This window comes from Pseudomonas mangiferae, assembly GCF_007109405.1.
Taxonomy (GTDB): Bacteria; Pseudomonadota; Gammaproteobacteria; order Pseudomonadales; family Pseudomonadaceae; genus Pseudomonas_T; species Pseudomonas_T mangiferae.
In genome coordinates this window covers 114,125-168,794 of the sequence record NZ_VJOY01000003.1, presented here as the reverse complement: position 1 = coordinate 168,794, position 54,670 = coordinate 114,125, and the positions used below count along the sequence as shown (strand labels likewise).

Annotated in this window: 55 protein-coding genes (1 of these 55 only partly in view); 34 read left to right on the top strand and 21 right to left on the bottom strand. The window is 69.3% G+C overall.

The features are described 5' to 3' along the window. Positions 1-82 precede the first annotated feature (82 nt). Both FM069_RS05100 and FM069_RS05095 read left to right on the top strand, forming a co-directional pair. The gene (locus FM069_RS05100; RefSeq protein ID WP_143487206.1) at positions 83-547 is read left to right on the top strand and encodes an outer membrane lipoprotein; all 465 of its coding nucleotides are present in this window, start codon (positions 83-85) and stop codon (positions 545-547) included. Positions 548-650: 103 nt separating this feature from the next. Continuing rightward, complete coding sequence (locus FM069_RS05095) at positions 651-1,568, top strand: DMT family transporter (protein WP_407681559.1); 918 nt, start codon at positions 651-653, stop codon at positions 1,566-1,568. 18 nt (positions 1,569-1,586) lie between these two features. Here FM069_RS05095 and FM069_RS05090 read toward each other — a convergent pair whose 3' ends face one another. The 6 genes from FM069_RS05090 to FM069_RS05065 all read right to left on the bottom strand — a co-directional run bounded on the left by FM069_RS05090 (position 1,587) and on the right by FM069_RS05065 (position 7,452). Next, positions 1,587-2,258 (bottom strand): hypothetical protein, encoded by a 672-nt coding sequence (locus tag FM069_RS05090; protein WP_143487205.1) that lies wholly within the window; start codon positions 2,256-2,258, stop codon positions 1,587-1,589. Between the two features lie 125 nt (positions 2,259-2,383). Continuing rightward, on the bottom strand, positions 2,384-3,085 hold the full coding sequence (locus FM069_RS05085) for an ABC transporter ATP-binding protein (protein WP_143487204.1): 702 nt from the start codon (positions 3,083-3,085) through the stop codon (positions 2,384-2,386). After that, positions 3,085-3,852, bottom strand: coding sequence for a high-affinity branched-chain amino acid ABC transporter ATP-binding protein LivG (gene livG, locus FM069_RS05080; RefSeq protein WP_143487203.1), 768 nt, complete (start codon positions 3,850-3,852; stop codon positions 3,085-3,087). Before livG ends, FM069_RS05085 begins: the two co-directional genes overlap by 1 nt. Beyond that, a complete protein-coding gene (locus FM069_RS05075) occupies positions 3,849-5,114 on the bottom strand; it encodes a high-affinity branched-chain amino acid ABC transporter permease LivM (protein ID WP_143487202.1) in 1,266 nt (421 codons plus the stop codon). Before FM069_RS05075 ends, livG begins: the two co-directional genes overlap by 4 nt. Then, positions 5,111-6,034: a high-affinity branched-chain amino acid ABC transporter permease LivH gene (gene livH, locus FM069_RS05070; protein ID WP_143487201.1), complete on the bottom strand. Its 924-nt coding sequence runs from the start codon at positions 6,032-6,034 to the stop codon at positions 5,111-5,113. Before livH ends, FM069_RS05075 begins: the two co-directional genes overlap by 4 nt. A gap of 296 nt (positions 6,035-6,330) precedes the next feature. Continuing rightward, positions 6,331-7,452, bottom strand: a complete 1,122-nt coding sequence (locus FM069_RS05065) for a branched-chain amino acid ABC transporter substrate-binding protein (protein WP_143487200.1) — start codon at positions 7,450-7,452, stop codon at positions 6,331-6,333. 336 nt (positions 7,453-7,788) lie between these two features. Between FM069_RS05065 and FM069_RS05060 the strand changes: the two genes are divergently transcribed. The 5 genes from FM069_RS05060 to FM069_RS05040 all read left to right on the top strand — a co-directional run bounded on the left by FM069_RS05060 (position 7,789) and on the right by FM069_RS05040 (position 11,862). Next, positions 7,789-8,103 carry a DUF2288 domain-containing protein gene (locus FM069_RS05060; protein WP_143487199.1) on the top strand — a complete coding sequence of 105 codons (315 nt, stop codon included), beginning with the start codon at positions 7,789-7,791 and terminating at the stop codon, positions 8,101-8,103. Positions 8,104-8,171: 68 nt separating this feature from the next. Further along, on the top strand, positions 8,172-8,540 hold the full coding sequence (locus tag FM069_RS05055) for a DUF5064 family protein (protein WP_143487198.1): 369 nt from the start codon (positions 8,172-8,174) through the stop codon (positions 8,538-8,540). Positions 8,541-8,708: 168 nt separating this feature from the next. Then, complete coding sequence (locus FM069_RS05050) at positions 8,709-9,602, top strand: NAD(P)-dependent oxidoreductase (protein WP_143487197.1); 894 nt, start codon at positions 8,709-8,711, stop codon at positions 9,600-9,602. Beyond that, positions 9,599-10,375 (top strand): hydroxypyruvate isomerase family protein, encoded by a 777-nt coding sequence (locus FM069_RS05045; RefSeq protein WP_143487196.1) that lies wholly within the window; start codon positions 9,599-9,601, stop codon positions 10,373-10,375. The genes FM069_RS05050 and FM069_RS05045 overlap by 4 nt, the downstream gene beginning before the upstream one ends. Positions 10,376-10,503: 128 nt before the next feature. Beyond that, entirely contained in the window at positions 10,504-11,862 is a 1,359-nt protein-coding gene (locus FM069_RS05040) for a spinster family MFS transporter (protein WP_143487195.1), read from the top strand. A gap of 64 nt (positions 11,863-11,926) precedes the next feature. Here the strand turns inward: FM069_RS05040 and rapA are convergent, their stop codons facing one another. After that, entirely contained in the window at positions 11,927-14,773 is a 2,847-nt protein-coding gene (rapA, locus tag FM069_RS05035) for an RNA polymerase-associated protein RapA (RefSeq protein WP_143487194.1), read from the bottom strand. 174 nt (positions 14,774-14,947) lie between these two features. On the opposite strand from rapA, the gene FM069_RS05030 reads away from it, so the two are divergent. The 8 genes from FM069_RS05030 (at position 14,948) to FM069_RS21555 (ending at position 20,517) form a co-directional block, all read left to right on the top strand. After that, positions 14,948-15,244 carry an aspartate-semialdehyde dehydrogenase gene (locus FM069_RS05030; RefSeq protein WP_143487193.1) on the top strand — a complete coding sequence of 99 codons (297 nt, stop codon included), beginning with the start codon at positions 14,948-14,950 and terminating at the stop codon, positions 15,242-15,244. Between the two features lie 38 nt (positions 15,245-15,282). Continuing rightward, positions 15,283-15,894: an alpha-ketoglutarate-dependent dioxygenase AlkB family protein gene (locus FM069_RS05025; RefSeq protein WP_143487192.1), complete on the top strand. Its 612-nt coding sequence runs from the start codon at positions 15,283-15,285 to the stop codon at positions 15,892-15,894. Continuing rightward, entirely contained in the window at positions 15,891-16,046 is a 156-nt protein-coding gene (locus tag FM069_RS21560; protein ID WP_178106668.1) for a hypothetical protein, read from the top strand. The genes FM069_RS05025 and FM069_RS21560 overlap by 4 nt, the downstream gene beginning before the upstream one ends. Before the next feature lie 156 nt (positions 16,047-16,202). Continuing rightward, positions 16,203-16,313 (top strand): cytochrome c oxidase subunit CcoM, encoded by a 111-nt coding sequence (gene ccoM, locus FM069_RS22130; protein ID WP_325063565.1) that lies wholly within the window; start codon positions 16,203-16,205, stop codon positions 16,311-16,313. Positions 16,314-16,619: 306 nt separating this feature from the next. Beyond that, positions 16,620-18,653: an FUSC family protein gene (locus FM069_RS05020; RefSeq protein WP_143487191.1), complete on the top strand. Its 2,034-nt coding sequence runs from the start codon at positions 16,620-16,622 to the stop codon at positions 18,651-18,653. Continuing rightward, entirely contained in the window at positions 18,640-18,846 is a 207-nt protein-coding gene (locus FM069_RS05015; protein ID WP_143487190.1) for a DUF1656 domain-containing protein, read from the top strand. Before FM069_RS05020 ends, FM069_RS05015 begins: the two co-directional genes overlap by 14 nt. Before the next feature lie 13 nt (positions 18,847-18,859). Further along, positions 18,860-19,714 carry an efflux RND transporter periplasmic adaptor subunit gene (locus FM069_RS05010; RefSeq protein ID WP_143487189.1) on the top strand — a complete coding sequence of 285 codons (855 nt, stop codon included), beginning with the start codon at positions 18,860-18,862 and terminating at the stop codon, positions 19,712-19,714. Positions 19,715-19,866: 152 nt separating this feature from the next. Further along, positions 19,867-20,517 (top strand): hypothetical protein, encoded by a 651-nt coding sequence (locus tag FM069_RS21555; protein WP_178106667.1) that lies wholly within the window; start codon positions 19,867-19,869, stop codon positions 20,515-20,517. A gap of 203 nt (positions 20,518-20,720) precedes the next feature. On the opposite strand, the gene FM069_RS05000 is transcribed toward FM069_RS21555, so the two are convergent. Continuing rightward, positions 20,721-22,643 carry an acyclic terpene utilization AtuA family protein gene (locus FM069_RS05000; protein WP_143487188.1) on the bottom strand — a complete coding sequence of 641 codons (1,923 nt, stop codon included), beginning with the start codon at positions 22,641-22,643 and terminating at the stop codon, positions 20,721-20,723. 280 nt (positions 22,644-22,923) lie between these two features. On the opposite strand from FM069_RS05000, the gene FM069_RS04995 reads away from it, so the two are divergent. From FM069_RS04995 to FM069_RS04985, 3 genes are read left to right on the top strand one after another with little or no spacing between them, the layout of a single operon-like run. Continuing rightward, positions 22,924-23,568: a TetR/AcrR family transcriptional regulator gene (locus tag FM069_RS04995; protein ID WP_218570285.1), complete on the top strand. Its 645-nt coding sequence runs from the start codon at positions 22,924-22,926 to the stop codon at positions 23,566-23,568. Between the two features lie 35 nt (positions 23,569-23,603). Further along, entirely contained in the window at positions 23,604-24,413 is an 810-nt protein-coding gene (locus tag FM069_RS04990) for a PhnD/SsuA/transferrin family substrate-binding protein (RefSeq protein WP_143487187.1), read from the top strand. Positions 24,414-24,468: 55 nt separating this feature from the next. Next, a complete protein-coding gene (locus FM069_RS04985) occupies positions 24,469-25,284 on the top strand; it encodes a substrate-binding periplasmic protein (RefSeq protein WP_143487186.1) in 816 nt (271 codons plus the stop codon). Here the strand turns inward: FM069_RS04985 and FM069_RS04980 are convergent. The 5 genes from FM069_RS04980 to FM069_RS04960 all read right to left on the bottom strand — a co-directional run bounded on the left by FM069_RS04980 (position 25,235) and on the right by FM069_RS04960 (position 28,466). Further along, positions 25,235-25,990, bottom strand: a complete 756-nt coding sequence (locus tag FM069_RS04980) for a CPBP family intramembrane glutamic endopeptidase (RefSeq protein WP_143487185.1) — start codon at positions 25,988-25,990, stop codon at positions 25,235-25,237. The two genes, FM069_RS04985 and FM069_RS04980, sit on opposite strands and share 50 nt — an antisense overlap. 53 nt (positions 25,991-26,043) lie before the next feature. Beyond that, on the bottom strand, positions 26,044-27,207 hold the full coding sequence (locus tag FM069_RS04975; protein WP_143487184.1) for an EAL domain-containing protein: 1,164 nt from the start codon (positions 27,205-27,207) through the stop codon (positions 26,044-26,046). Between the two features lie 196 nt (positions 27,208-27,403). Beyond that, entirely contained in the window at positions 27,404-27,751 is a 348-nt protein-coding gene (locus tag FM069_RS04970) for a hypothetical protein (RefSeq protein WP_143487183.1), read from the bottom strand. Then, positions 27,748-28,140, bottom strand: a complete 393-nt coding sequence (locus tag FM069_RS04965) for a phage holin family protein (protein WP_178106666.1) — start codon at positions 28,138-28,140, stop codon at positions 27,748-27,750. The genes FM069_RS04970 and FM069_RS04965 overlap by 4 nt, the downstream gene beginning before the upstream one ends. 2 nt (positions 28,141-28,142) lie before the next feature. Continuing rightward, positions 28,143-28,466, bottom strand: a complete 324-nt coding sequence (locus FM069_RS04960; RefSeq protein WP_143487182.1) for a DUF883 family protein — start codon at positions 28,464-28,466, stop codon at positions 28,143-28,145. A 425-nt stretch (positions 28,467-28,891) separates the two neighbouring features. On the opposite strand from FM069_RS04960, the gene aceK reads away from it, so the two are divergent. Beyond that, on the top strand, positions 28,892-30,622 hold the full coding sequence (aceK, locus tag FM069_RS04955) for a bifunctional isocitrate dehydrogenase kinase/phosphatase (protein WP_143487181.1): 1,731 nt from the start codon (positions 28,892-28,894) through the stop codon (positions 30,620-30,622). A 55-nt stretch (positions 30,623-30,677) separates the two neighbouring features. Here the strand turns inward: aceK and FM069_RS04950 are convergent, their stop codons facing one another. Continuing rightward, positions 30,678-31,841 carry a YbfB/YjiJ family MFS transporter gene (locus FM069_RS04950; RefSeq protein WP_143487180.1) on the bottom strand — a complete coding sequence of 388 codons (1,164 nt, stop codon included), beginning with the start codon at positions 31,839-31,841 and terminating at the stop codon, positions 30,678-30,680. A 105-nt stretch (positions 31,842-31,946) separates the two neighbouring features. Between FM069_RS04950 and ptrR the strand changes: the two genes are divergently transcribed. Continuing rightward, entirely contained in the window at positions 31,947-32,816 is an 870-nt protein-coding gene (ptrR, locus tag FM069_RS04945) for a putrescine utilization regulator PtrR (RefSeq protein ID WP_143487179.1), read from the top strand. Here ptrR and FM069_RS04940 read toward each other — a convergent pair. Further along, on the bottom strand, positions 32,804-33,754 hold the full coding sequence (locus FM069_RS04940) for a helix-turn-helix domain-containing protein (protein WP_218570284.1): 951 nt from the start codon (positions 33,752-33,754) through the stop codon (positions 32,804-32,806). The two genes, ptrR and FM069_RS04940, sit on opposite strands and share 13 nt — an antisense overlap. A 122-nt stretch (positions 33,755-33,876) precedes the next feature. On the opposite strand from FM069_RS04940, the gene FM069_RS04935 reads away from it, so the two are divergent. The 4 genes from FM069_RS04935 to FM069_RS22125 all read left to right on the top strand — a co-directional run bounded on the left by FM069_RS04935 (position 33,877) and on the right by FM069_RS22125 (position 38,285). Further along, positions 33,877-34,500 carry a cysteine hydrolase family protein gene (locus tag FM069_RS04935; RefSeq protein WP_143487178.1) on the top strand — a complete coding sequence of 208 codons (624 nt, stop codon included), beginning with the start codon at positions 33,877-33,879 and terminating at the stop codon, positions 34,498-34,500. A gap of 76 nt (positions 34,501-34,576) precedes the next feature. After that, the gene (locus tag FM069_RS04930) at positions 34,577-36,649 is read left to right on the top strand and encodes a TonB-dependent receptor family protein (RefSeq protein ID WP_143487177.1); all 2,073 of its coding nucleotides are present in this window, start codon (positions 34,577-34,579) and stop codon (positions 36,647-36,649) included. Between the two features lie 77 nt (positions 36,650-36,726). Next, entirely contained in the window at positions 36,727-37,989 is a 1,263-nt protein-coding gene (locus FM069_RS04925) for a PQQ-dependent sugar dehydrogenase (RefSeq protein WP_143487176.1), read from the top strand. A gap of 167 nt (positions 37,990-38,156) precedes the next feature. Further along, positions 38,157-38,285 (top strand): PA1414 family protein, encoded by a 129-nt coding sequence (locus tag FM069_RS22125; protein WP_325063564.1) that lies wholly within the window; start codon positions 38,157-38,159, stop codon positions 38,283-38,285. Positions 38,286-38,326: 41 nt separating this feature from the next. On the opposite strand, the gene FM069_RS04920 is transcribed toward FM069_RS22125, so the two are convergent. From FM069_RS04920 to speB, 3 genes are all read right to left on the bottom strand, one after another. After that, positions 38,327-39,931: a 5-guanidino-2-oxopentanoate decarboxylase gene (locus FM069_RS04920; protein WP_143487175.1), complete on the bottom strand. Its 1,605-nt coding sequence runs from the start codon at positions 39,929-39,931 to the stop codon at positions 38,327-38,329. A 73-nt stretch (positions 39,932-40,004) separates the two neighbouring features. After that, positions 40,005-41,384: a sodium:solute symporter gene (locus FM069_RS04915; protein WP_143487174.1), complete on the bottom strand. Its 1,380-nt coding sequence runs from the start codon at positions 41,382-41,384 to the stop codon at positions 40,005-40,007. A 209-nt stretch (positions 41,385-41,593) separates the two neighbouring features. Beyond that, positions 41,594-42,544 (bottom strand): agmatinase, encoded by a 951-nt coding sequence (gene speB / locus FM069_RS04910; protein ID WP_143487173.1) that lies wholly within the window; start codon positions 42,542-42,544, stop codon positions 41,594-41,596. A gap of 162 nt (positions 42,545-42,706) precedes the next feature. Here speB and FM069_RS04905 point away from each other — a divergent pair, with 162 nt between their 5' ends. Together FM069_RS04905 and FM069_RS04900 are read left to right on the top strand one after the other, a co-directional pair. Next, a complete protein-coding gene (locus tag FM069_RS04905; RefSeq protein ID WP_143487172.1) occupies positions 42,707-43,600 on the top strand; it encodes a LysR family transcriptional regulator in 894 nt (297 codons plus the stop codon). Then, positions 43,590-44,213 carry a tRNA-uridine aminocarboxypropyltransferase gene (locus FM069_RS04900; RefSeq protein ID WP_143487171.1) on the top strand — a complete coding sequence of 208 codons (624 nt, stop codon included), beginning with the start codon at positions 43,590-43,592 and terminating at the stop codon, positions 44,211-44,213. Before FM069_RS04905 ends, FM069_RS04900 begins: the two co-directional genes overlap by 11 nt. A 31-nt stretch (positions 44,214-44,244) precedes the next feature. On the opposite strand, the gene FM069_RS04895 is transcribed toward FM069_RS04900, so the two are convergent. Both FM069_RS04895 and FM069_RS04890 read right to left on the bottom strand, forming a co-directional pair. After that, complete coding sequence (locus FM069_RS04895) at positions 44,245-44,667, bottom strand: YbaN family protein (protein WP_143487170.1); 423 nt, start codon at positions 44,665-44,667, stop codon at positions 44,245-44,247. A 6-nt stretch (positions 44,668-44,673) separates the two neighbouring features. Next, a complete protein-coding gene (locus FM069_RS04890) occupies positions 44,674-45,261 on the bottom strand; it encodes a UPF0149 family protein (protein ID WP_143487169.1) in 588 nt (195 codons plus the stop codon). Between the two features lie 144 nt (positions 45,262-45,405). Here FM069_RS04890 and recQ point away from each other — a divergent pair, with 144 nt between their 5' ends. The 7 genes from recQ (at position 45,406) to FM069_RS04855 (ending at position 53,823) form a co-directional block, all read left to right on the top strand. Continuing rightward, positions 45,406-47,538: a DNA helicase RecQ gene (gene recQ / locus FM069_RS04885; protein ID WP_143487168.1), complete on the top strand. Its 2,133-nt coding sequence runs from the start codon at positions 45,406-45,408 to the stop codon at positions 47,536-47,538. 220 nt (positions 47,539-47,758) lie between these two features. Then, entirely contained in the window at positions 47,759-48,802 is a 1,044-nt protein-coding gene (locus FM069_RS04880) for a DUF2804 domain-containing protein (RefSeq protein WP_143487167.1), read from the top strand. Positions 48,803-48,884: 82 nt separating this feature from the next. After that, positions 48,885-49,319: a MarR family transcriptional regulator gene (locus FM069_RS04875; RefSeq protein WP_143487166.1), complete on the top strand. Its 435-nt coding sequence runs from the start codon at positions 48,885-48,887 to the stop codon at positions 49,317-49,319. 322 nt (positions 49,320-49,641) lie between these two features. Then, positions 49,642-52,056, top strand: a complete 2,415-nt coding sequence (locus FM069_RS04870; protein WP_233281984.1) for a FimV/HubP family polar landmark protein — start codon at positions 49,642-49,644, stop codon at positions 52,054-52,056. Positions 52,057-52,170: 114 nt separating this feature from the next. After that, positions 52,171-52,620, top strand: a complete 450-nt coding sequence (locus tag FM069_RS04865) for an Hsp20 family protein (RefSeq protein WP_143487165.1) — start codon at positions 52,171-52,173, stop codon at positions 52,618-52,620. A 176-nt stretch (positions 52,621-52,796) separates the two neighbouring features. Continuing rightward, positions 52,797-53,069: a DUF1145 domain-containing protein gene (locus FM069_RS04860; RefSeq protein ID WP_143487164.1), complete on the top strand. Its 273-nt coding sequence runs from the start codon at positions 52,797-52,799 to the stop codon at positions 53,067-53,069. Then, positions 53,062-53,823 (top strand): collagen-like protein, encoded by a 762-nt coding sequence (locus FM069_RS04855; protein ID WP_143487163.1) that lies wholly within the window; start codon positions 53,062-53,064, stop codon positions 53,821-53,823. Before FM069_RS04860 ends, FM069_RS04855 begins: the two co-directional genes overlap by 8 nt. 103 nt (positions 53,824-53,926) lie before the next feature. Here the strand turns inward: FM069_RS04855 and FM069_RS04850 are convergent, their stop codons facing one another. Next, positions 53,927-54,388 (bottom strand): CopD family protein, encoded by a 462-nt coding sequence (locus FM069_RS04850; protein ID WP_143487162.1) that lies wholly within the window; start codon positions 54,386-54,388, stop codon positions 53,927-53,929. Between the two features lie 85 nt (positions 54,389-54,473). Between FM069_RS04850 and dinG the strand changes: the two genes are divergently transcribed. After that, positions 54,474-54,670, top strand: partial view of an ATP-dependent DNA helicase DinG gene (gene dinG, locus FM069_RS04845; RefSeq protein ID WP_143487161.1) — the start only. It continues 1,948 nt past the right edge of the window; 197 of the gene's 2,145 nt are visible here — the first part of the coding sequence; the start codon lies at positions 54,474-54,476; its stop codon lies beyond the right edge, outside the window.

Here is a 54,670-nt window from a genome sequence, read left to right as displayed (position 1 = left end):
TCCAATTTATACGGATCGCCGGGGGTGACAGTCCCGAGCACCCCACGGTCTAATGGAAACAGTCCCTGTTGGAGGAATCGTTATGCGTAATTCTGGTCTGCTGTTGGCCTCGTTCACCGCGGTGACCATGGCGTTGGGTGGTTGTACTTCCGACCTGACCGGCGACAGCTACTCCCGCGATGAAGCGCGTGCCGTGCAGACGGTGCGCATGGGGACCATCGAATCGCTGCGGCCGGTGAAGATCGAAGGCACCAAGACCCCCATCGGCGCAGGTGCGGGCGCGGTGATCGGCGGCGTGGGCGGCAGCGCCATCGGCGGCGGTCGTGGCAGCGTGGTGGCAGCGGTGATCGGCGCGGTGGCTGGTGGTGTGCTGGGGGCGATGACCGAGGAAGGCATCACCCGCACCCAGGGTGTCGAGATCACCGTGCGGGAAGACGACGGCTCGCTGCGGGCCTACGTGCAGGAGGTCGAGCCCAACCAGATCTTCCGGGTTGGCGAGCGGGTCCGGATCAACACCCTCAACGGCACCAGCCGCGTCACTCACTGAGGGGTAGTGTCCAAAAAGCCGGCGAAACGCCGGCTTTTTTCTGCCCGGATTCAGCGCGATCCGCCGCTTATACTGCCTTCCCCCGCATGCCTGGAAATCACCCGTGTCTTCATTGCGCCTGCAACTGATTGCCAGCGCCTACCTGGTCGTGGCGATGGCGATCTGGGGCAGCTCCTTCATCGCCCTGAAGATCGCGTTCCGCGACGTGCCACCGCTGTGGGTGATCTTCGCCCGCATGCTGATCGGCAGCCTGGTATTCCTGCTGGCCTGGCGCTGGCGCCAGCCGCAGCCTTACGTCGTCGGCGACTGGAAGTACCTGCTGGGCATGGCCACTTGCGAGCCTTGCCTGTATTTCGTGTTCGAGGCGGTGGCCCTGCAGCACACCAGCGCCGCCCAAGCCGGGATGATCACTGCGGTGCTGCCGCTGATGGCGGCGGCGGTGGCGTTCGCCCTGCTGCGGGAGCGGACCCGGCCCACGACGCTGATGGGCTTCCTGGTGGCCCTGCTGGGGGTGGTCTTGCTGAGCCTGGGTGGCGTCGCCGATGCCCATGGGCCGCGGCCGTTGCTGGGCAACGGCTTCGAGTGCCTGGCCATGCTCTGCGCCACCGGCTACACCCTGCTGCTCAAGCGGCTGTCCTCGCACTATTCGGCGTTCTCGCTGACCGCGCTGCAGACCTTCCTCGGCTCGCTGTTCTTCCTGCCGCTGGCGCTGTGGATCGAGCCGTTTCCCTCGGTCATCTCGCCGGCCAGCGCGTGGGCACTGCTATACCTGGGGGTGATCGTGACCGTGGGCGCCTATGGGTTCTACAACCTGGGCATGGCGCGATTGCCGGCGAGCCAGGCCAGTGCCTTCACCAACCTGATCCCACTGTTCACCCTGGTCTTCGCCATGCTGGTGCTGGACGAGCGACTGACCAACCCGCAACTGGCGGCCTGCGGGCTGGTCTTTCTCGGCGTGTTGCTCAGCCAGTGGCGGATGACGCCGAAGACCGCTGCGGTGCTGGATCGCCGCCTGTCCTGAGCGCGGCGGCTCCTTCCCTCACTGGTCCCGGGCGCCGCCGAAATAACCGCAGCCGCGCAGGCGCTCGCCGTTCACCCGCAGCTCGGTCTCCAGGTAATTCACCGAACCGTCGCGCCGGTCGACGCACCGATTCGGCGCCACCCACAGCTCCACGTGCTCGCCGTTGGCCTCGCTGGACAGGTTGAAGCGCCCCTCCGGCAACTGCTCCTCCATATAGGGGAGGGCCTGGGCGGGTTGGCCGGGGCGTTCCAGTATCAGGCCCTGCTTGCCGGCGTTCACCGACCAGTCGGGCTCGCTGCCGCCGGCGTGCAGCAGCAGGCGGGGAAAGTTGGGATCGTCGCAGCCACCGGCCGGCTTCTGCACGCGATAGACCCGGCTCAGCTGCAGTTCGCCGTCCAGCCCGTCCTGCTTGCTGGCGGCCAGGACACCACGCAGGTCTGCGTACAGCGAGGCTTCGGCACGGGCCAGCGGCTCGGCGTCCTGGTCCAGGGCGGTCTCGCTGCCTTCGCGGACGAGGAAGCGCCGCCGCTCCTGGCAGGGCGTGAAGACCCAGCCATCATCCTGACGGGCCAGGGTTCCTTGGAGGCGCACCCCGGTATCGGTGGAGGCGGGCGGGGTGGCGTCACCGAGCAACTGGCAGCCGGCGAACAAGGGCAGGGCGAGGACGAGGGGGATGAAGGGGGCGCGCATAGGACTCTCCAGCGGGAAGCGGCCACCTTAGCCAGGGCGCCGCGGCATCACAAGCCGGGCGAGTCATCGCTGAAGCGAGGACAAAAAAAACCGCCCCGGAGGGCGGTTTTTTTCACGGCAGGGACTTAGCCACCCAGGTAGGCCTCGCGGACCCGTGGGTCGCTGTGCAGGGACTCGCCGGTGCCCTGCATGACGATCCGGCCGTTCTCCAGCACGTAGCCCCGGTCCGCCAGCTTCAACGCCTGGTTGGCGTTCTGCTCCACCAGAAACACCGTCACGCCATCGCGGCGCAGTTGCTCGATGATGTCGAAGATCTGCTGGATGATGATGGGCGCCAGGCCCAGGGACGGCTCGTCCAGCAGCAGCAAGCGCGGCTTGCTCATCAACGCGCGGCCGATGGCGAGCATTTGCTGCTCGCCGCCGGACATGGTGCCGGCGCGCTGCTCGAAGCGCTCCTTCAGGCGCGGGAACAGGTGCAGCACCTTGTCCATCTGCTCCTGATAGTCGCCCTTGGGGGTGAAGAAGCCGCCCATGGCCAGGTTCTCCTCCACGGTCAGGCGAGCGAACACACGGCGGCCTTCCGGCACCACCGCGATGCTCTTGCGCATGATGTGGGAAGGCTCCTGGCCCACCAGCTCCTCGCCCTCGTAGAGGATGCTGCCGCTGGCGGCCTTGGGCGAGCCGCACAGGGTCATCATCAGGGTCGACTTGCCGGCGCCGTTGGCGCCGATCAGGGTGACGATCTCGCCCTGCTTCACTTCCACGCTGACGCCGTGCAGCGCCTGGATCTTGCCGTAGAAGGTGGAGACATCTTTGAACACGAGCATCAGGCTTCCCCCAGGTAGGCTTTGATCACGTCCGGATGGGTGCGGATCTGCTCCGGCGTACCGTCGGCCAGGGGGGTGCCCTGGTTGATCACGTAGATGTGGTCGGAAATGCTCATCACCAAGTGCATGTCGTGCTCGATCAGCAGCACGGTCACGTTGTACTCGTTGCGCAGCAGGGCGATCAGCGCCTTGAGGTCCTCCGTCTCCCGGGGGTTCAGGCCGGCGGCGGGCTCGTCGAGCATGAGGATGCGCGGGCGCGTCATCATGCAGCGGGCGATCTCCAGGCGCCGTTGCTGGCCATAGGCGAGGGTGCCCGCCGGACGGTTGGCCACGTCCGTCAGGTTGACCTGCTCCAGCCAGTGGGCGGCGTGGGCCATGGCTTCCCGCTCGCTGCGGCGGAACGCCGGGGTCTTGAACAGGCCGGCGAGGAAGTTGGTGTTGAGGTGGCGGTGCTGGGCCACCAGCAGGTTTTCCACCGCCGTCATGTCCTTGAACAGCCGGACGTTCTGGAAGGTCCGCACCACGCCCTGGCGGGCGATCATGTGGCCGGACAGGCCCTGGATCGGCTGGCCGTCCAGCAGGATGGTGCCGGAAGTGGGGCGGTAGAAGCCGGTCAGGCAGTTGAACACGGTGGTCTTGCCGGCGCCGTTGGGGCCGATCATGGAGACCACCTGCTTTTCCTGGATGTTCAGCGACACGCCGTTCACCGCCAGGAGCCCGCCGAAGCGCATGCTCAGGCCGTCTACATCGAGAATCGCGCGGCTCATGGCTTCAGCTCCAGGTGAGGACGTTGCATGGGCAGCAGGCCCTGGGGACGCCAGATCATCATCAGCACCATGAGAACGCCGAACATTAGCATGCGGTACTCGTTGAACTCCCGGGCCAGTTCCGGCAGCAGGATCATCACCACCGCGGCGAGGATGATGCCCAGCTGCGAGCCCATGCCGCCCAGCACCACGATGGCGAGGATGATCGCCGACTCGATGAAGGTGAAGGACTCCGGCGACACCAGGCCCTGGCGGGCGGCGAAGAAGCTGCCGGCGAACCCGGCGAAGCAGGCGCCCAGGGTGAACGCGGAAAGCTTGATCACCGTGGGGTTCATGCCCAGGGCGCGGCAGGCGATCTCGTCTTCCCGCAGCGCTTCCCAGGCGCGGCCGATGGGCATGCGCAGCAGGCGGTTGATCACGAACAGGGTCAGCAGCACCAGCAGCAGCGCGATCAGGTAGAGGAACACCACCTTGTAGGTCGAGTTGTAGGCGATGCCGAAGTACTCGTGGAACGTCTGCATGCCTTCCGCGGCGCGGCGCTCGAACGACAGGCCGAACAGACTCGGCTTCTCGATGTTGCTGATGCCGTTGGGGCCGCCGGTGATGCCGGTGAGGTTGCGCAACAGGATGCGGATGATCTCGCCGAAGCCCAGGGTAACGATCGCCAGGTAGTCGCCCCGCAGGCGCAGGACCGGGAAGCCCAGGAGGAAGCCGAACAGCGCGGCCATCATCCCGGCGATGGGCAGGCAGACCCAGAAGCCCAGGCCGTAGTAGTGGGACAGCAGCGCGTAGCTGTAGGCTCCCACCGCGTAGAAGCCCACGTAGCCCAGGTCCAGCAGTCCGGCCAGGCCCACCACGATGTTCAGGCCGAGGCCGAGCATCACGTAGATCAGGATCAGGGTGGCGATGTCCACCGCGCCGCGGGAGCCGAAGAACGGCCAGACCAGGGCGACGATGACCAGGCCGAGGATGATCCAGCGCTGGGTCGACGGCAGGGTCAGGAAGCCGCCCGCGCCGGCCGGTATGCTGGGCAGGCTCGGGCTCGCCGCCCAGCCGGCGGCCAGGTGGTGGCGGAACAGTTGCCAGACGAACATCGCCACGGCGCACGCGGCGATGGTCCACAGGACGGTGGGGCTGGCACCGTGCACTTCCAGCTTGATGCCGACGGTGCTCAGCTTGAGCCCCATCACCGGGTAGGCCACGGCGATCACTAGCAAGGCGCTGAAGAATGCGGTTTTCAACCGCTTGGTCGAGAGGGTCATACTTTTTCCACCTCCGGGCGGCCGAGGATGCCGGTGGGGCGGAAGAGCAGGACGAGCACCAGCAGGCTGAACGCCACCACGTCCTTGTACTGATCACCGAACACGTCGGCGCCGAAGGCTTCGGCGACGCCCAGAACCAGGCCCCCGAGCATGGCGCCGGGGATGCTGCCGATGCCGCCGAGGACCGCTGCGGTGAACGCCTTGATCCCGGCGAGGAAGCCCAGGTGCGGGTTGATCACGCCGTACTGCATGCCCAGCAGCACTGCGGCCACCGCCGCCAGGGTGGCGCCGATGACGAAGGTGAGGGCGATGATGTTGTTGGTGTTGATCCCCAGCAGGTTGGCCATGCGGATGTCTTCGGCGCAGGCGCGGCAGGCGCGGCCGAGGCGCGAGCGGGTGATGAACTGGGTCAGGCCGAACATCACCAGGAAGGTGACGACGAAGATCAGCACCTGCATGTAGGAGACGGTCACTCCGCTCATGGTGCTCTCGCCGAACACGAAGTTGCCCGGGATCAGGGTCGGGATCGCCTTGTCCTTGGAATCCTGGGCGAGCAGAACCTCGTTCTGCAGGAAGATCGACATGCCGATGGCGGAGATCAGCGGGATCAGCCGGTTGCTGCCGCGCAGCGGCCGGTAGGCGACCCGTTCGATGCTGTAGCCATAGGCGCTGGCCACGATGATGCTGGCGGCGAACGCCGCGACCATCACCACCGGCAGACTGTGGATACCGAACATGGCGAGTCCGGCGATGACGATGAAGGCTACGTACGAGCCGATCATGTACACCTCGCCGTGGGCGAAGTTGATCATGCCGATGATGCCGTAGACCATGGTGTAGCCGATGGCGATCAGGGCATAGGTACTGCCAACGGTCAGCCCGTTGATCAGCTGTTGCAGGTAGTGATAGAGCTCTGGCATCACCTAACTCCTCGAGAATCACGAAAAGCGGCGCTTGTGACGCAGCGGATTCCCGGAAAACGGGGAGGCAGTGTACGGCGAGAGGTTCGGCCGGACGGCGCCGCTTCCATCGGCATCAGCGTGCCCCCTTCTCCTGTTCGGGGGGACCGAAGCGTCAGGCGTTGCCGGCCCGGGGTACGGGCGCGCGCCGTTGGCGTTCGGAGCTGGATCGTCGAGCGTCTCGGTCGTGCAGCGGCCTCATCGGATAGACGAAGCCCACTGCGTGGGCAGTGGGCTTCGCGGTGCAGGCGACGGGCTTATTTGGCCTCGGTCTTGGTACCGTCCTGATGCCACTCGTAGACGACGAAGTTGAAGTTCTTCAGGTCGCCCTTCTCGTCGAAGCCGAGGGAACCGGTCTGGGTGTCGAAGGTGTTGGCGCGCAGGGCGTCCGCTACCTTGGCGGGATCGGCCTCGCCGGCTTTCTTGATGCCTTCGGCGATGACCTGGACAGCGGAGTAGGCAGGGAACACGAATGGACCGGTCGGGTCCTCGTTCTTCGCCTTGAAGGCCTCGACCAGCGCCTGGTTCTTCGGATCCTGGTCGAAGGATTGCGGCAGGGTCACCAGCAGGCCTTCGGAAGCCGGGCCGGCGATGGCGGAGATTTCCTTGTTGCCGACGCCTTCCGGACCCATGAAGCGGACCTTCAGGCCCTTCTCGGAGGCCTGGCGCAGCAGCAGGCCCAGTTCCGGGTGGTAGCCGCCGTAGTAGATGAAGTCGACGTTGGCCTGCTTGAGCTTGGCGATCAGCGAGGAGAAGTCCTTGTCGCCGGCGTTGATGCCTTCGAACAGGGCGACCTTGGTGCCTTTGCTTTCCAGGGTTTTCTTGACCGCGCTGGCGATGCCTTCGCCGTACTGCTGCTTGTCGTGGATGACCGCGACGTTCTTCGGCTTGATGTGGTCGGCGATGAAGTTGCCGGCGGTGGGGCCCTGCAGGCTGTCCAGGCCGATGGTGCGGAAGATCAGCTTGTAACCGCGGCTGGTCAGCTCGGGGCTGGTGGAGGCGGGCGTGATCATCAGGATGCCTTCGTCCTCGTAGATGTCGGACGCTGGCTGAGTGGAGCTGGAGCAGAGGTGGCCAACAACGAACTTGATTTCGTCGTTGACGATCTTGTTGGCGACGGCGACGGCCTGTTTCGGGTCGCACGCGTCGTCATAGACCACGCCTTCGAGCTGGGAGCCGTTCACCCCGCCGGCCTTGTTGATCTGCTCGATGGCCATCTTGGCACCGATGAATTGCATGTCGCCGTACTGGGCGACGGCGCCAGTCACCGGACCCGCCAGGCCGATCTTGATGGTGTCGGCGGCCATCGAGTAGCTCGCGACGCCGGCCATCGCCATGGCGGCAAACAGTCTGGAAATCTGCTTAGTTGCCTTATTCATAGTGCTCCACTCATGAGTGCTTCGTTGTTGTAGTTCTTAGGCTGCCGGAGCGGCGCGAGCGGGTGTATCCCCGGCTTCGGTCCGGGCAACTGTACCGGTGCAGTGTAGAGCGGCGGTTCGCGGCTTGAAAAGCCATGGGGGACTGGCATTTTCATGGCGTGTCGCCTAATCGACATGGATTTACATAAAAACGTCACCGCTCGCCGAGGCTCTGGGACGCCTTTTTCGGCGTCGCGGGGCCTGCGCGACGGCTCGTCGAATGGTGCCGCCGACGGGCTTGCCCAGCGGCCCGGCGACGCTATGATGGCCGGTCCTTTCCGCCGGAGCCGTACCCCCATGCCGGACTCGTCCGACCTTCTCTACGCCAAACTCCTGGGCGAGACCGCGCCGATCCGCTGGGAAGAACTCCAGCCGTTCTTCGCCCGCGGCGCGCTGTTGTGGGTCGAGGCGGAGCAGGACCTGGTGGCGGTGGCCACGGCGGTCGCTCGCGACGACCAGGCGCAGGTGGGCGGCTGGCTCCGGTCGGGCCTGCTGGCCCGGGTCGAGGAAGCCCGCGCCGAAGACCTGCTGGCGCGCGACCCGTCGCTGTGGGCGGTGGTAGTGGCGCCCTGGGTGCTGGTCCAGGAGCGGGCGCCCGTCACCGCGTCCTGATCCAGGACAAGCCCCCTCGCGCCCGACGGGGTAGACTGCCCGCACCCTTCCCGTCGAGGAGTCCGCACATGTTCCAACCCGGCCATCTCCACCGCACCAACCTGCCTGGGCTGCACGAAAAGTCCTCCTACACCCTCGATCTCTACTACGACGTCCGCAACGACCCGAAGGAAGGCGTCATGCTGCACTTCCGCATGGTCGGCAATCTGGACGGACGGGTCTTCGAGGAGGAGTTCGAGCTGCACCGCGACACCGCCTTCAACTTCGCCAGCATGGCCACCCGCATCGCCAGCAAGCACGGGCTGCATCCCCATCTCGGCCCGATCCTGCGCGACCACCAGGATTACGACGCGATGTTCCAGGACATCCGCGAGAAGCTCCACGTGCAATCGGGCGAACCGGTCAACCTGGACCACCTGCTCAAGGACGGCTTCTGAGCCGCCGCTCCGCGCCCCGCGTCCCGGCCCGCCCGTAGCGCATCCAGACGCGGGTCGCGGCGAACCCCGTGTGCCTTCCCGCGCTTCCCGTGCAGATGCGCGCGGGGCGGGCGCCCAAGCCCTGCACCAGCCGCTAAGATGGCGACTCCGTCCCGACAGGCGTTCGCCATGACCGATACCCGCGTTCCTTCCCTCGCCTTCGCTGGCATCGGCCTGATGGGCCTGCCGATGGGGCAGCGCCTGGCACAGGCCGGGCATCCGTTGCGGGTCTGGAACCGCAGCCCGGCGAAATGCGGCCCCCTGGTGGCGCTGGGTGCCCGGCGGGTGGACCGGCCTGCCGAGCTGTGCGCCGAGGCCGATCTCGTGCTGCTCTGCCTGGCCGACGGCGAGGCGGTGCGCCAGGTGGTGTTCGGTGCGGGCGGGATCGTCGAGGGTGCCCGGCCCGGGCAATTGCTGGTGGATTTCTCCAGCCTGGAGCCGGCCCTGACCCGGGAGCTGGCGGCCGAACTGGAGGCCCGCAGCGGCATGCGCTGGGTGGACGCTCCGGTTTCCGGCGGCGTCGCCGGGGCCCGCGCTGGCACGCTGATCGGCATGGCCGGCGGGCGCCCGGAGGACGTCGAGCGCCTGCGGCCGGTCTTCGCCACCCTCGGCCAGCGCCTCACCCACCTGGGGGAGGTGGGCGCCGGCCAGGTGGCCAAGGTCTGCAACCAGATGATCGTCGCCTGCAATGCCCTGGTGATCGCCGAGGCTGTGGCCCTGGCGGAGCGTGCCGGGGTCGACGCGAACCAGTTGGCACCGGCCCTGGCCGGCGGTTTCGCTGATTCGAAGCCGTTGCAGATCCTCGCGCCGCGGATGGCGGAGCGCCGCTTCGAGCCGGTGGAATGGCATGTGCGCACGCTGCTCAAGGACCTGGACAACGCGGTCCGCCTGGGCGGCGAGCGCGACAGCGCGACCCCCTTCAGCGGCCTGGCCGCCCAACTGATGCGCCTGCACGGTGGCCATGGGCACCTGCAGCACGACCTCTCGACCCTCATCGCCCTGTTCCGGGAGACCGACTCATGAAGATCGCCGCCAACCTGTCCCTGCTGTTTACCGACCGACCGCTGCCGCAACGCCCGGTGGCCGCCCGCGCCGCGGGATTCGACGGGGTCGAGATCCAGTTTCCCTACGAGGTACCCGCGCTGCGCCTGAAGGAGGCCCTGGAGGCCGCCGGCCTGCCCCTGGTGCTGATCAACCTGCCGGCCGGCGACCTGCTGCAGGGCGGCTGCGGGCTGGCCGCCCACCCGCAGCGGCGTGAGGCGTTCGCGGCGGCGTTGCAGGAGGCCCTGACCTACGCCGCCATGGTCCGCCCGGCCTGTGTCAACGTGCTGCCGGGCCGCCTCGCCGACGGCGTGACCCGGGCCGAGTCCCTGGACTGCCTGGCGCAGAACCTGCGAGCCGCCGCCGACGCCTTCGCGGTGCTGGGCATCCGAGTGCTCTGCGAGGCGATCAACCCCGTGGACATGCCCGGCTTCCTGGTCAACACCCCCGCCGATCTGCTGGCGCTGCTGGAGGCGGTGGACCATCCCAACTGCCTGGCGCAGCTGGACCTTTATCACATGGCTCGCCAGGGCCTGGACGTGGGCGAAGCGATCCGGGACCTGGCGGGACGCATCGGCCACGTGCAGTTCGCCGACTGCCCCGGCCGTGGCGAGCCCGGCTCCGGCGACCTGGACTTCCCCGCGCTGCGCCAGGCACTGCGCAGCGCGGGCTACGACGGCTGGTTCGGCGCCGAGTACCTGCCCCGCGGGCGCACCGAGGAGCGCCTCGGCTGGCTCGCCGCCTGGAAGCGTTGAGGCGTGCCATCGCGTGGCATCACGCTGGCGAATGTTCGCAGACAGTGCCGGGTGCGCCGCCTAGATTGGCCGGGAAACCCCGGGCTGCGGCTGGCCGGGGTCGATAACAACAAGAAGAGATAAAGCCCATGCAACAGCATCCCCCGCAAGCGGCCAATGCCTGGCGCATCCTGTTCCTGCTGTTTCTCGCCAACCTGTTCAACTTCTTCGACCGCACCATCCCGGCCATCATCATCGAGCCGATCCGCGTGGAATGGCACCTCAGCGATTTCCAGCTGGGGCTGATCGGCACCGCCTTCACCCTGGTCTATGCCCTGGCCGGGCTGCCCCTCGGGCGCCTGGCCGACACCGGCCGGCGCAGCCGCATCATGGGTTGGGGGCTGGCGGTGTGGAGCGGCCTGACCGCGATCAACGGGCTGGCCTGGAATTTCTGGAGCTTCCTGTTGATCCGCATGGGCATCGGCATCGGCGAGGCCAGCTACGCACCGGCGGCCAACTCGCTGATCGGCGACCTGTTCCCGGCCCACAAGCGGGCCCGGGCCATGGGTATCTTCATGCTGGGCCTGCCGCTGGGGCTGCTGCTGGCATTCTTCAGCATCGGTGCCATGGTCAAGGCGTTCGACAGCTGGCGCGCGCCGTTCTTCATCGCCGCGGTACCCGGCCTGCTGCTGGCGGCCTTCATGTTCTTCATCCGCGAGCCCCAGCGGGGCGCGGCGGAGCGTGTGCGCGTCACCGCCGAACCGGTGGCGCGTCCCTTGCGCACGGTGCTGGCGATCCGCACCTTCTGGTGGCTGACCCTGGCCGGGCTGTGCTTCAACTTCGCCACCTATGCCAGCAACTCATTCATGGTGCCGATGCTGCAGCGCTACTTCCTGCTGCCCCTGGAGCAGGCGGCGGTGGCCACCGGGTTGATCTGCGGGGTCACCGGCCTGATCGGGCTGACCGTCGGCGGCTGGCTGGCCGATCGCCTGCACCAGCGCTACGCCCGCGGGCGCCTGCTGCTGGGGGCATTCAGCATGCTGGTGGCCTGCGTCGCCACCGGTTACGCACTGCTGGCCGGGCGCATCGAGGTGGGGCTGTTCGTCGGGGTGTTCAGCCTCGGCTGGCTGTTCTCGTACAACTTCTATACCTGCGTGTACACCTCGATCCAGGACGTGATCGAGCCGCGCCTGCGGGCCACCGCCATGGCGTTGTTCTTCGCCGGCCTGTACCTGCTGGGCGGCGGGCTAGGGCCGGTGGTGGTAGGGCTGCTGTCGGACCATTTCTCCCACGGCGCGATGCTGGCCGCGGGTGCCCTGGAGATGAACGAGACCTTCAAGGCGGAAGGCCTGCACAACGCCATGTACCTGATCCCGGTGGCGCTGTGCCTGACCATGCTGGCGCTATTCCAGGCGGCCCGCTGCTTCAGCGCCGATGCTGCGCGCATGCAGGGGACCCTGGGCGGTGGGGACACGTTGCCCGCCGGCGCGGCGGCCTCGGCGGGGTAAGCGATGGCCTGGCGGAACGTCGCCAGGCCGAAGGGAATGCCCCGCCCGAGAGCGGGGCAGGGGGTCAGCCGGCCACCAGGATACGGATCGCTTCCAGACGCAGGGCGGCCTTGGCGAGGAAGGCCAGGCCCTCCTCGCGCTGCTGGCGCAGGGCATCCAGTTCGCTGTCGCGCACGCTGGGGTTGACTGCCTGCAACGCGGTCAGGCGCGCCAGTTCCTCGTCCAGCTCGGCGCCCAAGCGGCGACGAGCCTCCTCTACGCGAGCCTCGTGGCGCGGCGCGATCTTCGCCTCGGCGGCGCCGAACTGCTTGCTCAGGACGTCGCGCTGGGCCTGGACGAACTTGTTGGCGCTGGCCCGCGGCACGCTTTCCAGCTGGTCGTTGAGGGTCTCGAAGTTGACCTTCGCCGCCAGGTCGTTGCCATTGGCGTCCAGCAGGCAGCGCAGGGCGGCCGGCGGCAGGTAGCGGCCGAGCTGCAGGGAGCGGGGCGCCACCACTTCGCTGACGTAGAGCAGTTCCAGCAGGACCGTGCCGGGTTTGAGCGCCTTGTTCTTGATCAGCGCCACCGCGGTGTTGCCCATGGAGCCGGACAGCACCAGGTCCATGCCGCCCTGGACCATGGGGTGTTCCCAGGTGAGGAACTGCATGTCCTCGCGGACCAGAGCCTGGGCGCGGTCGTAGGTGACCGTCACGCCTTCGTCGTCCCCCAGGGGGAAGCCGGCGTCCAGCATCTTCTCGCCCGGCTTCAGCACCAGGGCGTTTTCCGAATGGTCCTCGCTGTCGATGCCGAAGGCGTCGAACAGCTCCTCCATGTAGATGGGCAGGGCGTACTGGTCGTCCTGCTCGGCGATCGCCTCCACCAGCTGTTCACCCTCGCCGGCGCCGGAGGAGTTGAGCTCCAGCAACCGGTCGCGGCCATCGTGCAGGTCGCCTTCCAGCCGCTCGCGTGCGGCCCGGGCTTCGTCCAGCAGGGCCTGCCAGGCGTCGTCGTCGCCGCCTTCCAGGAGCGCCGCCAGGCGTTCGCCGAACTGCTGCTGCAGGGTGTTGCCGGTGGGGCAGGTGGCGAGGAAGGCGTTGAGCGCGTGCTGGTACCACTGGAACAGGCGCGCCTGGGCGCTGTTCTCCAGGTACGGCACGTGCAGCTGGATGGTGTGCTTCTGGCCGATCCGGTCGAGGCGGCCGATCCGCTGTTCCAGCAGGTCCGGGTGGGCCGGCAGGTCGAACAGCACCAGGTGGTGGGCGAACTGGAAGTTGCGACCTTCGCTGCCGATCTCCGAGCAGATCAGCACCTGGGCACCGAATTCCTCGTCGGCGAAGTAGGCGGCGGCGCGGTCCCGCTCGAGGATGCTCATGCGCTCGTGGAACACCGTGGCCGGGATGCCGGCGCGCACCCGCAGGGCGTCCTCCAGGTCCATGGCGGTGCCGGCATGGGCGCAGATCACCAGCACCTTGACCCGTTTGAGGGTCTTGAGGGTGTCCATCAGCCAGTCGACGCGGGGGTCGAAGCGCCACCAGCGGTCGGCTTCCTCGTCTTCCTGGACAGCCTGGAAGCGTACCTCGGGGTACAGCTCGGCCTGTTCGCCCAGGGGCATCTCCATGTAGGCGTCGGGGCTCGGCAGCGGGTGGGCATGGAGGTCCCGCTGCGGGAAACCGTGCACCGCGGCGCGGGTATTGCGGAACAGCACGCGGCCGGTGCCGTGGCGGTCCAGCAGTTCGCGGGTCAGGCGACCGGCGGCGTCGCCGTCGCCCTGGTCCAGGGCTTGCACCAGGGCTTCGCCTTCGCTGCCGAGGAAGCCGCGGATGGTCTCCCGCGCCCGTTCCGACAAACGCCCTTCGTCCAACAGTTCCTGCACCGCCTCGGCGACCGGGCGGTAGTGCTCGCTCTCGGCGCGGAAGGCTTCCAGGTCGTGAAAGCGATCGGGGTCCAGCAGGCGCAGGCGTGCGAAGTGGCTGTCCAGGCCTAGCTGCTCGGGGGTCGCGGTGAGCAGCAGCACGCCCGGCACCACCTCGGCGAGCTGTTCCACCAGGGCGTATTCCGGGCTGGCTTGCTGCGGGCGCCATACCAGGTGATGGGCCTCGTCCACCACCATCAGGTCCCAGCCGGCGGCGAACAGCGCGTCCTGGGCCTTCTCCGAACGCACCAGCCATTCCAGGGCCACCAGCGCCAGCTGGCAGTCCTCGAAGGGGTTGCTGGCGTCGCTGGCGGCGAAGCGCTCGGCATCGAACAGCGCCACCTGCAGGTTGAAGCGCCGGCGCATTTCCACCAGCCACTGATGCTGGAGGTTCTCCGGGACCAGGATCAGCACCCGGCTGGCGCGCCCGCAGAGCAGCTGGCGATGGATCACCAGGCCGGCCTCGATGGTCTTGCCCAGGCCCACTTCGTCCGCCAGCAGCACCCGCGGGGCGATGCGGTCGGCGACCTCCCGGGCGATGTGCAACTGGTGCGGGATCGGCTGCACCCGCGCGCCGCCCAGGCCCCAGAGCGGCGCCTGGAGCAGGCGGCTGCGGTGTTCCAGGGTGTGGTAGCGCAGGGCAAACCAGTTCAGCGGGTCGATCTGCCCGGCGAACAGGCGGTCGCTGGCCAGGCGGAACTGGATGAAGTTGGAGAGCTGGGTTTCCGGCAGGGTCTTGGGCGCGTTGTCCTGGTCGAGGCCGTGGTAGACCAGCAGGCCGTCCACGTCGTCCACTTCGCGGACGGTGAGCTTCCAGCCGTCGAAGTGGCTGATCTCGTCGCCCGGGGCGAAGCGCACGCGGGTCAGGGGGGCGTTGCGCAGTGCGTACTGGCGGGTATCGCCAGTGGCCGGGTACAGCACGGTGAGAAGGCGGCCATCCGATGCCAGAATGGTGCCGAGCCCCAGCTCCGCTTCGCTGTCGCTGATCCAGCGTTGACCCGGTTGATACTGCTGCGCCATGCCCCTCTCCGTCGTTGTGAAAAAGCGCGCTATGGTAACGGAACGCCGAGCCCGAGGCGACGCCGACGCACGTCCGTCCCAGGCATCGCTACCGTGTTCGGGCCACGTTCGTCGGGGCGCTGTCAAGTTTACGTCGTCGAGGCCGACAGCCCTGTGAAGAAGGAGGAAACCGTCATGTTACCGACCATACCCATCGGCCTGGTGCCGCCCCCCACCCAGGACATGGCTCGCCTGCACCCGGAGATCCCGCCCATCGCCCCGGTGCAGGAGAGCGTCGAGGGCAGCGAGGTCTCCCTGGACCAGCGCGACCCCGAGGAAATCGCCGAGCGGCTGCGGGACGAGCAGCGGCGTCGCCAGCGCCAGGGCCACACCCCGGAGGAGATGGCCGAGGAAGCCCATGGCCAGGCGGCCGGCGAGCCAAATGCCGACGACCCGCCGCGGCAGGGGCTGTGGGTGGACGTGCAGGTCTGACGCCGGCACGCTCGCCGTTTCCCTGCCCTGGAACACCCGTGGACCTTTTCGACGATCCCCTCCCGCCCCTCGACGACGCCGAGCTGCGCCTCCTGTCCCCCTGGCTGTCGCCCCAGGAGGCGGACGACTGGCTGGCACGCCTGCTGGCCGAGACGCCCTGGGAGCAGCCGACCGTGCACCTGCATGGCCGCGACTTTCCGGTGCCGCGCCGCACCGCCTGGTACGGCGACCCCGACGCGCGCTACCGCTACTCCGGCCTGACCCACGAGCCGCTGTCCTGGACGCCGCTGCTGGCGGAAATTCGCGCCCGGGTGGAGGCGGTCGCGGGCCAGGCCTTCAACGGCGTGCTGCTCAACCATTACCGCGACGGCAACGACTCCATGGGTTGGCACAGCGACGACGAGGCGGTACTCGGCCGCAACCCGGTGATCGCCTCCCTCAACCTGGGCGGCACCCGGCGTTTCGACCTGCGTCGCCGCGGCACCACCCGCATCGGCCACTCCCTGCCGCTGTCCCATGGTTCGCTGCTGGTCATGTCGGGGCCGACCCAGCATCATTGGCAGCACCAGGTAGCGAAGACCCGCGCCCACTGCGCGCCTCGCCTGAACCTGACGTTCCGCCTGCTGACGTACCCCGGAGAGCGCCCATGAGCGACGACAACCTCATCGACTTCAATGCCGAGCGCGGCAAGCGCATCCACGACCTCAACGACAAGCGGCTCGACGACATGCGCCAGGCCTTCGAGCAGGCGCTGCCCCTGGGCAAGGCGAAAAAGAAGAACCGCAAGCCCAAGAAACGCTGATCCGCCAGTCCGACGAGCCGATTTCTTGATCCAGGTCAGTTTGTCGTTCCCCCGCCCCGGCGGCGTCCGCCGCCATTGATCCAGATCAATTTTCGCCCCTGCGCCCCTGGCTACCTTAGGCCCAACGAAACGCAACGCCCCAGCAGGAGGCTCCCCATGTTTATCGATGAAGTGGTGATCGCCGGTGTCGTCACCGTCGGCTTGATGGTTGCCTTCTGCGCAGGTATCGGCATTTTCATTTGGAAGGACTCGCACAAGCACAGCTGAGCCTTCTCGCAGAGCACGCAAGGCACCTCGGGCGACTTCGGTCGCCCTTTTTTTCGTCCGCGTTTTTTCTCGATCGCCGTTTCGACCGGCCTTGATCCTGCCCCGTACCGCACCGATGCCGGCCCCGGCTGTCCATGGGGAAGGGCGGCGCGACGCGAGAGGGGCTGGACGGCATATAGTTAGCCGGCTAATAATCTCCCCCGCGGCATTCGCCGTCCCTTTTCACCGAACGACCGTCGACCCGTGACACGGGCCCTCGACCGTCGTGGCCGGTTTTCCATTCGTGATCCTCGACAGGTTGCAGCGGTGCGCGATTCGTTGCGGGCGTTCCTGACGCCCACCACCCAGGCGTTGCAATTCACCTTCAAGACCCTGCTCGGGGGCTTCGTGGCCCTCTGGTGCGCCATGCGCTTCGGCCTGGAACAGCCCCAGTGGTCCATGATGACCGCGTTCATCGTCGCCCAGCCGCTGTCCGGCATGGTGGTGCAGAAGGGGCTGGCGCGGCTGCTGGGCACCCTGGTGGGCACGGTGATGTCGGTGGTGATCATGGCCCTGTTCGCCCAGGCGCCCTGGGCCTTCCTGCTGAGCCAGGCACTCTGGCTCGGGCTCTGCACCGCCGCCTCGACCCTGTTGCGCAGCGCCTGGTCCTACGCCTTCGTGCTGGCCGGCTACACGGTGGCGATCATCGGTTTGCCGGCCATCGCCCTGCCCCTGACGGTCTTCGACCAGGCGGTGGCACGCTGCACCGAGATTTCCCTGGGCATCGTCTGCGCCACCTTTTTCAGCGCAGTGCTGTGGCCGCAGCGGGTGGAGCGCCAGCTGGCGCAGCAGGCCCGCGCCGCCTGGTCCGCCGGTATCCAGACCGCCCGCGCCGCCCTGAGCGGCGAGGCCTACGGCCGCAAGGGCCTGCTGGAAACCCTGGGGCGTATCGTCGCGGTGGACGCCCAGCGCGAGCACGCCTGGTTCGAGGGCAACCGCGGCCGCCAGCGCGCGGTGGCGCTGCGGGTCCTGAGCCGCGACCTCCTGGGCCTGTTGCGGCTGGTGCGCGGGGTGGCGCGGCAATGGCGGCAACTGAGCCCCACCGAGGCGGACAGCCTCAGCCCCTGGCTGGAGGACGTGCGGGCGCTGCTGGAGAGCGGCGAGCGCATACCGCTGCAGGACGCCTTCGACCGCTTGCGCGCCGCGGCCCAGGCGCCAGGGTATTCGGCGTCCCAGCAGTATTGCCTGGAGCGCCTGGCCCTGGTGCTGCGCCAGGCCCTGGCAGCGAACAATGCGCTGCTGGCGGTAGAGCGGGGCGAGGCGCCGATGCAGGCGCCGGCGGCGCTGTCCTGGCACCGCGACATCCAGACCGCCCTGGCCTACGGGATGCGCAGCGCCGTGGCGTTCCTCGCCCTCGGCGCCTTCTGGCTGGCCACCGCCTGGACCGCGGCGAGCGGGGCGATGCTCCTGGCGGCGGTGATCTGCAGCCTGTTCGCCAACCGCGAGAACGCCGAGCAGATCGGCCTGGGCTTCATGCGCGGCATCCTCTATGCCATCCCGGTGGCCTTCGTGGTCGGCCAGGTGCTGCTACCGGAGGTGACCGGCTTCCCCATGCTCTGCCTGTGCCTGGGCGTGCCGCTGTTCTTCGGCACCCTGGGCATGGCCAAGCCGGCCATCGGCGCCACCTCCACCTCCTTCTGCCTGCACCTGATCGTGCTCAGCGCGCCGCAGAACCTGATGCACTACGACGTCGCCTCGTTCCTCAACCAGGCCCTGGCGATCCCCCTGGGGGTCGGCTTCGCGGTACTGGTGTTCCGCCTGATCGGTCTGCGCCACCCCGGCTGGCATGGCCGCCGCCTGCTGCAGGCCACCTTGCGGGACCTGGCGCGGCTCACCTCGCGGCCCCTGGCGGATGCGGAGAACTGGTTCGGCGGGCGCATGGCCGACCGCCTGGTGCAACTGGCGCGCCACTACCCGGCGCTGCCCAGTCAGACCCGCAGCCGCTGGGACGACGGCATCGCCGGCCTCGACCTGGGCGACGAGCTGCTGCACCTGCGGGCCTGCCTGGCGGTGGCAAACCTGCCTTTGGGCGATGCCGAGTCGCGCTTCCTGCAGACGGTGCGCAAGGTGTTCCTCGTCGGCCCCTCGATGGACCGGCAGGACGCCCTGGATGCGCCGGTGGAGGACCTGCTCGGCCTGCTGGAGGCAGCGCCCCCCGGCATCGAGCGACGACTGGCCCGGGTGGCGCTTTCGCACCTGCGCAACAGCTGGCGGCAATGGTGCCAGCAGCAGGGTGGTTTCGGTCCGGGGGCCATGGCCATCCCGGCGGCGACGGAGGAGGGCAGGCATGGGCTTGCGTGAGTGGGCGCTGGGAGGCGTGTTCGTCAGCCCGCTGCTGGTGTACGCGCTGCTGGCGCTGCTGGTGACGGGGCTGCTGCGCCTGCTCCTGCAGCGGGTCGGCCTGACGCGCTGGATCTGGCACGAGGCGCTGTTCGATTCGGCCCTGTATGTATGCGTGCTCGCCGCGGTCACCGCGGCGTTCGGTACTTGGTAAGGAGAGCTTTGCGATGCGTTCGATGATCCGAGTCGCCCTGACCGCCCTGGTGGTGGTGCTGGCGGTGCTGGCCGGTTACTGGCTGTGGCAGCACTACATGCTGTCGCCGTGGACCCGCGATGCCCGGGTGCGCGCCGATGTGGTGATCATCGCGCCGGACGTGTCCGGCTGGGTGGTGGACCTGAAGGTGCGGGACAACCAGTTGGTGAAGGCGGGCGACCTGCTGATGAGCGTCGACCACGAGCGCTACCAGGCGGCGGTGGACAAGGCGCGCGCGGTGGCCGAGACCCGCCAGCAGCAGCTGCGCCTGCGCGAGCACGAGGCCTCCCGGCGCGCCAGCCTGGGGCCCCAGGCCATCAGCGCCGAGCTGAAGGAGAACGCCCAGGTCAACGCCGACATTGCCCGCAGCGAATACCGCGAGGCTCAGGCCGACCTCAAGGTGGCCGAGCTGAACCTGGCCCGCAGCGAGGTGCGCGCGCCGCGTTCCGGGCAGGTCACCAACCTGCGCCTGGCCCAAGGCAACTACGTCAGCGCCGGGCAATCGGTGATGGCCCTGGTGGACGATGCCTCGTTCTACGTGCTGGCCTATTTCGAGGAAACCAAGCTGCCGCGAATCCGCGTCGGTGCACCGGTGAAGGTCTGGCTGATGTCCGCCGACGAGGCCCTGGATGGCAGCGTGGAGAGCATCAGCCGCGGCATCACCGACCGCAACGCCAGCCCGGACACTCAGTTGCTGGCCAACGTCGAGCCCACCTTCAACTGGGTACGGCTGGCCCAGCGTATCCCGGTGCGCATCCGCCTGAACCAGGTGCCGGACGACCTCAACCTCAGCGCCGGGATGACCGCCAGCGTCACCGTGGTGGAGTGACGGGCCGCGGCCATTCGTCTCGCCACCCCCTGGCCGGACGGAAAGGTCGAACGACCCGGCCGTCCCCCGGTCTAGTGTGTGAATGCCATCGTCCGGGCAGGGAGCGCCCGGTCGACGCCTGGAAGTCGGATCCGCCAATGGGTCGAAACCTCATGTCCAAGAGTCGTTCCCTGGGGATCGTGCTGGCCGCGCTGTTGCTGGGCGCCTGCGAGCGCGAGACACCCGCGCCCCCGTCGCCACCCCCCGGCGCGCCTACCGCGCCCAAGGTGACCGAAGCGAAACCGGCCAGCTCCGCGCCGGCCCCCGCCACCCGCGAGACGCCCGCCCCGTCGCCGCCACGCCCGCCCGTCGCCGCGAAACCTGCAGAGACCACGCGTCCAGAGACGCCGGCGAAGCCGGCCGCCGCACCGGTGCCGCAACGTCCTGCCCAGGTCACCGAAGTCACGCCGCCGGCCGATGCCGACGAGGATGACGACGCCGACGACGCGCCCAAGCCGAAGCCGGCGCGCAAGGTGGCCGATGCGGTGCGCAAGGCCAACCCGGCGCCCAGCAAGGCGGCTACCGAGACGCTGCCGGACGTGAAGCTGGACCTGCACCTGCCCAGCGACGCGGTCAAGCAGTTGGATACCGCCCACAAATCCGCCCGCAAGCCGGCCAAGGGCGCCCACGAGGAGGCCCTGCTGCCACCGATGTTCGTCGAGCGACGGCCCAGCAGCCCGTTCCAGCTCAATGGCCGGCTGATCACCAAGGAACGCGAGGACGCCGTCGAAGGCGCCGAGCTGCGTTTCGAGTTCAAGCAGTAGCGGGCAGGTGGGGCCCCGGTGTGGGGCCGCGGGGGAATGTTTTTAGGAAGATGACTCGCCGAGAAAGGCGTGGTGCCGTCATGCTCGCGGAGCCCGTCATCGCGTCTGCCCGCGGTGCCTTGTGATCCTGCAGCCTTTGGCCACCTGTATAGCTTGCGCTTCCGATAGGCACGCAGCCTTCCAGTGGGTTCGATCTGCATCCCTCATCCGTGATCGGTCATCACCCGGCCACCCGGCTCTTCGATCCGCGGGTCACCATGCTGGCCGGGCAGGTCCGCCGCCAGGTGGCGGGGGATCGGGATGGGGAATGCCAGCACCTGCTGGGCAAAGGTCCGGGCCTGGGCATCGCCGCCCAGCACGTTCTCCAGCAGGAAATTCAGGCTATGACTGCAGGGCAGGTACCAGCGGCCGACCTGGCCCAGCTGGGGATTGAGGACATGGCTCATCCAGTCCACCACCGCCTGGTTGCCCAGGGCCTCGGCGATCCACGGCAGGTAGTCGGGCCGTCGCGCCAACACGCCGATGTTGGCATGGCAGCCTTCGCCGCTGGAGCGTGCCACCGCCAGCGCCACCAAGGGTACGCTGACATCCGCCTCGCCCCGGGGTGCCGGGGGATCGGGCGCCTCGCGCAGCGCGTCCAGGTCCAGGGGCGCCGGGGCCGGCAGCGCCACCGGATGGCGCTGGCCCGCCAGGTCCACTTCGACCGGGCAGCGCTCCTTCGGCACCTCGTTGGCGACCGTCCGGTTCGACGGATGCACCGGTGGCGGCTCTGCCTCCAGGCAGGCGATACCCGGCGCCAAGTACCGGGCGGCCGTGGCCACCTCCTGGCTGAACAACCGCAGCGCGTCGCGACAGGCGTGACGGACGGTCAGCGTCATCACCACCTCGCGGGCTTCCGGGTGCTGGGCGCGAAAGCCGTAGCGGGCCTCGCTGCCCAGCACGTCCAGGCTGCTGTCCAGGAACGGCGCCCAGCCCCGGGACGCCAGCCGGTCGGCGCCGCGCTCGAGGAGCGCGCGGCCGCTGCGCCGGGCTTTTTTCGACGCGTCTAGCCCGGCCAGCAGGAAGGTGGCGGTGCAGCGGAAGCCGTCGCGGACGTGGGCACGGGTCAGGTAGCGATCGTCCGGTGGCAGGCCGCGAGCGCCACGCACGGCGACCCGGCCTGGGAGAACCCCGCTCGATGTGGCCCCGCCTTTCGCGGTGGGCTTGGACACGGCGGGCGTGGGTGGGACGTGCTCCAGGGTCACTTGGGTGAAGTCGCAGATCACATCGGGCAGGCGATGGGCGCGCGGATCGCCGAGGCCTTCCAGCAACTGCTCGCCGACGGTGAGCGGCGTGACCCGGCCGCCGCTGCCGGCGACGGCGGTCACCACGAAGTCACCGTTTTCTTCCATTTCCACCACGGGCAGGCCTGGGCGGGCGGGGTCCGGCAGGTCCTCCCAGTCGGTGCAGCGGCCACCGGTGCAGCCGGCGCCGCCTTCCAGCAGGTGGCCGGCCAGGGCGGCCTGGGCCAGTCTCGGGTAGTCGTCCCAGGCCCAGCCGAAGGCATGCAGCAGCGCCCCGCTGGCGAGAGCGCCGTCCGCCAGCGGCCCGGTGATCACCCAGTCGGCGCCCCGGTCCAGGGCCTCGGCGATACCAGGCGCGCCGAGCAGGGCCCAAGCCGTTGCGCAGTCAGAATCGCCCACCTGGGCAGCATCGCCCGTGGGCCAGGTTTCGCCCGTATCGCCCGGCCTGCGGGCTTCCCGCGCGGGAGCGGTTTCCGGGCACGGCGGTGATGTCGGCAGGTCGTTCCCCAGCAGGGCCGCGATCTTCAGGTCCAGGCCGAGCCGGCGGCAGGTCGCCCGTAGCGCCTCGGCGCAGGCCAGAGGGTTCAATCCACCGGCGTTGCTGATCACCCGGGGACGTGGCCCGGCCCCATCCCCCAGCAGCGCCTGGACATTCTCGACGAAATCGCTGGCGTAGCCATGGCCGGGCTGCTGCCGGCGGGCGTCGGCCATTCGCGCCAGGCCTGCCGCGTCCAGGCAATCGATGACCAGGAAATCCAGGCCTGCCGCTGCCAGGGCGCGGGCCTCGGTGAGGGGAAGCGGGCCGAGGGCCGAGAGGCCGCCGATGCGTACGGTACGGGTCATGGGAGCATCCGTTGGGGGTCGAAGGGTGGACCCTGGCACGGGGTGAAAAGTGTCCGGTCGCGAGGGGGCAGGGGGAGGGCAGTCGGCGCGCTGCGTCCACACGTGGAACGGCGAGTGGATTTCGCACCGTGCTCCCGGGCGCTCGACGGCCCCTGCGGGGGCCGAACCCTTGCCGGCAGGGACCCGGCACGGGCGTTCCGGTTTCACCAAGCGCTTGCTCGGCCGGCCCGGGCGGCTTAGATTCCGGCTCTTCCCAGGCAGACCAGGCAGGCTGTGCGCGATGAACCCGGACGAGCGCAAGGCCCAGGACGTGATGCACCAGCTGCTGGCGGAGGGGCAGCTCACCGACCCCGCCAGCGCCCGCGGCCGGCTGCTGCAGACCGCGGCCCACCTGTTCCGCAGCAAGGGCTATGCGCGCACTACCGTGCGCGACCTGGCCGCGGCCGTGGGCATCCAGTCCGGCAGCCTCTTCCACCACTTCCGCAGCAAGGACGACATCCTCCGTTCGGTGATGGAGGAGACCGTGCTGTACAACACCGCTCGGATGCGCGCTGCCCTGGAGGACGCGCCGGACCTGCGCGGGCGGGTGCTGGCGCTGATCCGCTGCGAGCTGCAATCCATCACGGGCGGCACCGGCGAGGCCATGGGGGTGCTGGTCTACGAGTGGCGCGCCCTGTCCGAGGACGGCCAGGCGCGCATCCTGGCCCTGCGGGAGACCTACGAGCGGCTCTGGCTGGACGTGCTGGAAGAGGCCAAGGCCGCCGGCTACGTGCAGGGCGACCCCTTCGTCCTGCGGCGTTTCCTCACCGGTGCCCTGAGCTGGACCACCACCTGGTTCCGCGCCGACGGGCCGATGACCCTCGACGACCTCGCCGAGGAAGCCCTTTCGCTGGTGCTCAAGGACGACCCGGCGCGTCTGCGCTAGGCTTTTCCTTGTTCGCCAACAAGGATGAGGCTCCTATGTTCGCCGCCCGGCGCGTGTCCCTGCTACTGCCGCTCCTGTGTCTGGTGCTGGGCGGCCCGCTGTCGGCCGCGCCCCAGGAAGTCCGGGTCGGCGCCTACGATTTCCCGCCCTACGTCAGCAAGCCCGAGCGCCGCGATCCCCAGGGGGTGCTGCCCGACCTGCTGGCCCTGCTCAACGCCGAGCAGGACGACTTCCACTTCGTGCTGGTGCCCACGTCCAACGGCCGGCGCTACCGGGACTTCCGCCGCGGTCGCTTCGACATGATCTTCTTCGAGTCCTCGGGCTGGGGCTGGGAGGGCATCGAGACCCGCAGCCTGGACATGGGCAGCGAGGATGCCGAACTCTACGTGGCCCTGGCCCAGGAAGGCCGCGACCAGCACTACTTCGACCAGCTCACCGACAAGCGCCTGGCGCTCTACAACGGCTACCATTACGGCTTCGCCGGGTTCGACGCGGATGTCCTCAGCCTGACCCGCAGCTACCAGGCGACCATCACCTACTCCCACGACAGCAACCTGCTGATGGTGCTCCACGGGCGCGCCGACGTGGCTCTGGTGACCCGGTCATACCTGCAGCTCTACCTGGACCGCAACCCCGGGCTGGCCGACACCTTCCTGGTGTCGCAGCGCCTGGACCAGATCTACCGCCACCAGGCGCTGTTGCGCCCCAGCGCACCCCTCGACCCGGACGCGCTGGCGGCGCTGCTGCAGCGGCTGCGGGCCGAGGACCGCCTGGGGCCCCTGCTGCGGGCCTACCACATCACGGTGACCAATGATTCGAAGACCCCGGTACGCTCGTCCAACTAGGAACCCTCGCTCCCCTGGGCGGGTCTGCAACGAATCCAGGCATTCGGATCGTGCCATGTCCAGACCTTTGCAAGGACTTCTCGGAACCCTGTTCCTCGGCCTCTTCCTGTCCCTGCCCGCCGTCGCCGGACAGGAGGTGCACATCGGCGCGGCGCATTTCCCGCCCTACGTGGTCAAGCCGGAGCAGGAGGACGCCAGCGGGCTGCTGCCGCAACTGATCGAGGCGCTGAACGGCGCGCAGCAGGACTACCGCTTCGTGATGGTGCCCACCGCCATCTCCCGGCGCTTCCGCGATTTCCAGCAGGGCCGGATCGACCTGGCGCTGTTCGAGAACCCCGGCTGGGGCTGGGACGGCATCGACGGCGCGCGCATCGACATGGGCCTGGAGGATGCGGAGATCTACGTGGCCCGGGCCAGGGACGACCGCGACGAAGCGTATTTCGAGGAGCTCAAGAGCAAGCGCCTCGCTCTGTACAGCGGCTATCACTACGGCTTCGCCAACTTCAATTCCGACCCGGCGTACCTGGCCCAGGAATTCAATGCCATCAGCACCTATTCCCACGACAGCAACCTGATGATGGTGATGCGCGACCGGGTCGATGTGGCGCTGGTGACCCGCTCCTACTTCGGCGCCTACCTGGAAGCCCATCCCGAGCAACGCGAGCATTTCCTGCCCTCCAGGCGGGTCGACCAGAAATACCGGCACTTCGCCCTGCTGCGGCCCCAGGCGCCCATCGACGAGAAGGCCTTCGCCGCGCTGCTGGACCAGTTGCGGGACAACGGTGAACTGGAGCGAATCTTCAGCCGCTACCAGATCGAGGTCAAACCAGTCGTGCGGGATAGGTCAGTAGCAGGAAATGTGCGGCATTGACCGCCAGGTGCAGGGCCATCGCCCAGACCAGGCGCCCGCCCAGGCGATACACCAGGCCGTAGCCGAGACCGGCCAGGGTGGCCACCGCGGCGAAGCGCAGGCCGAACGGCAGGTGCGCGCAGCCGAACAACAGGGCGGTCAGCAGAAGCGCGGGCGAGGGCCCTAGCCAGCGGGACAGGCCGCCTTGCAGCAACCCGCGGAATAGCAATTCCTCGGCCAGGACCGCGACCCCCAGGTTCAACGCCAGCCACAGGCCGAATGCCTCCGGCCATTTCGGCTGCCAACCCACCAGGCCGAGCCCCATGGCCGCCAGCGGAACCGCCAGCAGGGTCGCCGCCGCGACGAGCGCGGCCAGGATCGGCTGTGAGGATGCCGGCCAGCGTGCGCCCAGCCACCAGGCCAGCAGCGTGGTGCCCACCAGCAGCTTGTCCCAGGACAGCCGCAGGACGAACGCCGGGGCATCCGGGCTCACCTGCAGCGGATCGCTCAGCGTCAGCGGCAGGAACCCCGGCACCTGGTGCGCCGCCAAGGCCACGCTGGCGATCACGCTGACCGGGTACCAGAGCCGCGCGGGCAGCCGGGCGCCTGCCAGCACCCAGCCGGCATACAGCGCTCCACTGGCCAGCCCGAGGGGCTCCAGGTCGCCCAGGCCGTAGGCGCAGGCGAGGGTGAGCAGGGGCAGCAGCAGTTGCAGGTGGAAGGGCATGGCGCGGGTCCGCTGGGCACGAGCGGCGCAGTGTAGCGGGGTGCCGGGGCGGGCTACAGGCCGGCGGCGTCGATGTCCACCAGCAGCAGCCGGGTGCCGTTGTCGATGAACTGACCCGCGGTCAGGCAGTACTGGTTGGTGGTGGCGTCGCGGTAGGTGCTGGACAGGGTCAGGCGACGCTCCTCCCAGCCCTCGGCGAGCAACTGATAGAAGTAGGGCCGCCACGACCAGTTGTGGCCCAAGTAGCGGTCATCCGCCTGCCAGGCGCCGTGGCGCCATTCCAGGTTGGGCGTCAGCTGGGTGCCGTGTCGATCGCACTGGTACAGGCGCAGCAACCACGGATAGCCCACCGGCGCCGGCAGCTGCTCGGCCGGCGCGCCGGTCTCGGCCCAGGCGCGCAGGGTGATCATCAGGTCCGCCAGCTGCTGGCGCAGGGCCATGTGCTTGAGGCGCTCGGCCAGCTTGCGTCGCACGTAGCTGTCACGCAGCGCGGCGAAGCGCGCGACGAAGGCGTCGGCGGCGAAGAAGCCCTGCTCCGCCCCGGCGAACAGGTAGCCCTGGACGTAGCGCGCACCGCATTCCAGGGCGAAGTGCAGCTCCGGTTCGGTCTCCACGCCCTCGGCGATGATCCAGCAGCCGGTCTTTTCCGCCATCTGTGCCAGGGCCTTCACCACTTCGCCGCTGGGGCCGCCACGGGCGGCGTCCTTGAACAGGCGCATGTCCAGCTTGAGGATGTCCGGCTGCAGGGCGAGGACCCGGTCGAGCTGGGAATAGCCGGCGCCGAAATCATCGATGGCGATGCGCGCCCCGGCCTCGCGGTAGCGCGCCACCACGTCCGGTAGCCGTCGGCTGGCGCCGCCCAGCTCGGTGATCTCGAAGACGATACGCGGCGGCTGGATACCGGCCCGGGCCACTTGCCCGAGGCTGGGTGGGACCTGGCCGGGCCGCAGGCGGCCGATCCAGCGCGGCGAGATGTTCAGGCTGAGGAACCAGTCGGTCGGCGCCTCGTGCAGGCGCATCAAGGCATCGTCCCGCAGCTGCCGGTCGAGGCGGCGCAGGGCGCTCGGGGAAACCTTGGGATCGAAGAACAACGGCCCGACGGAGTGCAACGCACCATCCGCCTGGACCAGTCGCCCGAGGGCTTCGACGCCGGCGATCAGGCCGGTGGCGGTGTCGATGAAGGGTTGGAAGCACGCCAGCGGCTGCCCGACGATCACGGCTACTCCTTGCAGGCCCGGTCTCGGGCTCGGTCTGTACGAAAACAGTCAGCGCGAGCGGGGCCGGTAGAACCGGTCGACCCGCCCAGGTCAGGCTACTTCAGCGATGTTCGCTCGCCCGGCTCGCGCCGGTGCTTCATACAGACCCTAGCAAATAGACAGCCAACGACCACGTCGGGATGCCGCTGGACGCATTTCAGAGCGGAGGAGGGGTGCCTACCGGGTAGCGGGACGCCGGCACCGGCTTGCGCCGCACCATGCGGATCAGCGGCAGTAGGCTGGTGCCCAGCCGGACCAGGCCGAAGACCCCGCGACGACGATTCAGCACGAAGCTCAGCAACGAGGCACCGGCCATGCCCCAAACCGGGGCGTTGCCGGCCCGCAGGGACTCCTTGACGCTGTAGCTGGCGCCGCGCACCCGCCGCAACGGTTGGGTGATCAGCAGGCTTTCGTGCTGCAACTGCTGCCGGTGCAGTTCCAGGCGCAGGCGGATCACCGCCTTGCGCAGGTCCCGACGAGACGCGAAGTGAGGTTCTGAGCTCATGGCAATAGTTGCTCCCGATCGCGTTTCAGCTCCTCCAGGGTGGCGCTGAACGGGGTGGATTCATCGCGCAGCTGGGCTCGCAGACGAAGCCCGCAGAGAACGGCCGCCAGGCAATAGACGATGCACAACCCGACGATGCCCTGCAGCCGGTAGGTATCCCAGACGATGATCATGATCAGCGTGGAAACGCCCAGCAGCAGCAGCAGGGCGAAGAGCAGGGCGAGGCCTGCGAACAACAGGAGATGGAGCGAGCGCTGTTTCTGTTCCTGCAGTTCGATGCCGAGCAGTTCGAGATGGCTATGCAGCAGGCCCAGGGCCGCCGCGCCCAACCGGCGCGGCGAGGGGCCGTGGCTGACCGGCCGGTGGCCGGTTTCCATTCCCGGCGTCATGGTCAGCGCCGCGCGGTCAGGAGACCGAGTACGAAGCCGACGCCCGCTGCCACGCCGATGGCCTGCCAGGGATTGGTCTGCACGTATTCTTCGGTGGTCTGGATGGCCTGCTTGCTACGCTCGCGGACGGTCTCCTCGACGGTGCGCAGGGCTTCGCGGGCGCGGTCCAGGTTCTGGGTGACCTGCTGGCGCAGCTCGTCGGCGTGCTCGCCGGCCAGGTCGGCGGTGCTTTCCAGCAGCTTCTCGGTATCACGCACCAGGGTCTGGAACTCGACGACCAGTTCATCCTGTTTCTTCTGGTTTTCAACGGAGGGCGTGTTAGCCATGGTGGTTCTCCTAGGGGTGGGGGGTCTGAGGCTATGAGTGCCCGCTCGTCGGGATGGTTCACTCCGATTCGAGCGGCGGCCCCGGCGCGTGCTTCCTGCCGTCAGGACGGTGCGTCGGCAGGGGTTGGCCTGCGGGGCAGGCGTCTGGCCGGGAGGCGGTGCATGGCAGTGGTTCAGGCGATGAAGGCCGGCGGGTGGGAAAGGCCGGCGTCCGGTCACCGGCCCCGGCCCCGCCGGAACGCGTGGCATCAGCCCGAGCGGTTACCGCTCTTCGTCCCTGCTGGAGGCAGGGAACTGGACGCCCGACCCTCCGCTAGAGGCAGCCAGTTCCCGGCAAAGGACGGCAGCCACGCCCCCTGCCTTTCCCTGCGGGCGACGAGTGGCTAAGCTCGCGATTCCCTCCGATTGACGCGAGTACCCCTTCCATGGCGCAACAATGGCCGGCGGCGAACATCGCCCGGCGGATCCTCGATGGGTTCGACGACTACCGCGAACACTTCCGCCAGATCACCGATGGCGCCCGCAGCCGCTTCGAGCAGGCGCAGTGGCAGGAGATCCAGCGCGCCGCCGCCGCGCGGATCGCGCTCTACGAGGAGAAGGTAGCGGAGGTGGGCCACTTGCTGCGGGACAGCTTCCCCGAGCCGGTGCTGCTGGACGTGCACCTGTGGCCGCTGGTGAAGAGCGCCTACATCAACCTGATCGACGTGCGCTTCGACGACGAACTGGCGGAGACCTGGTTCAACTCGATCTTCTGCGCCCTGTTCAGCCACGACCTGATCAGCGACGGCTGCATGTTCATCCACACCACCCGGCCGTCCCTGCGCGCCCACGAGCGGATGCCCCAGACCCGAAACTATCGGCCCGACGGCGACCTGCTGACGGCCCTGGCGGCGATCTTCGAGGACTACCGTTTCGGCTGCCCCTACGACGACCTGCCGCGGGACCTGGCGCGCCTGGAAGCCCAATTGCGGGACAACCTGCCGGACTGGGTATGCAAGGACCCGGCGCTGACCATCGAGCTGTTTTCCTCGACCCTCTACCGCAACAAGGGCGCCTACCTGGTGGGGCGCATCTACACCTTGGACGAGCAGTGGCCTCTGGCGATCCCGCTGCTGCACCACGAGGGGCTCGGCGTGCAGGTGGACGGGCTGATCACCGACGAGGCGGACGTCTCCATCATCTTCTCCTTCACCCGCTCCTACTTCATGGTGGACGTGGCGATTCCGGCGGAATTCGTCGCCTTCCTCAAGCGCATCCTGCCCGGCAAGCACGTCGCCGAGCTGTACACCTCCATCGGTTTCTACAAGCACGGCAAGTCGGAGTTCTACCGGTCGCTGATCAATCACCTGGCCAACACCGACGACCGCTTCATCATGGCGCCGGGGGTACGCGGCATGGTGATGAGCGTGTTCACCCTGCCGGGCTTCAACACCGTCTTCAAGATCATCAAGGACCGCTTCTCGCCATCGAAGAACGTCGACCATGCCACGGTCATCGAGAAGTACCGGCTGGTGAAACGGGTCGATCGGGTCGGACGCATGGCGGATACCCAGGAGTTCTCCGACTTCCGCTTCCCGCTGAACAAGTTCGACCCCGACTGCCTGGCCGAGCTGCTGGAAGTGGCGCCGTCGACGGTGGCGGTGGAGGGCGACAAGGTGCTGATCCGCCACTGCTGGACCGAGCGACGCATGACGCCCCTCAACCTGTACCTGGAGAACGCCTCCACCGACGCCCAGGTCCACGATGCCCTGGAGGACTATGGCCTGGCCATCAAGCAGCTGGCGGCGGCGAACATCTTCCCCGGCGACATGCTGCTGAAGAACTTCGGCGTCACCCGCCATGGCCGCGTGGTGTTCTACGACTACGACGAGATCAGCTTCCTCACCGAGGTGAACTTCCGCTACATCCCGGCGCCCCGCTACCCGGAGGACGAGATGGCCTCCGAGCCCTGGTATTCGGTGGCGCCCAACGATGTGTTCCCCGAGGAATTCCCGCGCTTCCTGTTCGCCGACGTCGGCCAGCGCACGCTGTTCCGCGAGCTGCACGGCGAACTGTACGACGCCGCCTACTGGCAGAGCCTGCAGACGGCGATCCGCGAGGGCAAGGTGATCGACGTGTTCCCCTACCGGCGCAAGGATCGCCCGGAAGTCCTCTAGGCCCGCCGCCCAGGCCCGGCACCTGGCGCGACTATGGCGGGGCGCCGGGCAGCCGTCAGGCGCCTTCGCCCACCGTGTCCGGGGCGGCCGCCGCCGGCCGCGACGCAGGGGCGGGAATCAGCAGGCCGGCCGCCACGAAGGCGACGCCGGCCCCTGCCAGGGCCAGGCTGAGGCCACCCACCAAATAGCTGCTCAGAGCCGCCAGCAGCGGACCGCCCAGCTGCCCGGCGGCGAAACCCACGGTGAGCAGGCCGATGTTGCGCCCATGGCCCATCGGGTCCAGCCCGTGGGCGTGGCGGATGGTCAGCACCATGCTGGCCAGGTAAGGCGTGCCGCACAGCAGCACCCCCAGCACCAGCCCGGTGGCGCCCGGCAGCAGGCAGGCGAGGGCGCCCAGGGCCTGCAGCCAGAGGGTCCGCACCAGCCAGCGGCGGGTGCCGTCCGGCGTCGGGTGCCAGAGGCAGGCCAGCACCACGCCAAGGGTGGTCATCAGCCCGTAGCCGGGCCAGAACAGGTCGGCCAGCCAGGAGCCATGGAAGCGCGAACTGGCCAGTTGCGAGAGGAAGGTGGCGGGGATCACGTAGCCCAGGCCCACCAGGGTGTAGGACGCCAGCAGCGGGTAGAGGCCGCGGACCGCCGGGCCGCGCCGGGTCGCCGGCAGCGGGTGGGTCACCGGCGCCGGCAGGGCGGGCGCCGCCAGCAGCGCCAGGGCCAGGCCGAGGCCGCCGTACAACAGCCAGAGCACCGACGACCCCTGGCCGTACAGGTTGCTGGCGAGGGCGATCAGGCCGGTGAGCAGCATCCCCAGGCTCGGCCCGGCGAACACCAGCCCGCCCAGGCGCTGCATCCCCGCCTGCAGGGCGACCCGCTGGCTGGCGGCGCTGACCAGCACGAAGGTCCAGGCGCTCGTCACGCCGGCGGCGAAGCGCAGGGCGCCGTGTTCCCAGGGGCCGTGGGCCCAGGCGGAGAGGACGGTCAGCGCCACGCAGCCCCACAGGCCGCCCACCAGGCGCCAGCGGGCCTGGCCGGCGCGCAGGGCGTCGAATGCCCCCACCAGGTAGCCCAGGTAGTTGGCGGCGGCCACCAGGCCGGCGGCGGTCAGGTCGAACTGGCCTTCGCTGAGCAGCAGCGGCAATTGCGGGGTGAGGCTGAAACGGCCGACGCCCATGGCGACGATCAGCGCCAGCAGGCTGGCCAGCACGGTGACGAGGGGGGACATGGCGGCTCCGGGGAAGGGGGTCGTCCATTACCGTAAGGGCTTGCACCGTTCTTCAATACCGAATAATAAAGAACGACTCGTTCGGTTTTAGAGAAGGGTGAAGCCGTGGAATTCAGTCAGTTGCGGATCTTCCAGGCGGTTGCCGAGGAAGGCTCCATCGCCAAGGCGGCGCTGCGCCTTAATCGCGTGCCGTCCAACCTGTCGACTCGCCTGCGCCAACTGGAGGAACGGCTGGGGGTGGCGCTGTTCCTCCGGGAGCGCCAGCGCCTGCAGCTGTCTCCCGCCGGCAAGGTGCTGCAGGACTATGCCAGCCGCCTGTTCGCCCTGCAGGACGAAGCGGAGGCGGCCCTCAAGGGCGGCGAGCCGGCCGGCACCTTCGTCATCGGTTCCATGCACAGCACCGCGGCGATCCACCTGCCGGCGATGCTCGCCCACTACCACCGCCGCTACCCGGCGGTGAACCTGCAGGTGCACACCCTGCCCAGCGGCGAGCTGGTGGACGGGCTCCTGGCCGGTCGCCTGGACGCCGCCCTGGTGGACGGTCCCGAGGTGTCCAGCGAACTGGAGGGCATCGCGCTGTTCGACGAGGAACTGCTGCTGATCACCGAGGCTGGCCACGCGCCGGTGCGGTCGGCGCGGGACGTGGCCGGGCAGCCGCTGTTCACCTTCCGCCCGCGTTGCTCCTACCGGCGACGCCTGGAGAACTGGTTCGCCGCCCAGCGCGCCACCCTGGGGCCGGTGATGGAGATCGAGTCCTACCACAGCATGCTGGCCTGCGTGATCGCCGGCGGCGGGGTGGCGCTGATGCCGCGCTCGATGCTCGACAGCTTGCCGGCGCGGGACGCGGTCTCGGTACACCCCCTGGCTGCGCCCTTCGGCCAGGCCACCACTTGGCTGATGTGGCGCAAGGGCATGGCCGGCGCCAACCTGCGGGCCTGGAGCGACGGGCTGCGGGAGCGGCTTCAGCTGCCCTGAAAGGTCTGCCGGTAGGCACTGGGGGAGACCCCGAAGGCGCGGGCGAAATGCTGCCGCAGGGACACCGGCGAGCCGAACCCGGCCAGGGCGGCGATGGCCTCCACCGAGCGGTCGGTGCGCTCCAGCAGCCGCTGGCTGAGGGCCAGGCGCTCGGCCAGCAGCCAGGCGCCCACGGTGCCGCCGGTGAGGCGGCGAAAGCGCCGGGTGAAGGTACGCCGGCTCATCAGCGCCCGGGTCGCCAGGCTGTCCAGGCTGTGGGGCTGGTCCAGGCACCCGCGCACCTGGTCCAGCAGCCCGGCCAGGCGATCGTCGCGGGTGTCGGCGGGCAGCGGTTGCTCGATGAATTGCGCCTGCCCGCCCTGGCGGTGGGGCGGCACCACCAGGCGCCGGGCCACCCGGTTCGCCACCTCCGCGCCGCATTCCTGGCGCAGCAGGTGCAGGCAGCAGTCGATTCCCGCCACCGTGCCGGCCGAGGTCAGCAGCGGGCCGTCCTCCACGTAGAGCACGTCGGCGTCCAGCTGCACTCCGGGGAAGCGCGTGGCGAACGCCTGGACACAGGCCCAGTGGGTGGTGGCGCGGCGGCCCTCCAGCAGCCCGGCCTCCGCCAGCACGAAGGCGCCCAGGCACAGCCCCACCAGGCGCGCGCCCCGGGCATGGGCGGCGCGCAGGGCCTCCAGCAGCGCTGGCGGTGCCGGCTCCAGGGGGTCGCGCCAACTGGGCACGATCACCGTCTGCGCCTCCTCCAGCACCCGCAGGTCATGTTCCACCAGCAGGGCGAAGCCAGCATCGGTGTGCAACCGCGGCCCCTCGGCGCTGCATACGCTGAGCCGGTAGGGCGGCACGCCGGGCCGGCGCTCGCCGAACACCAGGCAGGGTACCGACAGGTGGAACGGGCTGATGCGGTCGAAGGCGACCACGGCGACATGGGGCGGGGACATGGCGAATCCGGTACGGATAAAGGGTGGCCCGATCATAGCGGTAAATGGCAAACGGGCCACTCGCCGCCGGACGGGCCGTCGCCGACACTGGCCTCCCTTCCAATGCAACCGAGGTCCACGCCATGTCCATTCGCCGTGCTCTGCTGGTCATCGACGTCCAGAACGAATACTTCACCGGCAACCTGCGCATCGAGTATCCCGATGTCCGTGTGTCGCTCCCCAACATCCTGCGGGCCATGGATGCCGCCCAGGCCGCCGGCATCCCCGTGGTAGTGCTGCAACACATCCAGGCCGAGGACGCCGCGGTGTTCGCCCGCGGCAGCGAGATGGCCGCGCTGCACCCGGAGGTGGCCGCCCGGCCCCATGACCTGCGGGTAGAGAAGCGCCTGGCCAGCGCCCTGGCGGGCACCGGCCTCGGCGAGTGGCTGCGGGCCCGGGACATCGACACCCTCAGCGTGGTGGGCTACATGACCCACAACTGCGACGACTCCACCGTGCGCCAGGCCTATCACGAAGGCTGGACGGTGGAACTGCTGGCCGACGCCACCGGCGCGCTGTCCTACGCCAACGCCGCCGGCCGTGCCAGCGCCGAGGAAATCCACCGGGTGTTCACCGTGGTCCAGCACACCGGCTTCGCCGCGGTGCTGGATACCGAGACCTGGTGCGCGCGGGTGGCCCGCGGCGAGCCGGCGGAACGCGACGGCATCCTCGCCTCCCACCGCCGTGCCCTGGGCCAGGCGGGCTGAAGAGGCCTTCCACCGCCGCGCCCCCTGTGGCACCTTCTGTCGCCCTGGCGGCCCGTCCGCTTCGAAAGGACTGCAGATGAGCCCGAAACGGAAGCGCCACCCCGTCCCCGCCTGGATCGGCCTGCTGGGCTGCGGCTGGCTGGCGGGGCCAGGCGCGGCGGCCGCGGCCGAGCCGGCTGCCGTGCCTACCGCCGCGTCTACGGAGGTGCTGAAACCCCTGGTGATCACCTCCACCCGCGGCCCGAGCGCCTGGCTGGACGACCCGCTGGCGGTCGGCCGGGTGGACGAGGCGGATGCGGCTGGCGAGCAGAACCTGACCCTCGACCGCCTGCTGGCGCCGATCCCCGGGGTGTTCACCCAGGACCGCTACAACTTCGCCCAGGGCATGCGCCTGTCGATCCGTGGCTTCGGCGCCCGCGCCAACTTCGGCGTGCGGGGCGTGCGAGTGCGGGTGGACGGCGCCCCGCTGACCATGCCGGACGGCCAGACCGAACTGGACGGGCTGGACCTGGGCCTGGTGGAAGGCGTCGAGGTGATCCGCGGGCCGGCCTCGACCCTGTACGGCAACGCCGCTGGCGGGGTGCTGTCGGTCCGTACCCGCGAGCCCTCCTTCACCCCCCGCGCCGAACTGGACGCCAGCGCCGGTGGCCTGGGTTACCGGCGCCTGCGCGGCGAGGCGAGCGCCGGCGAGGGCCAGCTGGCGGGCCTCCTGGCCTTCAACGCCACCGCCCTGGACGGCTACCGCCACCACGACCGCGCGGAAACCAACAGCCTCACCGGCAAGCTGGGCTGGTACGCCGATGCCGGCACCCTGGGCCTGACCTTCAATGCCATCGACAACCGCGCCGAAGACCCCGGCGGGCTGACCGCCGCCCAGATCCATGCTGACCGCCGCCAGGCGGCGCCCAACAGCCTGCGCTTCGACGCCGACGAGCAGATCCGCCAGCAGCGCCTGGCACTGACCTGGGACGGGAATGGGCCGGGCCGCGACGACTACCAGTTGCACGGTTACCTGGGGCGCCGCGATTTCGCCAACCGCCTGGCCTTCGCCGCCGGCGGGCAGGGCGCCTTCGAGCGCACCTTCGCCGGCGTCGGTGGCCAGTACAGCCACCGCTTCGAGGCCCTCGGCCTGCCCCAGAAGCTCACCGCGGGGATGGACCTGGAGCAGCAGCTGGACGACCGTCGCCGCTACGACAACCTGCAGGGCGCGCGGGGCGCCACCACCCTGCGCCAGGATGAGCGGGCCGCCAGCACCGGGGTGTTTCTGGAGGACCAGATCGCCCTGGGCGAGCGCTGGCTGCTCAGCCTCGGCGGTCGCTACGACCGGATCCGGCTGGCGGTGGACGACCGGTTCCCCGGCGATGGTGACGACGGCGGCGCGCGTCATCTGGAGCACTGGAGCTACAGCAGTGGCCTCAGCTACCGCCTCGACGCGCACCAGCGGCTGTATGGCCGCCTCGGCACCTCGTTCGAGACGCCCACGGTGAACGAGCTGGCCAACCCCGCCGGTGGCGGCTTCAACCCGGGCCTGGAGCCGGCGCGGGCGCTGAACCGGGAGATCGGCCTGAAGGGCGAGTGGCCGACCCTGCGCTACGAAGCCGCCCTCTACAGCCTGCGCCTGGAGGACGAACTGGTGCCCTACAGCCTGCCCGACCAGCCAGGGCGAAACTTTTACCGCAACGCCGGCGCGTCCCGCCGCGACGGGGTGGAGCTGGCCGCCGACTGGCTGTTCGCCGAAGGCTGGCACCTGGCGGCGGCCTACGCCTACAACGACTACCGCTTCCAGCGCTACCGGGTGGCGGGCGCCGACTACGCCGGCAATGCCCCGGCGGGGATTCCCCGGCAGACCCTGTTCACCGAACTGGGGTACCAGCGCGGCGACGGCTACGTGCGCCTCAACATGACCGCCGTGGACCGCCTCTACGCCGACGACGGCAACCAGGCGCGGGTCGGTGGCTACGCGCTGTTCAACCTGCGCATCGGCCAGCGCCTGCGCCTGGGCGGCCAGGTGCTGGAACTCTACCTGGGCCTCGATAACCTGCTGGACCGGCGCTATGTGGACAACCTGCGGATCAACGACGCCAGCCGTCGCTACTATGAGCCGGGCCCCGGCCGCGCCCTGTACGCAGGGGTCAAGGCGACGTTCTGAGGCGTGGCGATCGGCCTGAACTAAAGTCGCCGGGCCCCGGTCGACCGTTTCGTCGCTCCCGCCAAGGACTTGCCCCTATGCCGACTCCCCGAACGCTGCTTTCTCCCCTGGCCGGCCTGGTCGCCGCCTGGGCCGCAGGCCAGGCCCTGGCCGCCGCGCCGACGGGCGACCGCGTGCAGACCGCCGTGGGCGAGATCGTGCTGCCGGCGCCGGACCCCGAGCATTCCGTGGAGCGCCGCAGCAAGGTGATCGGCTGGCCCGAGGGCAAGACGCCCACCGCGCCGCCGGGCTTCGTGGTGAGCAAGTACGCGGATGACCTGAAGAACCCGCGCTGGCTCCTGGTGACACCCAACGGCGACGTGCTGGTGGCCGAATCCAGTACCTCGCTGCTCAGCGCCGATCGCATCACCCTGTTCCGTGATAGCGATGGCGACGGCCGCCCCGACGTGCGGGAAACCTTTCTCGACAAGGACCTGAAGAAGCCCCTGGGCATGCAGGTCATCGGCGAGCGCTTCTACGTGGCCAACACCGACGGTGTCTGGCGCTACCCGTACAAGCCGGGGGACACCCAGCTCAAGGGCGACGGGGAGAAAATCCTCGACCTGCCCGCCGGTGGCTACAACAACCACTGGACCCGCAACCTGCTGGCCAACGTCGACGGCAGCAAGCTGTACGTGTCGGTGGGCTCCGGCAGCAACGTCGCCGAACACGGTATGGACAACGAGGTGCGCCGGGCGGCGATCCTGGAGATCGACCCGGACGGCAAGCACGAGAAGCTCTACGCCAGCGGCCTGCGCAACCCGGTGGGCATGGCCTGGGCGCCGGGCACCCAGACGCTCTGGACCGCGGTGAACGAGCGCGACGAGCTGGGCGACGACCTGGTTCCGGACTACCTCACCAGCGTCAAGCCGGGGGCCTTCTATGGCTGGCCCTACGCCTATTTCGGCGCCCACGAGGACCCGCGCCTGGCGGGGCAGCGGCCCGATCTGGTGCAGCAGACGGTGGTACCCGACGTGCCCCTGGGCGCCCACACTGCCTCCCTGGGCCTGGCCTTCTACAACCAGGAGCGCTTTCCGGAGAAGTACCGGGGCGGCGCGTTCGTCGGCCAGCATGGCTCATGGAACCGGTCGACGCTGGCCGGCTACCAGGTGGCCTTCGTGCCCTTCAAGGGCGACAAGCCCACGGGACCGGCGGAGCCGTTCCTCCAGGGCTTCGTCGCCGATGCCGCCAAGGGCGAGGTCTACGGCCGCCCGGTCGGCGTGGCGGTGCTGCCCAGCGGCGCATTGCTGGTGGCGGACGATGCCAGCGGCACGCTCTGGCAGGTGCAGGCCAAACCCTGAACCCGCTGTCGCGCCGGCTGCACTTCGTCGGCGTGGCGGTTACACCCATCCCCATGGCGCCCGGACGCGACTAGTCTAGGGAAACGGAAGACCTGAAAAGGCACGTGAACCGGTTCGTCCGGTACCTTCCGACCATGGCCGTTCGATCGTCGTTGTGAGGAGTGATCATGAGAGCGTGGCTCAGTCGTTTTGCCTGGCAGGTATCCGTGGCCCTGGGGCTTCAAGAACCGCCTCGTCTGCAACCCATCCCCGTTCGCCACGACGCGCGCGCCGCTGCGCGACAGCGTCGTCGCTGACTCCCTCGCTACCGGGGCGCCTTCAAGGCGCCCCGTTCGTTTCAGGCCGGCGCGAAGGGCGGCGCCTCGTTCACTTCGATCAACAGCGGCCGGTCGGCAGGAAGGGCGGCCAGCAGCTGGCGCAGGTGATCGCGGTCCCTGGCCCGTTCCGCCTCGCAGCCGAAGGCCCGGGCGAGGGCGATGAAGTCCGGGGTGTAGATGTCCACGCCCACCGGCTCGATAGCCCGGCGCTCCATGTAGCGCTTGATCTCGCCATAGCCGCGGTTGTTCCACAGCAGCACCACGATGCCCACCCGCGCCTCCACCGCGCTGGCCAGTTCCGGCAGGGTGAACTGCAGGCCGCCGTCGCCGATCAGGCACACCGTGGGCCGCGCCGGGTCGGCCAGGTGGGCGCCGATGGCGGCGGGCAGGCCGTAGCCCAGGGTGCCGTAGCCGGTGGATGAGTTGAACCAGCGGTTGGCACCGTCCAGCTCCACCAGGTGGTTGCCGCTGTAGACCGTCTGGGTCGAGTCGCCGACGAAGCGCGCCGCAGGCAGCACGGCGAGGATGTCTTCGAACAACGCGCGGTAGTGGGCCCAACCCTGGAACCCTTCCGCCAGTCGCTGGCGTACGCCGGCGGCGCGCCGGGCGCCCGGGCTGTCGTCCCGGGCCTCGCGTGGTTCCAGTCGCGTCAGCAGGCCGTCCATGGCCAGTCGCGCGTCGCCCTGGATGGCCAGGCTCGGGCGCTGGTTGCGCACCAGCTGCTGCGGGTCGATGTCCACCCGGATCAGCTCGCCGCCCAGGCGGAAGCCGCCATCGAAGACCACGTCGTAGTCGGTTTCCCCCAGTTCGGTGCCGATGGCCAGCACGCAGTCGGCGGCCGCCGCCAGCTCGCGCACCGGCACCAGGGACTGATTGCTGCCCAGCAGCAGCGGATGCCCGGGGGGCAGCAGGCCCTTGGCGTTGATGGTCAGGGCGGTGGGCGCGTCCAGGGCCGCGGCCAGGGCGCGGGCCTCCGCCTCGGCGCCGCGGCAGCCGCCGCCCAGCAACAGCAGCGGCGAGCGTGCCGCCCGCAGACGCGCGGCGGCGTCGTCCAGCAGCGCCGGGTGTGGCGCCGGCGGCGCGATGGGCCGTCGGGCGCGGATCGGCAAGTGGCCGGCGTCGGCGGTGATCAGGTCCAAGGGCAGCTCCAGGTGCACCGGCCGCGGCCGCTGGCCGTCGAACACGGCGAAGGCCCGCTCCAGCACGTCGGGCAGCTCGTCCACCCCTAGCAGGGTGTGGCTGAAGGCGCAGACCCCGGCCACCAGGGCGCGCTGGTTCGGCAGCTCGTGCAGGTAACCGTTGCCCAGGCCGAGGCGGGCGCGCTCGTTGACGCTGGAGATCACCAGCAGCGGGATCGAGTCGGCATAGGCCTGGCCCATGGCGGTGAGGATGTTGGTCATGCCCGGCCCGGTGATGATGAAGCACACGCCCGGTTTGCCGCTGACCCGGGCATAGCCGTCGGCCATGAAGCCGGCGCCCTGTTCGTGGCGTGGGGTGATGTGCCGCACGCCGCTGCCGGGCAGACCCCGATAGAGCTCCACGGTATGCACGCCGGGGATGCCGAACACGGTGTCGACGCCCCAGGCGTGGAGTTGCCGGACCAGGTATTCGCCGCAGGTGGTCATGGGTCGTCCTCGGTGAGGGAAAAGGGAACGCCGGTGGCGAGGCACCGGCGCGGGTGGCGGGCAGGGCGGCCCGTCAGGCCGGGCTGCCGGCAGGGAGCGGGCGCGGCGTCAGCAGGCTGACCGCCACGAAGCTCACCAGGGCCACCGCCAGGCTGTAGTAGATCGGCGTGTTCGCCTCCAGGCCGTCCTTGAGCATGAACGCCAGGGCCGCCAGGCAGCCCAGGGTCATGCTGGCGATGGCGCCGGCGGTGGAGGCGCGCTTCCAGTAGATGGCGCCCAGCAGCGGGATCAGCATACCGCCCACCAGCAGGTTGTAGGCCAGGGTCAGGGCGCCGAGAACGTCGTTGACGATCAGCGCGATGACCAGCACGGCGCAGCCGGTCAGCAGGGTGGCCAGGCGGCTCAGGGCCAGGCTGGGGCGCAGGCCCTTGCGCAGTCGCGGCAGCAGGTCTTCGGTGAGGGTGGTGGAGGCGGCCAGCAGGCCGGCGCTGGCGGTGGACATCATGGCCGCCAGGGCGGCGGCGATCACCAGCCCGCGGATGCCGTCCGGCAGCGATGCCTGGACGATGGCGGCGAAGGCGTTGTTGACGTTGTCCAGGTCCGGCAGCAGCACCCGAGCGCACATGCCGATCAGCGCCCCCACCAGGCCGTAGAGCACGCAGTACACCCCGGCCACGGAGCCGGCGTACTTCGCCACCCCTTCGCTGCGGGCGGTGAACACCCGTTGCCAGATGTCCTGGCCGATGAGGATGCCGAAGAAATAGATCATGAAGTAGGTGGCGATGGTGTCGTAGCCGATGGCGGTGGCGCTGAAGGCGCTGGCCGGCAGCTTCGCCACCAAAGCGTCCCAGCCGCCCACCCGGTACAGGCAGATGGGCAACAGCAGGAACATCAGGCCAACGGTCTTGATGATGAACTGCACGATGTCGGTCAGGGTGAGGGACCACATGCCGCCCACGGTGGAATACACCACCACCACGCCGCCGCCCAGCAGCACCGAGATCCAGAACGGCAGGCCGAACAGCACCTCCATCACCGTGCCGATGGCCAGGATCGACACCGTGCCGATCATCAGCGCGTAGGCGAACATGATCACCGCGCTGGCCTGGCGCGCGGTGGCCGTGTAACGGCGTTCGAGCACCTGGGTGACGGTGAAGATGCGCAGTTTCAGCAGCGGCTTGGCGAGGAACAGGTTGAGCACCAGGATGCCGGCGCCCAGGGCGGCGCACAGCCAGAAGCCGGAAATCCCGTGGACGTAGCCCAGGCGCACGGTGCCCACGGTGGAGGCGCCGCCCAGCACGGTGGCGGCCATGGTGCCCATGTAGAAACCCGGGCCGAGGGTACGGCCAGCCACCAGGAATTCCTCGTGGTTCTGCGCCCGGCGCATGCCATACCAGCCCAGTATCAGCATGCCGGCGGCATAGATGAGTACGACGAAGATATCCAGAGCCATGGGTGTTCTCTCTCTTGTTGTGGGTCAGGCGCGGTGGCCGTCGGCGGCGCACCGGGTTCCGCCGCGCGCGCAGGGCCGGCGCTGTGCGCCGGACGCGGCCGTCGGGTGTCTCGACGCGGTCGAGCGGGGTGTTTCGTCGTCTTGGATCGGTGCAGGGGGAACCGGGACGACCGGAGCGCCTGCGTGGCGGCCCGGCAGTCCGGCGGCGCTCAGCGGCGCACCACCCCTGGCAGCACGCAGAGCATTTCGTAGAGCAGGTTGGCCCCCAGCAGCGAGGTGTTGCCCGTGGTGTCGTAGGGCGGCGAGACCTCCACCAGGTCGCAGCCGATCAGGTCGAGGCCCTGGCAGCCGCGGATGATCTCCATGGCCTGGATGGTGGTCAGCCCGCCCACTTCCGGAGTGCCGGTACCGGGCGCCCAGGCGGGGTCGATGCCGTCGATGTCGAAGGACAGGTACACCGGGCCACCCCCGACCTTCTCGCGGACCTCTTCCATCAGCGGGGCCAGGGATTTGTGCCAGCACTCCTCGGCCTGTACCACGCGGAACCCCTGGCGGCGGCTCCAGTTGAAGTCGTCGGCGGTATAGCCCTGGGCGCGCAGGCCGATCTGCACCACACGGTCGCAGTCCAGCAGGCCTTCCTCCACGGCACGGCGGAAGGTGGTGCCGTGGGCGATCTTCTCGCCGAACATGTGGTCGTTGACGTCGGCATGGGCGTCCACGTGGACCAGGCCGACCTTGCCGTGCTTCTTGTGGATGGCCCGCAGGATCGGCAGGGTGATGGTGTGGTCGCCGCCCAGGGTCAGGGGGACCACGCCGTGCGCGAGGATGCCGTCGTAGGCCTCCTCGATGATCCGCACGGCGTCCAGCAGGTTGAAGGTGTTGATCGCCACGTCGCCAATGTCCGCCACCGACAGGGAGTCGAAGGGCGCGGCGCCAGTGGCCATGTTGTAGGGGCGGATCATCACCGATTCGGCGCGGATTTCCCGCGGGCCGAAGCGGGTTCCGGAGCGCAGCGAGGTGCCGATGTCCAGGGGCACGCCGACGAAGGCGGCGTCCAGGCCGGCCGGGGAGGGGAGATGGGGCAGGCGGAGCATGGTGGCGATGCCGCCGAAGCGGGGCATGTCGTTGCCGCCCAGGGGCTGGTGCAGGATCTTGTCCACGGCGGGCCTCACGGTTGTTCTGGTTGTAATAGAAGTCGGCCCGATTCTGCTGGCGGCGCGGGGAGGGGAAGAATCCCTGGCGGCAAATAATCAGTTCAGGGATTTCTAAACTATCCCCGACGGTTACACTGCCGGACGCCGTCGCTGCTCGCCGGAGCCTCCATGTCCACCGCCATGCCCGACCTCAAGCTGTTGCGGATCTTCGCCAGCGTGGTGCGCCACCAGGGCTTCGCCGCCGCCCAGCAGGAGCTGAACCTGTCCACCTCGGCCATCAGCACCTACATGAGCCAGCTGGAGAGCCAGCTGGGCATCGGCCTCTGCCACCGCGGGCGCGGCGGGTTCAGCCTGACCAGCAAGGGCGAGCTGTTCCACCAGGAGACCCTGCGCCTGCTGGGGGAGCTGGAAGGCTTCCAGCGCTACGCGGCAGCCCTCACCGGCGAGCTGCGCGGCACCCTCAACCTGGGGGTGCTGGATTCCACCGTCAGCGACCCCAAACTGCCGCTGCCCGACGCCATCGGCGCCTACAGCCGGGAGTACGCGGCGGTGCACCTGCACCTGTCGGTGATGAGCCCCTACGAGTTGCAGCTGGGGGTGCTGGAGAACCGCCTGGACCTGGCCATCGGCGCCTTCTCCACTCGGATGAACGGCCTGCTCTACCAGCCGCTGTACCGGGAACAGCACTGGCTGTACTGCAGCGACCGCCACCCGCTGTTCGCCGAGCGCCGCGTCGCCGCGGAGTTGATCACTGAGCAGCGCATGGTGGGGCGCGGCTACTGGAGCCAGTCCGAGCTGGCGCGGCACGGTTTCAAGCACAGCGCGGCGACCGTGGAAAGCATGGAGGCGCAGCTGATCCTGGTGTTGTCCGGGGCCTACATCGGCTACCTGCCGGAGCACTACGCGCAGCCCTGGGTCGACGCCGGCCGCCTGCGGGTGCTGCTGCCGGCCACCTTCGGCTACCAGGCGCCGTTCTCCCTGATCCTGCGCCGTGGCCGCGCCCGGGAACCGTTGCTGCAGACCTTCCGCGATCGCCTGAGGGCCCAGATGAATGGCGGCTGAGCCTTCCCCGCGCCCGTCCCGGACCCGCTGTCCCCGTTGCCAGCGGCCGGCGGGCCACTGCCTGTGCCCGCTGATCCCGCGCCTGGACAGCCACACCCGGTTGCTGATCCTGCAACACCCCAGCGAGACCGCCCATGCCCTGAACACCGCGCGCCTGGCGGCCCTGGGCCTGGTCCGGGCGGACTTGCGGATCGGCGAGCGGTTCGACGAGCTGGACGCCTGGCTCGCCCCACCTTCGCCGCCGGCCTGCCTGCTGTTCCCCGGGGAGGGCGCCCGGCCCCTGGCGGAACTGGCGGCGGATGCCATGGGACCGCTGACCCTGGTGGTACCCGATGGCACCTGGCGCAAGGCGCGCAAGCTGCTGCACCTGAACCCGGCCCTGGCGGCGCTGCCCCGGGCGACGCTGCCGGAGGGCGGGGTGTCCCGCTATCGCCTGCGCAAGGCGCCCATGGCCGGTGCGCTGTCCACCCTCGAGGCCATCGTCCAGGCCTTGAACATCCTGGAAGCGCCCGCGTGCTTCGATGCGTTGCTGCGGCCGTTCGAGGCGCTGATCGATGGCCAGGTGGCGGCCATGGGCGAGGCGACCTACCGACGCAATCACTGGCCCGGGTAGGGCCGGGGCGGTTGGAGAGGACGGGGAGGCATCAGCCGGTGCGGGAGCCGCCGGGCCGGGGCGGCAGGGTCTTCTGCCGCAGGAGGTAGACGCTGACGCAGACCCCACTGGTCAGCATGAAACCGCGGGCCCAGGGGCTTGGCACCAGGTAGCAGGACAGGGCGATGCTCGCCCACATCAGCCCCAGGGCGTAGACCTTGCCCTTGAGCGGGATGCCGTTGCCCTCCAGGTAGTCGCGGATCCACGGGCCGAGGCGCGGATGCTCCACCAGCCAGTCATAGAAACGTCGGGAACTGCGGGCGAAGCAGGCGGCGGCCAGTAGCAGGAACGGGGTGGTGGGCAACACCGGCAGGAAAATCCCCAGCACCCCCAGGGCGACGCTCAGCCAGCCTGCCGTCAGCAGCGCGTAGCGCACCGCCGGGTGGCGGACCTGGCGGATGTCCCGGCGCGCCATCGCCCGTCAGGGGTGACGGGGTTTGAGCAGGGCGGGCTTTTCCTCGGGGGCCTGGCAGAGCAGGAAGAGCGCGGTGAGCAGTTCGGGAATCTGCTCCACCATGCTGTCGGCCAGGTCGCGGTCCTGGGCGATCTCGGCGAACTCGGGCTGTTCGTCAAACAGGCCGGAGCCCACCATGATCGGCAGCAGCAGCTCGCTGACTTCGTCCTCGGCGTCTTCGAACCACACCGCCTCGCGCAGGAACACCCCTTCCATGAAACCGATGCACCAGCCGCGCAGGTCGGAGTCGTCGGGTTCCTCGCCCAGGTCCAGGTCGCAGGGCACTTCCGGCTGGTCGTCGCTGGCCAGCTGGCGGGCGATGTGGGCCTTGAGCTGCACCAGGGCGTCTTCGATGTCGGCGCGCTGGGCGTCGTCGCGGTAGTGCGGCGGCTCGGCGAACAGCGCGTCGATCCACTCGCGGTCCGGCACCGGTTCCGGGCAGATCGCCAGGGCGGTCAGGTAGCCGTGGGCGGCCACGTAGTCCAGGGCTTCCTCGTGCAGGTCGTCGGCGTCGAGGAAGGCTTGCAGACGGGAGAGTTGCTCGGCAAAGGACATCGTGGGCTTACCCTGGGAGAGAAAACAGTGGGGGATTCTAGTCCAGCGTGCCCCCGGCGGCTACCGCGGGCGGGCCATCGGTCCGCCGCGCTGAAAGGTGGGAGTCGGGTCGGTATACTGCCCGACTCGTTTACGGAGATCGGCATGCTCGACCAGGCACTAGGCATCCTCAAGGACGTTTTCGGCTATGACGCGTTCCGCGGCAACCAGGCGGCGATCATCGAGCGCGTGGCGAGCGGCGGCGATGCCCTGGTGCTGATGCCCACGGGCGGCGGCAAGTCGCTGTGCTACCAGGTGCCGGCGCTGCTGCGGGACGGCCTGGCGGTGGTGGTATCGCCGCTGATCGCGCTGATGGAAGACCAGGTGGCCACCCTCGACGAACTGGGGGTAGCGGCGGTGGCGCTGAACTCCACCCTGGGCGCCGACGAGCAGCGGGACATCGCGGCGCGCATTCGCCGCGGCGAGATCAAGCTGCTCTACCTCGCCCCGGAGCGCCTGGTGCAGCCACGCATGCTGGCCTTCCTGGAACAGCTGCCCCTGGCGCTGTTCGCCATCGACGAGGCCCATTGCGTGTCCCAGTGGGGCCACGACTTCCGTCCGGAATACCTGCAGCTCGGCCAACTGGCGGAGACCTTCCCCCAGGTCCCGCGCCTGGCCCTGACCGCCACCGCGGACAAGCGCACCCGCGAGGAAATCGTCCAGCGCCTGCACCTGGAGGATGCCGAACGCTTCCTGTCCAGCTTCGACCGGCCGAACATCTTCTACCGCATCGTCCCCAAGGAGCAGCCGCGCAAGCAGCTGCTGGGCTTCCTCGCCGAGCGCCGGGGCGATGCCGGGATCGTCTACTGCATGTCGCGCAAGAAAGTGGACGACGTGGCGGCGTTCCTCAGCGAGCAGGGTTTCCCGGCGCTGCCCTACCACGCGGGCCTGCCCGCCGAGCTGCGCGCCCACCACCAGCGGCGCTTCCTCAATGAGGAAGGGCTGATCATGGTGGCCACCATCGCCTTCGGCATGGGCATCGACAAGCCCAACGTGCGCTTCGTCGCCCACCTCGACCTGCCCAAGTCCCTGGAGGCCTACTACCAGGAGACCGGTCGCGCCGGCCGCGACGGCCTGCCGGCGGACGCCTGGATGGCCTACGGGCTGCAGGACGTGATCTTCCTCAAGCAGATGCTCAGCCAGTCCGAAGGCGACGAGCGCCACAAGCGCGTGGAGCAGCACAAGCTGGATGCCATGCTGGCCCTCTGCGAGGAGACCCGCTGCCGCCGGCAGACGCTGCTGGCCTATTTCGACGAGGTGCTGCCCGAGCCTTGCGGCCATTGCGACAACTGCGTGGACGGGGTGCAGACCTGGGACGCCACCGAGCCCGCGCGCCAGGCCCTGTCCGCCATCTACCGCAGCGGCCAGCGCTACGGCGTGGGGCATCTGGTGGACATCCTGCTGGGGCGTGACAACGAGAAGATCCGTGCGCCGGGCCACCAGCGCCTGGCGCTGTTCGGTGTCGGCAAGCACCTGAGCGAGGCGGAGTGGCGCTCGCTGTTCCGCCAATTGGTGGCCCGCGGTCTCGCCGACGTCGACCTGGAAGGGTTCGGCGGCCTGCGCCTGTCCGAGCACTGCCGGCCGTTGCTGCGTGGCGAAGTGACCCTGGAACTGCGCCGCGACCTGAAGCCGCAGCAGGCCCGCAGCGGCGGCAAGAGCCCCGCCAGCCAGCTCGTGCGCGGCGAGGAGCGGCAGACCTGGGAGGCCTTGCGCACCCTGCGGCGCAAGCTGGCCGAAGAGCACAGCGTGCCGCCCTACGTCATCTTCCCGGACGCCACCCTGCTGGAAATGCTGCGCAGCCAGCCGCGTTCCCTGGCCGACCTGGCCGGGGTCAGTGGCGTCGGCGCGCGCAAGCTGGAGCGCTACGGCGCCGCCTTCCTCGAGGTGCTCAACGGCCAGGAACCGGCGGAGGCGCCACGCCAGGCCACCGACCTGCGCCACGAGCTGATCAGCCTGGCGCGGGCCGGCATGACCCCGACGCAGATCGCCAGCCAGCTGTCCTGCAGCGAGAAGAACGTCTACACCCTGCTGGCGGACGCCATCGGCAGCCAGCAGCTGAGCCTCGATCAGGCGCTGGACCTGCCGGACGAGCTGCTGATGGAAGTCCAGGACGCCTTCCTCGACGGCGAGGGCGAACTGCCGCCAGTGGCGGCGATCGCCGAGCGCTTCGGCACCCGCGTGCCGGAGGGGGTGCTGCACTGCGTGCGCGCCGCCCTGCGCGCCGAACTGGAAACCTGATGCGCGCCTGCGGGTGGCCGATTCGGTCGCCCGGGATGGCGCCGCGCGTCGCTGCCGCCCGCGGGCCGCGCTGCTAGGCTCTGCCGGAACCTGCACCCGGCGCCGCGCCGACTCGGAGCGGTAGAGGGTGAGCGTCCAGGGGCGCAGGATCAATGGCCGTTGCGCTGCATGCCCTGCGCTCGCCGGCCAGGTCTTCCTTTCGCCGATCCCGGAGCCTTCCATGGAGCGTCTGATCCAGGCCGACGGCCAGCCCTGCTACGGCCTGTTTCCCCACAGTCCCGCCCTCATCAATTACCGCGATTTCGATTTCCGCTCGCCCATGGGCCGCCGCCTCGGCGCCCTGGCGAAATGGCGGCGTTTCCACCAGTTCCAGTATTTCGGGTTGATGGGCGAGCAGTTGATCGGCGGTTGCGCCCTGGCCCACCTGAGCCTGGTGAGCATCGCCTTCGTCTACCTCTACCATCCGCCCAGCGGACGGTTGCTGGAGCGCCGCTTCAAGGCGCCGCTGGGCCTCGGCAGCCGCTTCAGCCAGGCCCCGGACGACGGGGTCTGCACGTTCCGCCGGGGGCGCAACCACCTGCGCCTGGAAAACCGGGCCGACGAGGGCCTGCGCCGCGTCCGGGTCGAGCTGGACGACGGCCTGGTGCTGGACGCGTCCTTCCGCGAAGCCGCCGACGAGGCCGGGGAGGGCGAGGCGGCCCGGCCCTTCCAACCCTTGTGCATCTGCACGCCGGTGGCCAGCACGGGCTGGACCTTCGCCCGCAAGGTGGCCGGGGTGCGCTGCCATGGCGAAGTGAGCGGCCCGTTGGGGCGATTCGACCTGGCGACCCTCGACACCTTCGCCCATCACGACTGGAGCGCCGGCTTCATGCGCCCGGAGACCTGCTGGCGCTGGGCCTGCCTGTCGGGCTGGGTGGACGGCCGGCGGGTCGGGTTGAACCTGGCCTGCGGGGTGAACGAGACCAGCTTCACCGAGAACTGCTTCTGGCTGGACGGCGAACTGATCAAGGTGGACAGCGTGGCGTTCCGCTTCGACCGCGACGACCCCCTGCAACCCTGGACCATTACGTCCTTCGACGGTCAGGTGGAGCTGACCTTCCAGGGCGTGGGCCTGCACCGGGAGCGCCTCGATCTGCTGATCATGGCCAGCCACTTCCGCCAGGTCTTCGGTCGCTTCCACGGTACCCTGCGCCCTCGCGGCCGACCTTCGGTCTCGATCGACGGGCTGTGGGGGTTCGTCGAGGACCACTACGCCAAATGGTGAGTGAATTTGCCGCACCCCCCGTTCGTTATAAATGGCTATGATTAGCAGCCTAATAATTAGAACTTGTGTGCGGATCAGCCTCATGTCTTATCTCGACCAACACCGTTTCGCCATGCAGCTCGCCCAGCTTTCCCGTGGCTGGCGTGGCGAACTGGATCGCCGTCTCGCCGACCTCGGCCTCTCCCAGGCGCGCTGGCTGGTGCTCCTGCACCTGGCCCGCTTCGAACAGTTGCCCACTCAGCGGGAGCTGGCCCAGAGCGTAGGAGTGGAAGGGCCGACCCTGGCCCGACTGCTGGACGGCCTGGAAGCCCAGGGCCTGGTGATGCGCCAGGCGGTCGCCGAAGACCGGCGGGCGAAGAAGGTGGCGCTGCAGCCCGAGGCGCGGCCCCTGATCGAGCGGATCGAGGCGATCTCCACCCAACTGCGCAGCGAACTGTTCGCCGGGATCGGCGACGAAGAGCTGCGCGGGTGCCAGCAGGTCCATGCGCGCATCCTCGGCAACCTGGCCAAGCTCTGATCCTGCCTCTTGGTTCCAGCGTGGCGCCGATCCGAACCCTGGCGCCAGAAAATCGTCAATTATTCTGTGATGGCCATTGCAAAGCGGATTTATGGCGCTTTGCACCCACGGTCGCGTATGCTAGGCGCGTTTTTCCGAGCCGGTCCCCCGCGGCTGCCGGGCAAACATTTCGATAGCATCCATACTCACTTCAGCCGGCCCTTCAGGGACGGTGGACCGACTGAACGGTTTTTGCCACGCCCACCAGGGCCCCGCCAAGGATGCGTACGTCTCGCAAGAGAAGGGGCTGCGGCGTTAGAGCCGGCATGAACGAGGGGACTCCATGGCTCACGTTAGAACTCTGCTGCTGACCCTGGCGACCGCCTGCGGCCTCCACCCGGCGCTGGCGTCGGCCATCGGCCTCGGCGACATCACCTTGCATTCCGCACTCAACCAGCCCCTGGTCGCCGACATCCAGTTGCTGGAAGTCGGCGACCTGGACAGCAGCGACATCCACGTGGGCCTGGCGCCGGAAGAGGCCTACCAGCGTTCCGGTGTCGACCGCGTGGCGTTCCTCAACGACCTGCGCTTCACCCCCGTCCTGCGCAAGGGCGACAACCGCATCCATGTGGTGTCCAGCCGACCGGTGCGCGAGCCCTACCTGAATTTCATCATCGAAGTGGTGCGGCCCAACGGCCGCCTGCTGCGGGAATTCACCGTTCTCCTCGATCCCCTCGACCCGCTGCCGCCCGGCTCGCGCATTGCCGCCGCACCGGCCGCCGAGCGCGCGTCCGCCAGTGCCGAGCGGCGCATTGTCTCGCCGCCGGCGAAGCGCGCCGACAGCGCTCCCCGGCCGGCACCGCCGGCGGCCCAGGGCAAGCGCTACACGGTCGCCTCGGGGGACAGCCTCTGGCTGATCGCCAAGCGGTTCGCCGGCTCTGCGGACGGCACCGCCCAGCGCCTGATGCGTGACGGCATCCTCGCCCTCAATCCCCAGGCCTTCGTCGGCGGCGACAGCCACCGGCTGCGGGCGGGCGAGTCGCTGTTGCTGCCGGACAGCGCCACCGCCAGCACCGTCGTCCAAGGCCAGCCGGTATCTCCGGCGTCCGTCCCACCGTCGTCCGCCGGAACGGTGCCGTCTACGCCGGTCATGGCCACCCCGGCCGCGGACCCGGGTGCCGCGGCCGTTCCCCTCAACGCCGCCCAGATGGCCGAGGTACAGCGCCGCGTGGAGCAGCAGCTGGCCGACAGCGAGAAAGAGCGCCTGCAACTGCGCAAGGACATCCTCGAACTCCAGCTCAAGCTGGAACAGTTGCAGCAGCAGGTTACCCGCAAGGACCACCAGGTCGGCGAACTGCAGGCGCAGCTGGCGGAGCAGCCCGCCGCCAATGACGCCGCCACACTGACCGCGCCGGATTCCGGTTCCGCGGATTCGGCGAGCGCTCCGGTGCCGGTGGCGACCCCTGCGACGGACGCTACGGGCACGCCTGTACTCGGCGGCGTGGATGAGCCTGCTGCGGACACCTCCATCGCTCCCGCGGCGGCCTCCCAGCCGCCTGCGCCTGCCGTGGACGAGGAGCCCGAGCGGCTGGGCAACCTACTGTCGCTGCTGGCGGTCGGCCTGGCGCTGCTGTTCCTGGTGCTGCTGGCCTTCTACCTGCGTCGCCGGCGGCCCGCCCAGCGTGTGCGGGAGCCACTGCCCACGCCGCCGCCGGCCGAACCGATGCAGGTGCTGCAGGTGGAAGCGCTCCCGGTTCAACCCCTCGATCCGGACGTGCCGGTGACGCCCCAGGCCACCATCGTGCGGCCTCCGGTGCCGCCCAGGTCACCTGTCATCGCCAGCGATGCCCTGGAGGGTGCCAACATCTATATCGCCTACGGCCGGTTCGGCGAGGCGCGCAGCGCGCTGGTCCAGGCCATCGAGCGCGAACCGCAGCGGCTCGACCTGCGCCTGCGCCTGCTGGAAGTCCTCGGCGAGCTGGGAGATGCGCCCGCGTTCGCCGAGGAAGAGACCAATCTGCTGGCGCGCCATGGCGATCCGCAGGCCCTGGGCCGCATCAAGGCGCGCTACCCGGCCATGAGCCGGGTGGCTGCCGGGGCAATGCCCCTGGTCGACGCGGCAGTCGTGCCCGATCCCTTCGACGAGCTATTCCTCGATCTCGAGGCCGAGGGCGCCGAGGCGGTGTCCACGCCCCTTGCCGAGGCGCCCGCCCCGTTGCCTGCCGAGCCCCTGGCTCCGGTATCGCCGCCCGCGCGGGCGCGGGTCGATGAAGCGGAGCCCGACGACTTCCAGCTCAACCTGGACGACCTGTCTCTGGATGCGGACTGGGACCTGGTCAGCCCCTTCGAACCGGCCACCCCGGCCCGCAAGGTCAGCGCGCGGGTGGCGGCGGAAGAGGAGGCGGCGGCTTTCGACGCCGAGTTCTCCTCCAACTTGCAGGCGCTCCCCGAGGTGCTGGAACTGGACGTCGCCCACGTAGACGAGTTCGGCTCCTTCGCCGAGCTGGCCGGGGCGCCGGCGGAGCCGTCGTTCCTCGACCAGGTGGAGGATGTCTCGACGCCCCCGGAGGCGCCGCTGGACGTGGACCTCGATCACCTGGCGGGCAACCGCGAGCACCTGTCGAAACTGAACCAGGCGCTGGCCTACATCGAGCAGGGCGACATGCAGAGTGCCTGCGAGATCCTCGACGAGGTGATCAGTGAGGGGGATGACCGGGCGCGTCGCCAGGCGCGCGAACTGCTCGCACGGATCGCCTGAAAAAATTTTCGCGGCAGTGCTTGAAAGCCGTTGGGTCATCCCTATCTCTGGGACTGTGGGACGCCGCTAGCGGGTCCCGGATCCAACCACTCGCTGAAATCCAGGAGAATTTTCATGAGCACTGCATTTTCCCTTGCCCCCCTGTTCCGTCATTCCGTGGGCTTTGACCGGTTCAACGACCTGTTCGAGTCCGCCCTGCGCAACGAGGCTGGCAGTTCCTACCCGCCCTACAACGTCGAGAAGCACGGTGATGACCAGTACCGCATCGTGATCGCGGCGGCGGGTTTCCAGGAAGAAGACCTCGAGTTGCAGGTCGAGCGCGGCGTGTTGACCGTGAGCGGTGGCAAGCGCGAGAAGACCCCCGAGGGCGTGACCTTCCTGCACCAGGGCATCGCCCAGCGCGCGTTCAAGCTGTCCTTCCGCCTCGCGGACCACATCGAAGTGCAGAACGCGGGCCTGCAGAACGGCCTGTTGCACATCGACCTGCTGCGCAGCGTGCCGGAAGAGGCCAAGCCGAAGCGCATCCCCATCGGCGGCCAGCAGCGCCCCGCGCTGGAGCACTGACAGCCCGGGCCCGCGCTGCGGGCCCCTCGCCGAAACAGACGCCCCGACCCGTTCGGGGCGTTTTCGTTTGCGGGCCGCCCTTGGCAGGATCGCCCCGGGAACGCTAAGGTTCGCCAGCACGAGAATCGGCTCCCACGCGGGCCGGCGCGATTTCACGTTTTCGGAGGGTTGGGGCGATGAGGGTAGTCGGATTCGTCGGCAAGGCGCTCGCCTTGCTGTTCTGGGGCGCGGTAGTGGCGAACCTGCTGGCGCCGTTCGCCAAGCCGTTCGACCTGCTGGTGTCGTTCTGCGCCGGCCTGGTGTTCCTGGTCCACGGCCTCGAGCTGCTGCTGTTCCGCGAGACGCTGCGCCAACACCCCAACCCCACCCTGCAGCGCTTTCAAGTGCTGCTGTTCGGCATCTTCCACCTGTTCACCCTGCGTAACGGCCGCGGAGCCGACCATGCATAGGTTGCTTCTGTTGCTGGCCTGTTGCGCACCGCTGGCCCAGGCCGCCAGCGAGATCAGCGTCGAGCCCAATCACCTGCTGCGCCTGGCGGGCGCGGACGGCGTGGTGTTCCTGCAGCGGCTGGAGGTGGCCGAGCGCGCCAGCCTGCTGATCCCCGCGCGGGTGCGGGAGCTGCACGTGGAAGAGCTGCGCCTGGGCGAGGGCGCGTTCATCGGCATCGCCCCGGGTGACGACACCTTCCTGCTGGAGGTGAAGCAGGGCGAGATCGGCCCTGGCAGTCGGATCGCCGGCCGCGGCCAGGCCGGTACGCCGCGTCACTACGCTGGCGGTGGCCGGGTGCTGGACCTGCGCCTGCACCGGGTGGACGTGGCCGACCTGACCGTCGACCTGCGCGGTGGTGCCGGCGCTCCGGGCTATGCCGGGCTGGACGGCGCCTACGGCGAGTCCGGCGGCTGCCTGTGGGGCCGTGCCAGCCGGGGCGCCAACGGCCAGGACGGTGGCGACGGCCATAACGGCGGGCCCGGCGGTCGGCTGCGTCTCGAGGTCCCGCGGGATTTCCCGGTGGAGCGGCTGTCCGCCCAGGTGGACGGTGGCAGCGCTGGGCCGGCCGGGGAGGGCGGCCAGCCCGGTAAGGGCGGCGCCGCCAAGGGCTGCTGGATCTACGGTACCGCCGCCGGCCACGACGGGCGTCCCGGTGGCGCCGGTCGGGCGGGCTTGCCGGGCGTGCCCGGCGCGGTGGACGTGGTGCGCTTCTAGCGCTTCACGGTTCCTGCGCCACCCTACCGGCGAGGTCATGGCGGGCAGGCGGGTGGCTCGCTTGTCCGCCGCTGTTCCCAAGAGGGGCGCTGGTCCGCCGCCCTCAGAAGCCCGGCCGGGCAGCCCCCAGGGCCACCACGCTCAACCCCAGCAGCAGGTTCAGGCCCACCAGCCGGCGGATGCGCGCCAGGCCCTGGGCGCCTTCGTTCCAGTCGGCGGCATCTACCGCCCGTCGCAGGCCCGGCAGGTGCAGGGTCTGGATGCGCAGGAACAGCGACACCATCGCCACGTACAGCCCCATCATCGCCTGCACGTAGCGCGGCGCCGTGTCGAAACCGCCGAAGCCCAGGTGCAGCAGGCCCACGCCGCTCAGGGGCAGGAGCAGCACTGCGGCCCATACCCAGCGGAAGAAGCGCGGGAAGACCGCGTTCCATAGGGTCAGCCGGGCCGGCCCGTCGAGGACCGCGGCGGCCGGGCGCAGCACGGCCCAGGCGAAGAACATGCCGCCGACCCAGACCAGGGCAGCCAGCACGTGCAGGGTATAGAGGGCGGCAAACGCGGTCATTCGGCAATCTCCGGTGGCGGTGGTCGAAACGCGCGCTATCATAGCGGCCTCTCCGCGACACTGAAAATTTATCCAGCTCCCGTCCATGCTCAGTACCGAACTCAAGGCCCAGATCCAGGGCGCCTATTCGCGTTTCCTCGAGTCCAAGGGACTCAAGGCCCGCTACGGCCAGCGCCTGATGATCGCCGAAGTGGCCAAGGTCTTCGGCGCCATTCCGGTGGATGACGAGGACCGCCGCCAGGGCGAGCCGGCGGTGGTGGCGGTGGAAGCCGGCACCGGCAC

Excerpts from the sequence above, each read along its gene's own strand:
- FM069_RS04960 (WP_143487182.1), bottom strand. The coding sequence starts at position 28,466 with ATGGCTAACACGCCCTCCGTTGAAAACCAGAAGAAACAGGATGAACTG.
- FM069_RS05050 (WP_143487197.1), top strand. The coding sequence starts at position 8,709 with ATGACCGATACCCGCGTTCCTTCCCTCGCCTTCGCTGGCATCGGCCTG.
- FM069_RS04870 (WP_233281984.1), top strand. The coding sequence starts at position 49,642 with ATGGCTCACGTTAGAACTCTGCTGCTGACCCTGGCGACCGCCTGCGGC.
- FM069_RS04980 (WP_143487185.1), bottom strand. The coding sequence starts at position 25,990 with ATGCCCTTCCACCTGCAACTGCTGCTGCCCCTGCTCACCCTCGCCTGC.
- FM069_RS05060 (WP_143487199.1), top strand. The coding sequence starts at position 7,789 with ATGCCGGACTCGTCCGACCTTCTCTACGCCAAACTCCTGGGCGAGACC.
- FM069_RS04970 (WP_143487183.1), bottom strand. The coding sequence starts at position 27,751 with ATGAGCTCAGAACCTCACTTCGCGTCTCGTCGGGACCTGCGCAAGGCG.
- FM069_RS04860 (WP_143487164.1), top strand. The coding sequence starts at position 52,797 with ATGAGGGTAGTCGGATTCGTCGGCAAGGCGCTCGCCTTGCTGTTCTGG.
- FM069_RS21555 (WP_178106667.1), top strand. The coding sequence starts at position 19,867 with ATGTCCAAGAGTCGTTCCCTGGGGATCGTGCTGGCCGCGCTGTTGCTG.
- FM069_RS05085 (WP_143487204.1), bottom strand. The coding sequence starts at position 3,085 with ATGCTCGTGTTCAAAGATGTCTCCACCTTCTACGGCAAGATCCAGGCG.
- FM069_RS04900 (WP_143487171.1), top strand. The coding sequence starts at position 43,590 with ATGGCGGCTGAGCCTTCCCCGCGCCCGTCCCGGACCCGCTGTCCCCGT.
- rapA (WP_143487194.1), bottom strand. The coding sequence starts at position 14,773 with ATGGCGCAGCAGTATCAACCGGGTCAACGCTGGATCAGCGACAGCGAA.
- FM069_RS05045 (WP_143487196.1), top strand. The coding sequence starts at position 9,599 with ATGAAGATCGCCGCCAACCTGTCCCTGCTGTTTACCGACCGACCGCTG.
- FM069_RS04925 (WP_143487176.1), top strand. The coding sequence starts at position 36,727 with ATGCCGACTCCCCGAACGCTGCTTTCTCCCCTGGCCGGCCTGGTCGCC.
- FM069_RS04895 (WP_143487170.1), bottom strand. The coding sequence starts at position 44,667 with ATGGCGCGCCGGGACATCCGCCAGGTCCGCCACCCGGCGGTGCGCTAC.
- FM069_RS22125 (WP_325063564.1), top strand. The coding sequence starts at position 38,157 with ATGAGAGCGTGGCTCAGTCGTTTTGCCTGGCAGGTATCCGTGGCCCTG.
- FM069_RS04985 (WP_143487186.1), top strand. The coding sequence starts at position 24,469 with ATGTCCAGACCTTTGCAAGGACTTCTCGGAACCCTGTTCCTCGGCCTC.
- FM069_RS04865 (WP_143487165.1), top strand. The coding sequence starts at position 52,171 with ATGAGCACTGCATTTTCCCTTGCCCCCCTGTTCCGTCATTCCGTGGGC.
- FM069_RS04930 (WP_143487177.1), top strand. The coding sequence starts at position 34,577 with ATGAGCCCGAAACGGAAGCGCCACCCCGTCCCCGCCTGGATCGGCCTG.
- FM069_RS05065 (WP_143487200.1), bottom strand. The coding sequence starts at position 7,452 with ATGAATAAGGCAACTAAGCAGATTTCCAGACTGTTTGCCGCCATGGCG.
- FM069_RS05010 (WP_143487189.1), top strand. The coding sequence starts at position 18,860 with ATGCGTTCGATGATCCGAGTCGCCCTGACCGCCCTGGTGGTGGTGCTG.
- ccoM (WP_325063565.1), top strand. The coding sequence starts at position 16,203 with ATGTTTATCGATGAAGTGGTGATCGCCGGTGTCGTCACCGTCGGCTTG.
- FM069_RS04850 (WP_143487162.1), bottom strand. The coding sequence starts at position 54,388 with ATGACCGCGTTTGCCGCCCTCTATACCCTGCACGTGCTGGCTGCCCTG.
- FM069_RS05055 (WP_143487198.1), top strand. The coding sequence starts at position 8,172 with ATGTTCCAACCCGGCCATCTCCACCGCACCAACCTGCCTGGGCTGCAC.
- FM069_RS04940 (WP_218570284.1), bottom strand. The coding sequence starts at position 33,754 with ATGTCCCCGCCCCATGTCGCCGTGGTCGCCTTCGACCGCATCAGCCCG.
- FM069_RS21560 (WP_178106668.1), top strand. The coding sequence starts at position 15,891 with ATGAGCGACGACAACCTCATCGACTTCAATGCCGAGCGCGGCAAGCGC.
- FM069_RS05015 (WP_143487190.1), top strand. The coding sequence starts at position 18,640 with ATGGGCTTGCGTGAGTGGGCGCTGGGAGGCGTGTTCGTCAGCCCGCTG.
- FM069_RS05030 (WP_143487193.1), top strand. The coding sequence starts at position 14,948 with ATGTTACCGACCATACCCATCGGCCTGGTGCCGCCCCCCACCCAGGAC.
- FM069_RS04935 (WP_143487178.1), top strand. The coding sequence starts at position 33,877 with ATGTCCATTCGCCGTGCTCTGCTGGTCATCGACGTCCAGAACGAATAC.
- FM069_RS04880 (WP_143487167.1), top strand. The coding sequence starts at position 47,759 with ATGGAGCGTCTGATCCAGGCCGACGGCCAGCCCTGCTACGGCCTGTTT.
- aceK (WP_143487181.1), top strand. The coding sequence starts at position 28,892 with ATGGCGCAACAATGGCCGGCGGCGAACATCGCCCGGCGGATCCTCGAT.
- FM069_RS04890 (WP_143487169.1), bottom strand. The coding sequence starts at position 45,261 with ATGTCCTTTGCCGAGCAACTCTCCCGTCTGCAAGCCTTCCTCGACGCC.
- FM069_RS04920 (WP_143487175.1), bottom strand. The coding sequence starts at position 39,931 with ATGACCACCTGCGGCGAATACCTGGTCCGGCAACTCCACGCCTGGGGC.
- FM069_RS04905 (WP_143487172.1), top strand. The coding sequence starts at position 42,707 with ATGTCCACCGCCATGCCCGACCTCAAGCTGTTGCGGATCTTCGCCAGC.
- FM069_RS05100 (WP_143487206.1), top strand. The coding sequence starts at position 83 with ATGCGTAATTCTGGTCTGCTGTTGGCCTCGTTCACCGCGGTGACCATG.
- FM069_RS05075 (WP_143487202.1), bottom strand. The coding sequence starts at position 5,114 with ATGACCCTCTCGACCAAGCGGTTGAAAACCGCATTCTTCAGCGCCTTG.
- FM069_RS04965 (WP_178106666.1), bottom strand. The coding sequence starts at position 28,140 with ATGACGCCGGGAATGGAAACCGGCCACCGGCCGGTCAGCCACGGCCCC.
- FM069_RS05040 (WP_143487195.1), top strand. The coding sequence starts at position 10,504 with ATGCAACAGCATCCCCCGCAAGCGGCCAATGCCTGGCGCATCCTGTTC.
- recQ (WP_143487168.1), top strand. The coding sequence starts at position 45,406 with ATGCTCGACCAGGCACTAGGCATCCTCAAGGACGTTTTCGGCTATGAC.
- FM069_RS04995 (WP_218570285.1), top strand. The coding sequence starts at position 22,924 with ATGAACCCGGACGAGCGCAAGGCCCAGGACGTGATGCACCAGCTGCTG.
- FM069_RS04950 (WP_143487180.1), bottom strand. The coding sequence starts at position 31,841 with ATGTCCCCCCTCGTCACCGTGCTGGCCAGCCTGCTGGCGCTGATCGTC.
- FM069_RS04915 (WP_143487174.1), bottom strand. The coding sequence starts at position 41,384 with ATGGCTCTGGATATCTTCGTCGTACTCATCTATGCCGCCGGCATGCTG.
- FM069_RS05090 (WP_143487205.1), bottom strand. The coding sequence starts at position 2,258 with ATGCGCGCCCCCTTCATCCCCCTCGTCCTCGCCCTGCCCTTGTTCGCC.
- FM069_RS04855 (WP_143487163.1), top strand. The coding sequence starts at position 53,062 with ATGCATAGGTTGCTTCTGTTGCTGGCCTGTTGCGCACCGCTGGCCCAG.
- FM069_RS04990 (WP_143487187.1), top strand. The coding sequence starts at position 23,604 with ATGTTCGCCGCCCGGCGCGTGTCCCTGCTACTGCCGCTCCTGTGTCTG.
- FM069_RS05000 (WP_143487188.1), bottom strand. The coding sequence starts at position 22,643 with ATGACCCGTACCGTACGCATCGGCGGCCTCTCGGCCCTCGGCCCGCTT.
- livG (WP_143487203.1), bottom strand. The coding sequence starts at position 3,852 with ATGAGCCGCGCGATTCTCGATGTAGACGGCCTGAGCATGCGCTTCGGC.
- livH (WP_143487201.1), bottom strand. The coding sequence starts at position 6,034 with ATGCCAGAGCTCTATCACTACCTGCAACAGCTGATCAACGGGCTGACC.
- FM069_RS04875 (WP_143487166.1), top strand. The coding sequence starts at position 48,885 with ATGTCTTATCTCGACCAACACCGTTTCGCCATGCAGCTCGCCCAGCTT.